The sequence below is a fragment of the Ruegeria atlantica genome, from assembly GCF_013033965.1.
GTDB classification, from domain to species: domain Bacteria; phylum Pseudomonadota; class Alphaproteobacteria; order Rhodobacterales; family Rhodobacteraceae; genus Ruegeria; species Ruegeria atlantica_D.
This window is the reverse complement of sequence record NZ_WQFE01000003.1, coordinates 395,759-450,650: the sequence shown is the minus strand read 5'-3', so window position 1 is coordinate 450,650 and position 54,892 is coordinate 395,759. Positions and strand designations below refer to the sequence as shown.

63 protein-coding genes and 1 tRNA gene (2 of these 64 cut by a window edge) are annotated in these 54,892 nt (G+C 56.5%); 30 read left to right on the top strand and 34 right to left on the bottom strand.

Annotated features, from left to right (window positions below; all coding sequences use genetic code 11):
* From pstC to GOW16_RS08555, 7 genes are all read left to right on the top strand, one after another.
* Positions 1-209 carry the 3' portion of a phosphate ABC transporter permease subunit PstC gene (gene pstC, locus GOW16_RS08585; RefSeq protein ID WP_170413209.1) on the top strand. 1,264 nt of this gene lie to the left of the window's left edge, so the window shows 209 of its 1,473 coding nt (coding positions 1,265-1,473); its start codon lies beyond the left edge, outside the window; it ends in the stop codon at positions 207-209.
* Positions 206-1,567, top strand: coding sequence for a phosphate ABC transporter permease PstA (pstA, locus tag GOW16_RS08580; RefSeq protein ID WP_170413205.1), 1,362 nt, complete (start codon positions 206-208; stop codon positions 1,565-1,567). Before pstC ends, pstA begins: the two co-directional genes overlap by 4 nt.
* 12 nt (positions 1,568-1,579) lie before the next feature.
* Entirely contained in the window at positions 1,580-2,377 is a 798-nt protein-coding gene (pstB, locus tag GOW16_RS08575) for a phosphate ABC transporter ATP-binding protein PstB (RefSeq protein ID WP_170413202.1), read from the top strand.
* Positions 2,378-2,393: 16 nt separating this feature from the next.
* Positions 2,394-3,095 (top strand): phosphate signaling complex protein PhoU, encoded by a 702-nt coding sequence (gene phoU / locus GOW16_RS08570; protein WP_170413199.1) that lies wholly within the window; start codon positions 2,394-2,396, stop codon positions 3,093-3,095.
* 12 nt (positions 3,096-3,107) lie between these two features.
* Positions 3,108-3,797, top strand: a complete 690-nt coding sequence (phoB, locus tag GOW16_RS08565; RefSeq protein WP_170413195.1) for a phosphate regulon transcriptional regulator PhoB — start codon at positions 3,108-3,110, stop codon at positions 3,795-3,797.
* Positions 3,798-3,922: 125 nt separating this feature from the next.
* Positions 3,923-5,152 carry an acyl-CoA dehydrogenase gene (locus tag GOW16_RS08560; protein ID WP_170413191.1) on the top strand — a complete coding sequence of 410 codons (1,230 nt, stop codon included), beginning with the start codon at positions 3,923-3,925 and terminating at the stop codon, positions 5,150-5,152.
* A gap of 120 nt (positions 5,153-5,272) precedes the next feature.
* On the top strand, positions 5,273-6,040 hold the full coding sequence (locus GOW16_RS08555; RefSeq protein WP_170413188.1) for an SDR family oxidoreductase: 768 nt from the start codon (positions 5,273-5,275) through the stop codon (positions 6,038-6,040).
* Here GOW16_RS08555 and GOW16_RS08550 read toward each other — a convergent pair.
* Positions 6,037-6,906, bottom strand: coding sequence for an acyl-CoA thioesterase (locus GOW16_RS08550; protein WP_170413185.1), 870 nt, complete (start codon positions 6,904-6,906; stop codon positions 6,037-6,039). The genes GOW16_RS08555 and GOW16_RS08550 overlap by 4 nt on opposite strands.
* Positions 6,907-6,955: 49 nt before the next feature.
* Positions 6,956-8,185, bottom strand: coding sequence for a serine hydrolase domain-containing protein (locus GOW16_RS08545; RefSeq protein WP_170413183.1), 1,230 nt, complete (start codon positions 8,183-8,185; stop codon positions 6,956-6,958).
* Between the two features lie 195 nt (positions 8,186-8,380).
* Here GOW16_RS08545 and GOW16_RS08540 point away from each other — a divergent pair, with 195 nt between their 5' ends.
* Complete coding sequence (locus tag GOW16_RS08540; RefSeq protein ID WP_170413180.1) at positions 8,381-8,989, top strand: 2-hydroxychromene-2-carboxylate isomerase; 609 nt, start codon at positions 8,381-8,383, stop codon at positions 8,987-8,989.
* A gap of 6 nt (positions 8,990-8,995) precedes the next feature.
* On the opposite strand, the gene GOW16_RS08535 is transcribed toward GOW16_RS08540, so the two are convergent.
* Positions 8,996-10,021, bottom strand: coding sequence for a phosphotransferase family protein (locus GOW16_RS08535; protein ID WP_170413177.1), 1,026 nt, complete (start codon positions 10,019-10,021; stop codon positions 8,996-8,998).
* A gap of 23 nt (positions 10,022-10,044) precedes the next feature.
* The gene (locus tag GOW16_RS08530) at positions 10,045-10,863 is read right to left on the bottom strand and encodes an SDR family oxidoreductase (RefSeq protein WP_170413174.1); all 819 of its coding nucleotides are present in this window, start codon (positions 10,861-10,863) and stop codon (positions 10,045-10,047) included.
* A 135-nt stretch (positions 10,864-10,998) separates the two neighbouring features.
* On the opposite strand from GOW16_RS08530, the gene GOW16_RS08525 reads away from it, so the two are divergent.
* The 3 genes from GOW16_RS08525 (at position 10,999) to GOW16_RS08515 (ending at position 13,328) form a co-directional block, all read left to right on the top strand.
* Positions 10,999-12,000: an NADPH:quinone oxidoreductase family protein gene (locus GOW16_RS08525; protein ID WP_170413171.1), complete on the top strand. Its 1,002-nt coding sequence runs from the start codon at positions 10,999-11,001 to the stop codon at positions 11,998-12,000.
* A gap of 126 nt (positions 12,001-12,126) precedes the next feature.
* Positions 12,127-12,576, top strand: coding sequence for a type II 3-dehydroquinate dehydratase (aroQ, locus tag GOW16_RS08520; protein ID WP_170413168.1), 450 nt, complete (start codon positions 12,127-12,129; stop codon positions 12,574-12,576).
* Entirely contained in the window at positions 12,573-13,328 is a 756-nt protein-coding gene (locus GOW16_RS08515) for a LuxR family transcriptional regulator (protein ID WP_170413165.1), read from the top strand. The genes aroQ and GOW16_RS08515 overlap by 4 nt, the downstream gene beginning before the upstream one ends.
* A 364-nt stretch (positions 13,329-13,692) precedes the next feature.
* Here the strand turns inward: GOW16_RS08515 and tsf are convergent, their stop codons facing one another.
* The 5 genes from tsf to GOW16_RS08490 all read right to left on the bottom strand — a co-directional run bounded on the left by tsf (position 13,693) and on the right by GOW16_RS08490 (position 17,492).
* The gene (tsf, locus tag GOW16_RS08510; RefSeq protein ID WP_170413162.1) at positions 13,693-14,568 is read right to left on the bottom strand and encodes a translation elongation factor Ts; all 876 of its coding nucleotides are present in this window, start codon (positions 14,566-14,568) and stop codon (positions 13,693-13,695) included.
* Between the two features lie 76 nt (positions 14,569-14,644).
* A complete protein-coding gene (rpsB, locus tag GOW16_RS08505) occupies positions 14,645-15,448 on the bottom strand; it encodes a 30S ribosomal protein S2 (protein ID WP_170413159.1) in 804 nt (267 codons plus the stop codon).
* Positions 15,449-15,614: 166 nt separating this feature from the next.
* Positions 15,615-16,451, bottom strand: coding sequence for a lysophospholipid acyltransferase family protein (locus tag GOW16_RS08500; protein WP_170413156.1), 837 nt, complete (start codon positions 16,449-16,451; stop codon positions 15,615-15,617).
* 4 nt (positions 16,452-16,455) lie between these two features.
* A complete protein-coding gene (locus tag GOW16_RS08495; RefSeq protein ID WP_170413153.1) occupies positions 16,456-17,211 on the bottom strand; it encodes a GNAT family N-acetyltransferase in 756 nt (251 codons plus the stop codon).
* A 98-nt stretch (positions 17,212-17,309) separates the two neighbouring features.
* Positions 17,310-17,492: a DUF3553 domain-containing protein gene (locus GOW16_RS08490; protein WP_058271637.1), complete on the bottom strand. Its 183-nt coding sequence runs from the start codon at positions 17,490-17,492 to the stop codon at positions 17,310-17,312.
* Between the two features lie 42 nt (positions 17,493-17,534).
* Between GOW16_RS08490 and GOW16_RS08485 the strand changes: the two genes are divergently transcribed.
* A complete protein-coding gene (locus GOW16_RS08485; RefSeq protein WP_170413150.1) occupies positions 17,535-18,131 on the top strand; it encodes a histidine phosphotransferase family protein in 597 nt (198 codons plus the stop codon).
* Here the strand turns inward: GOW16_RS08485 and GOW16_RS08480 are convergent.
* The 10 genes from GOW16_RS08480 to GOW16_RS08435 form a co-directional block, all read right to left on the bottom strand.
* Positions 18,128-19,390 carry a glutamate-5-semialdehyde dehydrogenase gene (locus GOW16_RS08480; RefSeq protein WP_170413147.1) on the bottom strand — a complete coding sequence of 421 codons (1,263 nt, stop codon included), beginning with the start codon at positions 19,388-19,390 and terminating at the stop codon, positions 18,128-18,130. The genes GOW16_RS08485 and GOW16_RS08480 overlap by 4 nt on opposite strands.
* A 44-nt stretch (positions 19,391-19,434) precedes the next feature.
* Positions 19,435-20,541, bottom strand: a complete 1,107-nt coding sequence (gene proB, locus GOW16_RS08475) for a glutamate 5-kinase (RefSeq protein WP_170413144.1) — start codon at positions 20,539-20,541, stop codon at positions 19,435-19,437.
* Entirely contained in the window at positions 20,529-21,563 is a 1,035-nt protein-coding gene (gene obgE / locus GOW16_RS08470) for a GTPase ObgE (RefSeq protein ID WP_170413142.1), read from the bottom strand. The genes proB and obgE overlap by 13 nt, the downstream gene beginning before the upstream one ends.
* Before the next feature lie 37 nt (positions 21,564-21,600).
* Positions 21,601-22,137 (bottom strand): GNAT family N-acetyltransferase, encoded by a 537-nt coding sequence (locus GOW16_RS08465; protein ID WP_170413139.1) that lies wholly within the window; start codon positions 22,135-22,137, stop codon positions 21,601-21,603.
* Positions 22,134-22,742: a LysE family translocator gene (locus tag GOW16_RS08460; protein WP_170413136.1), complete on the bottom strand. Its 609-nt coding sequence runs from the start codon at positions 22,740-22,742 to the stop codon at positions 22,134-22,136. The genes GOW16_RS08465 and GOW16_RS08460 overlap by 4 nt, the downstream gene beginning before the upstream one ends.
* Positions 22,739-23,242 (bottom strand): GNAT family N-acetyltransferase, encoded by a 504-nt coding sequence (locus GOW16_RS08455; RefSeq protein WP_170413134.1) that lies wholly within the window; start codon positions 23,240-23,242, stop codon positions 22,739-22,741. Before GOW16_RS08455 ends, GOW16_RS08460 begins: the two co-directional genes overlap by 4 nt.
* Before the next feature lie 84 nt (positions 23,243-23,326).
* Positions 23,327-23,596: a 50S ribosomal protein L27 gene (rpmA, locus tag GOW16_RS08450; protein ID WP_050602452.1), complete on the bottom strand. Its 270-nt coding sequence runs from the start codon at positions 23,594-23,596 to the stop codon at positions 23,327-23,329.
* A gap of 11 nt (positions 23,597-23,607) precedes the next feature.
* A complete protein-coding gene (locus GOW16_RS08445; protein ID WP_170413130.1) occupies positions 23,608-24,231 on the bottom strand; it encodes a 50S ribosomal protein L21 in 624 nt (207 codons plus the stop codon).
* A 211-nt stretch (positions 24,232-24,442) separates the two neighbouring features.
* On the bottom strand, positions 24,443-25,243 hold the full coding sequence (locus GOW16_RS08440; protein WP_170413127.1) for a DUF2059 domain-containing protein: 801 nt from the start codon (positions 25,241-25,243) through the stop codon (positions 24,443-24,445).
* A complete protein-coding gene (locus GOW16_RS08435; RefSeq protein ID WP_438826265.1) occupies positions 25,243-26,091 on the bottom strand; it encodes a DUF2059 domain-containing protein in 849 nt (282 codons plus the stop codon). The genes GOW16_RS08440 and GOW16_RS08435 overlap by 1 nt, the downstream gene beginning before the upstream one ends.
* A 117-nt stretch (positions 26,092-26,208) precedes the next feature.
* Between GOW16_RS08435 and GOW16_RS08430 the strand changes: the two genes are divergently transcribed.
* The 9 genes from GOW16_RS08430 (at position 26,209) to GOW16_RS08390 (ending at position 34,870) form a co-directional block, all read left to right on the top strand.
* Positions 26,209-26,298: transfer RNA gene (locus GOW16_RS08430), tRNA-Ser, on the top strand.
* Positions 26,299-26,497: 199 nt separating this feature from the next.
* The gene (locus GOW16_RS08425; protein WP_170413121.1) at positions 26,498-26,992 is read left to right on the top strand and encodes a hypothetical protein; all 495 of its coding nucleotides are present in this window, start codon (positions 26,498-26,500) and stop codon (positions 26,990-26,992) included.
* Positions 26,993-27,175: 183 nt separating this feature from the next.
* Positions 27,176-28,204 carry a zinc-binding dehydrogenase gene (locus tag GOW16_RS08420; protein WP_170413118.1) on the top strand — a complete coding sequence of 343 codons (1,029 nt, stop codon included), beginning with the start codon at positions 27,176-27,178 and terminating at the stop codon, positions 28,202-28,204.
* Between the two features lie 75 nt (positions 28,205-28,279).
* On the top strand, positions 28,280-29,155 hold the full coding sequence (locus GOW16_RS08415; protein WP_170413115.1) for a branched-chain amino acid ABC transporter permease: 876 nt from the start codon (positions 28,280-28,282) through the stop codon (positions 29,153-29,155).
* 3 nt (positions 29,156-29,158) lie between these two features.
* Positions 29,159-30,256 (top strand): branched-chain amino acid ABC transporter permease, encoded by a 1,098-nt coding sequence (locus GOW16_RS08410; protein WP_170413112.1) that lies wholly within the window; start codon positions 29,159-29,161, stop codon positions 30,254-30,256.
* The gene (locus tag GOW16_RS08405) at positions 30,253-31,017 is read left to right on the top strand and encodes an ABC transporter ATP-binding protein (RefSeq protein ID WP_170413110.1); all 765 of its coding nucleotides are present in this window, start codon (positions 30,253-30,255) and stop codon (positions 31,015-31,017) included. Before GOW16_RS08410 ends, GOW16_RS08405 begins: the two co-directional genes overlap by 4 nt.
* On the top strand, positions 31,014-31,787 hold the full coding sequence (locus GOW16_RS08400; protein ID WP_170413108.1) for an ABC transporter ATP-binding protein: 774 nt from the start codon (positions 31,014-31,016) through the stop codon (positions 31,785-31,787). Before GOW16_RS08405 ends, GOW16_RS08400 begins: the two co-directional genes overlap by 4 nt.
* Before the next feature lie 5 nt (positions 31,788-31,792).
* Positions 31,793-33,679, top strand: coding sequence for an AMP-dependent synthetase/ligase (locus GOW16_RS08395; protein WP_170413106.1), 1,887 nt, complete (start codon positions 31,793-31,795; stop codon positions 33,677-33,679).
* Positions 33,680-33,709: 30 nt separating this feature from the next.
* Positions 33,710-34,870 (top strand): ABC transporter substrate-binding protein, encoded by a 1,161-nt coding sequence (locus tag GOW16_RS08390; protein ID WP_170413103.1) that lies wholly within the window; start codon positions 33,710-33,712, stop codon positions 34,868-34,870.
* A 73-nt stretch (positions 34,871-34,943) separates the two neighbouring features.
* Here the strand turns inward: GOW16_RS08390 and rpsI are convergent, their stop codons facing one another.
* Positions 34,944-35,429 carry a 30S ribosomal protein S9 gene (gene rpsI, locus GOW16_RS08385; protein ID WP_039535473.1) on the bottom strand — a complete coding sequence of 162 codons (486 nt, stop codon included), beginning with the start codon at positions 35,427-35,429 and terminating at the stop codon, positions 34,944-34,946.
* A gap of 6 nt (positions 35,430-35,435) precedes the next feature.
* A complete protein-coding gene (rplM, locus tag GOW16_RS08380; protein ID WP_039536983.1) occupies positions 35,436-35,894 on the bottom strand; it encodes a 50S ribosomal protein L13 in 459 nt (152 codons plus the stop codon).
* 236 nt (positions 35,895-36,130) lie between these two features.
* Here rplM and GOW16_RS08375 point away from each other — a divergent pair, with 236 nt between their 5' ends.
* On the top strand, positions 36,131-36,493 hold the full coding sequence (locus GOW16_RS08375; RefSeq protein ID WP_170413100.1) for a nuclear transport factor 2 family protein: 363 nt from the start codon (positions 36,131-36,133) through the stop codon (positions 36,491-36,493).
* 4 nt (positions 36,494-36,497) lie between these two features.
* On the opposite strand, the gene GOW16_RS08370 is transcribed toward GOW16_RS08375, so the two are convergent.
* Positions 36,498-37,901 carry a PLP-dependent aminotransferase family protein gene (locus tag GOW16_RS08370; protein WP_170413097.1) on the bottom strand — a complete coding sequence of 468 codons (1,404 nt, stop codon included), beginning with the start codon at positions 37,899-37,901 and terminating at the stop codon, positions 36,498-36,500.
* 99 nt (positions 37,902-38,000) lie between these two features.
* On the opposite strand from GOW16_RS08370, the gene GOW16_RS08365 reads away from it, so the two are divergent.
* On the top strand, positions 38,001-38,228 hold the full coding sequence (locus GOW16_RS08365) for a DUF1127 domain-containing protein (RefSeq protein ID WP_170413094.1): 228 nt from the start codon (positions 38,001-38,003) through the stop codon (positions 38,226-38,228).
* A 59-nt stretch (positions 38,229-38,287) separates the two neighbouring features.
* Here the strand turns inward: GOW16_RS08365 and GOW16_RS08360 are convergent, their stop codons facing one another.
* Entirely contained in the window at positions 38,288-38,731 is a 444-nt protein-coding gene (locus tag GOW16_RS08360; RefSeq protein ID WP_170413092.1) for a PaaI family thioesterase, read from the bottom strand.
* Between the two features lie 58 nt (positions 38,732-38,789).
* On the opposite strand from GOW16_RS08360, the gene GOW16_RS08355 reads away from it, so the two are divergent.
* From GOW16_RS08355 to gluQRS, 4 genes are all read left to right on the top strand, one after another.
* Positions 38,790-39,575 carry an enoyl-CoA hydratase gene (locus tag GOW16_RS08355; protein WP_170413090.1) on the top strand — a complete coding sequence of 262 codons (786 nt, stop codon included), beginning with the start codon at positions 38,790-38,792 and terminating at the stop codon, positions 39,573-39,575.
* Between the two features lie 264 nt (positions 39,576-39,839).
* Entirely contained in the window at positions 39,840-41,192 is a 1,353-nt protein-coding gene (gene trmFO / locus GOW16_RS08350) for a methylenetetrahydrofolate--tRNA-(uracil(54)-C(5))-methyltransferase (FADH(2)-oxidizing) TrmFO (protein WP_170413087.1), read from the top strand.
* A 9-nt stretch (positions 41,193-41,201) separates the two neighbouring features.
* Positions 41,202-41,816, top strand: coding sequence for a class I SAM-dependent DNA methyltransferase (locus GOW16_RS08345; RefSeq protein ID WP_170413084.1), 615 nt, complete (start codon positions 41,202-41,204; stop codon positions 41,814-41,816).
* Entirely contained in the window at positions 41,813-42,709 is an 897-nt protein-coding gene (gene gluQRS / locus GOW16_RS08340; protein WP_170413081.1) for a tRNA glutamyl-Q(34) synthetase GluQRS, read from the top strand. Before GOW16_RS08345 ends, gluQRS begins: the two co-directional genes overlap by 4 nt.
* A gap of 5 nt (positions 42,710-42,714) precedes the next feature.
* On the opposite strand, the gene hisI is transcribed toward gluQRS, so the two are convergent.
* Complete coding sequence (gene hisI, locus GOW16_RS08335) at positions 42,715-43,104, bottom strand: phosphoribosyl-AMP cyclohydrolase (RefSeq protein ID WP_170413078.1); 390 nt, start codon at positions 43,102-43,104, stop codon at positions 42,715-42,717.
* A 48-nt stretch (positions 43,105-43,152) separates the two neighbouring features.
* Here hisI and GOW16_RS08330 point away from each other — a divergent pair, with 48 nt between their 5' ends.
* Together GOW16_RS08330 and GOW16_RS08325 are read left to right on the top strand one after the other, a co-directional pair.
* Entirely contained in the window at positions 43,153-43,605 is a 453-nt protein-coding gene (locus tag GOW16_RS08330; protein ID WP_170413075.1) for an iron-sulfur cluster assembly scaffold protein, read from the top strand.
* Positions 43,606-43,663: 58 nt separating this feature from the next.
* Positions 43,664-44,302, top strand: coding sequence for a MarC family protein (locus GOW16_RS08325; RefSeq protein WP_170413073.1), 639 nt, complete (start codon positions 43,664-43,666; stop codon positions 44,300-44,302).
* Positions 44,303-44,487: 185 nt separating this feature from the next.
* Here GOW16_RS08325 and GOW16_RS22965 read toward each other — a convergent pair whose 3' ends face one another.
* The 5 genes from GOW16_RS22965 to sciP form a co-directional block, all read right to left on the bottom strand.
* A complete protein-coding gene (locus tag GOW16_RS22965) occupies positions 44,488-44,610 on the bottom strand; it encodes a hypothetical protein (RefSeq protein WP_255414864.1) in 123 nt (40 codons plus the stop codon).
* 111 nt (positions 44,611-44,721) lie between these two features.
* On the bottom strand, positions 44,722-46,812 hold the full coding sequence (gene recG / locus GOW16_RS08320; RefSeq protein WP_170413393.1) for an ATP-dependent DNA helicase RecG: 2,091 nt from the start codon (positions 46,810-46,812) through the stop codon (positions 44,722-44,724).
* Entirely contained in the window at positions 46,809-48,935 is a 2,127-nt protein-coding gene (gene ligA / locus GOW16_RS08315) for an NAD-dependent DNA ligase LigA (RefSeq protein ID WP_170413070.1), read from the bottom strand. The genes recG and ligA overlap by 4 nt, the downstream gene beginning before the upstream one ends.
* Positions 48,936-49,059: 124 nt before the next feature.
* Entirely contained in the window at positions 49,060-49,776 is a 717-nt protein-coding gene (ctrA, locus tag GOW16_RS08310) for a response regulator transcription factor CtrA (RefSeq protein WP_113790658.1), read from the bottom strand.
* Positions 49,777-49,858: 82 nt separating this feature from the next.
* Positions 49,859-50,152: a CtrA inhibitor SciP gene (sciP, locus tag GOW16_RS08305; RefSeq protein ID WP_170413390.1), complete on the bottom strand. Its 294-nt coding sequence runs from the start codon at positions 50,150-50,152 to the stop codon at positions 49,859-49,861.
* A 129-nt stretch (positions 50,153-50,281) separates the two neighbouring features.
* Between sciP and mnmA the strand changes: the two genes are divergently transcribed.
* Positions 50,282-51,427 (top strand): tRNA 2-thiouridine(34) synthase MnmA, encoded by a 1,146-nt coding sequence (gene mnmA, locus GOW16_RS08300; protein ID WP_170413067.1) that lies wholly within the window; start codon positions 50,282-50,284, stop codon positions 51,425-51,427.
* A gap of 11 nt (positions 51,428-51,438) precedes the next feature.
* On the opposite strand, the gene GOW16_RS08295 is transcribed toward mnmA, so the two are convergent.
* The 5 genes in view from GOW16_RS08295 to fabZ are tightly spaced (at most 3 nt apart) and all read right to left on the bottom strand, a layout consistent with a single transcriptional unit that may run on beyond the window.
* Positions 51,439-52,014, bottom strand: a complete 576-nt coding sequence (locus GOW16_RS08295) for a hypothetical protein (protein WP_170413064.1) — start codon at positions 52,012-52,014, stop codon at positions 51,439-51,441.
* A complete protein-coding gene (lpxB, locus tag GOW16_RS08290; protein WP_170413061.1) occupies positions 52,007-53,173 on the bottom strand; it encodes a lipid-A-disaccharide synthase in 1,167 nt (388 codons plus the stop codon). Before lpxB ends, GOW16_RS08295 begins: the two co-directional genes overlap by 8 nt.
* Complete coding sequence (locus GOW16_RS08285) at positions 53,173-53,967, bottom strand: LpxI family protein (protein ID WP_170413058.1); 795 nt, start codon at positions 53,965-53,967, stop codon at positions 53,173-53,175. The genes lpxB and GOW16_RS08285 overlap by 1 nt, the downstream gene beginning before the upstream one ends.
* A gap of 3 nt (positions 53,968-53,970) precedes the next feature.
* Positions 53,971-54,756, bottom strand: coding sequence for an acyl-ACP--UDP-N-acetylglucosamine O-acyltransferase (gene lpxA / locus GOW16_RS08280; protein ID WP_170413055.1), 786 nt, complete (start codon positions 54,754-54,756; stop codon positions 53,971-53,973).
* Positions 54,753-54,892, bottom strand: partial view of a 3-hydroxyacyl-ACP dehydratase FabZ gene (fabZ, locus tag GOW16_RS08275; protein WP_170413052.1) — the end only. 334 nt of this gene lie beyond the right edge of the window; 140 of the gene's 474 nt are visible here — the last part of the coding sequence; its start codon lies beyond the right edge, outside the window — the gene reads right to left on this strand; the stop codon is at positions 54,753-54,755. The genes lpxA and fabZ overlap by 4 nt, the downstream gene beginning before the upstream one ends.

Below are 54,892 nucleotides of genomic sequence, written 5' to 3'. Positions count from 1 at the left end.
GTGCAATCGCCAAATTCTCGGGTAACCCGTTTGAGGCGATGACGACCATCACCACGCGGATCGTCAGCCAATTGACCGGGGACACCGACTTTGCCAGCCCCGAAACGCTGGTGGCCTTTGCGCTGGGTCTGACCCTGTTCATCATCACGCTGGGGCTGAACATCTTCGCCCTCTACATCGTACGCAAATACCGGGAGCAGTACGAATGACCGATATGTCACAAATACCTGGCGCTGCTCCGACCGCGAAGCCCAAGGGCGGATCGCTGTTCGAAAAGGACGCGCGGACCAAACGGCGGAATGCGGCCGAAAGCCGTTTCAAGATGTACGGTATCGCTGCCATCGGTATCGGTCTGCTGATGCTGATCGTGCTGGTGACGAATATCGTGACCGCCGGCACCGGGGCTTTTCAGCAAACATATCTTGAGCTGGATGTCGACCTGAAAGCCGACAAGCTGGACAAGAAGGGCAACCGCAATATCGAAGACATCAAGAAGGTTTCGACCTTTGGCTATGCGCCTCTGATCTCTGCCGCGCTGGAAAGCGAAGTGAAAAAACTGGGCATTCAGACCGACTTGAAACCCAAGGCAATGGGCAAGATCCTGTCCAAAGCCGCTCAAGCAGAGTTACGGAACTATGTCCTCGCCAACCCTGATGAGATCGGCAAGACGGTCAGCTTCCGTTTTCTCACCAACAGCCGGGTCGATGGCTATATGAAAGGCCGCGTCAGCCGCGAGTCGATCGCCAACGACAAGAGCATCTCGGTCGAACAGCTTGATTTCGTTGATCAGTTGCGGGACGCAGGCGTGCTTTACAAAGCCTTCAACCCGGATTTCATTTTCGGTGCTGACGCCTCTGACCAACGGCCCGAGGCGGCGGGGATCGGGGTGTCCATGCTGGGATCGTTGTTCATGATGTTCGTGGTTCTGGCGTTGGCCTTGCCGATTGGCGTTGCAGCCTCGATCTACCTTGAGGAATTCGCGCCGCAGAACCGCCTGACGGATATCATCGAGGTCAACATCTCGAACCTGGCCGCTGTGCCGTCCATCGTATTCGGTATTCTGGGTCTGGCTGTGTTCATCAACTACATGCACCTGCCGACGTCCGCGCCGCTGGTGGGCGGTCTGGTGCTGACGCTGATGACCTTGCCGACCATCATCATCTCGACCCGGGCGTCGCTCAAGGCGGTGCCGCCGTCGATCCGCGATGCGGCGCTTGGGGTAGGGGCCTCGAAAATGCAGGCCGTATTCCACCACGTTCTGCCGCTGGCTGCGCCCGGTATTCTGACCGGCACCATCATTGGTCTGGCGCAGGCACTGGGTGAAACCGCACCGTTGCTGTTGATCGGGATGGTAGGCTTTATCGCCTCGAACCCGCCCGATGGCATCGTCGCGGGCTTCCTGTCGCCGAACTCGGCTATGCCGGCGCAGATCTACGAATGGTCCAAGCGCGCCGACCCGGCCTTTTATGAACGCGCATGGGGGGGCATCATCATCCTGTTGATCTTCCTCGTCACAATGAACACGATTGCGGTGCTGCTTCGCCGCCGCTTTGAACGCCGCTGGTAAATGGGGGCTACTATGAATGATATGACACGAGTGGAGAGAACCGTGGACTCCAAAGCCATCAAGATCGCTGCCAACAATGTTCAGGTTTACTATGCTGACACGCACGCCATCAAAGACGTGAATGTTGAGATCGAGGACAAGACCGTAACGGCCTTTATCGGACCGTCGGGTTGCGGCAAATCCACCTTTCTGCGGTGCCTGAACCGGATGAACGACACCATCGACATCTGCCGTGTCGAAGGTGACATCCTGCTGGATGGCGAGGATATCTATGACAAGCGTGTCGACCCCGTGCAGCTGCGCGCCAAGGTGGGAATGGTGTTCCAAAAACCCAACCCGTTCCCCAAGTCGATCTATGACAATGTCGCATATGGTCCACGGATTCATGGCCTTGCCAAGAACAAGGCGGAACTGGATGACATCGTTGAGAAATCGCTGCGTCGAGGCGCGATCTGGGACGAAGTCAAAGATCGTCTGGACGCCCCCGGCACGGGCTTATCAGGCGGTCAGCAGCAGCGTCTGTGCATCGCGCGCGCCGTCGCGACCGAGCCCGAGGTTCTGCTGATGGACGAGCCGTGCTCGGCGCTGGACCCGATTGCGACCGCGCAGGTCGAGGAACTGATCGACGAGTTGCGCTCGCGCTATTCGGTGGTGATCGTGACACACTCGATGCAGCAGGCCGCGCGGGTCAGTCAGAAAACAGCGTTCTTCCATTTGGGCAACTTGGTCGAGTTTGGCGAAACCGGCCAGATATTTACCAACCCTGAAGATCCCCGCACGGAAAGCTACATCACCGGCCGTATCGGCTGAGGACAGGTATTTGAACATGACCGAACAACATATTGCATCCGCATTCGACCGCGACCTTGAAGCGGTTCAGGCCTATATCATGAAGATGGGAGGGCTGGTTGAGGCCGCGATCATGAACGCCGCACGCTCGCTTGAGACCCGCGATGTCGAACTGGCTCAAGAGGTGCGTCAGGGCGACAAGGCCATTGATGCGCTTGAGGAACTGATCAACGAAGAAACCGCGCGGGTGATCGCATTGCGGGCACCGACAGCAGGCGACCTGCGTCTGGTTCTGTCTGTTCTGAAGGTGTCGGCCAACCTTGAAAGAATTGGGGATTATTCCAAAAACATCGCCAAACGCACCACGGTTCTGGTGGACGCGGGTGAGATCAACGGCAGCGCCGCCGCGTTGCGCCGTATGGCGCGCGAAGTTGAGCGGATGCTTCGCGACGCACTGGACGCCTATATTCAGCGTGACGCCGAGCTGGCTTCGGACGTGATCGACCGGGACGAGGAGGTTGACCAGATGTATAACGGTCTGTTCCGTGAGCTTCTGACATTTATGGCGGAAGACCCGCGAAACATTTCGTCATGCATGCACTTGCATTTCATCGCCAAAAATATCGAGCGTATGGGCGACCACGTCACGGCCATTGCTGAGCAGGTCGTCTATCTGGTGACCGGAGAGCGACCGTCGGAAGCGCGACCCAAAGCCGATACCACCTCGCAAACCGCCTAGGGGGCAATGGCTATGTCCGCCGATCAGCCAACAGTACTCGTTGTTGAGGATGAACTGGCACAGCGCGAGGTGCTGGCCTACAATCTCGAAGCTGAAGGGTTTCGTGTCTCCAAAGCGGCCAATGGCGACGAGGCGTTGCTGTTGGTTGACGAGGACAGCCCGGACATCATCGTTCTGGACTGGATGATGCCCAATCTCAGCGGGATCGAAGTGTGCCGCCGCTTGAAAATGCGGCCAGATACGCGCGCAATTCCAATCATTATGCTGTCGGCCCGGTCCGAAGAAGTCGACAAGGTGCGCGGGTTGGAAACCGGGGCGGATGACTATGTGGTCAAGCCGTATTCGGTGGTCGAACTTATGGCGCGGGTCCGCACTCAATTGCGGCGGGTCCGCCCGGCGACGGTCGGGATCAAGCTGGAGTTCGATGACATCATTCTGGACTCGGAAACCCACAAGGTCAGCCGCGGCAGCAAACCGTTGAAATTGGGTCCAACAGAGTTTCGTCTGCTGAGTACGTTCATGGAGAAGCCCGGCCGTGTCTGGAGCCGCGAACAATTGCTGGATCGGGTTTGGGGGCGCGACATCTATGTCGATACCAGAACGGTCGATGTTCACATCGGTCGTTTGCGCAAGGCGCTGACGCAGCATGGTGGCAAGGATCCTGTGCGTACCGTTCGCGGCGCTGGATACGCCTTGGGGTAAAGCACGGGGCAGGGTGCGCCGCCCTGTTTTATGCGGTTTGCTCATGGAACGATGCGAAACTGTAGCTGTTATTTGCGGTTATGGCAGGGTATTTTGCGACAAAGCCGATTTTACGGAGAAGCAAAATGAACGCCCCGAACACCAAACCGACTTTGCGCGCAAAAGATGCACCTGACATGGGGGCGTTCTCGTGGGACGATCCATTCCGCCTGGCGGATCAGCTGACAGAAGACGAGCGCATGATTGCCGCGAGTGCGCAGGCCTATTCTCAGGAAAAGCTGCAACCGCGGGTTCTGGAAGCCTTTCAGAATGAGGAGACCGACCCGGAAATCTTCCGCGAAATGGGCGAAATGGGCCTGTTGGGCACCACGATCCCCGAAGAATATGGCGGCTTGGGCGCAGGATACGTGTCTTACGGTCTGGTCGCGCGCGAGGTTGAGCGTGTTGATTCCGGGTATCGCTCGATGATGTCGGTCCAAAGCTCGCTGGTGATGTACCCGATCTATGCCTATGGCAGCGAAGAACAACGCCGGAAATACCTTCCGAAACTGGCCAGTGGCGAATGGATCGGCTGCTTTGGTCTGACGGAACCCGATGCGGGTTCGGACCCAGCGGGCATGAAAACCCGCGCTGAAAAGATTGATGGCGGCTATCGGCTGACCGGCAGCAAGATGTGGATCTCGAACTCGCCCATCGCAGATGTTTTTGTTGTCTGGGCTAAATCCGACGCGCATGACGGCAAAATCCGTGGGTTCGTCTTGGATAAGGGGCTTAAAGGTCTGAGCGCGCCCAAAATCCAGAACAAGATGAGCCTGCGGGCATCGATCACGGGTGAAATCGTCCTGGACGGCGTCGAAGTAGACGAGGGCGCACTGCTGCCACATGTTCAGGGCCTCAAAGGTCCGTTCGGTTGTCTGAACCGTGCACGTTACGGGATCAGCTGGGGCGTCATGGGCGCAGCTGAAAGTTGCTGGCACGGTGCGCGCCAGTATGGTCTGGACCGCAAACAGTTCAACAAGCCGCTGGCGCAGACCCAATTGTTCCAGCGCAAACTCGCCGATATGCAGACTGAGATCGCCTTGGGTTTGCAAGCTAGCCTGCGCGTCGGCCGCCTGATGGATCAGGCCGAAGCGGCGCCCGAGATGATTTCGATTGTGAAGCGCAACAACTGCGGCAAGGCGCTGGACATCGCGCGGTTGGCGCGTGACATGCACGGCGGCAACGGTATCTCGCTGGAATTCCAAGTGATCCGCCACATGGTCAATCTGGAAACTGTGAACACCTATGAGGGCACACACGACGTTCACGCGCTGATCCTGGGGCGGGCGCAGACCGGGCTACAGGCCTTCTACTAGGATATTACAGATTTCGTATAATCGGTATTATGGTAAATAAATAGCATTGCGCGATTGGGGGTTTCCTCTAATCGCCAATGTCTTACGGTGCCTTTCTAAACACTCAGTTTGGAGTATCGGATGAACCTGAATGGCAAAACTGTGGTCGTCACCGGCGCAGCTAAAGGTATCGGTAAAGGTCTGGCAACTCGGTTTGCCCGCGAAGGTGCAACAGTTGTTTGCGCCGACATAGATACCGAAGCCGCGTGTTCTTTAGCTCACGAAATCCACGGCCACGCAGTCACATGCGATGTTTCAGACGAAACCAGCATCAAGGCACTGATTGATCATGTCGAAGATCAGATTGGCCCGATTGATCTGTTCTGTGCAAATGCCGGTATCCTGACGCTTGGCGGTCTGGACGTTCCGGACGAAGACTGGGACCGGATCTGGAAGATCAACGTCATGTCCCATGTCTGGACCGCGCGTCATTTGGTGCCTCGCATGATTGCCCGTGGCGGCGGTTACATCATGACAACGGCCTCTGCCGCGGGTTTGCTGAACCAGCCCGGTGCAGCACCGTATGGCGTCTCGAAACACGCCGCCGTTGGATTTGCCGAATGGCTGTCGCTGACATATGGCCATAAAGGCTTGCGCGTGTCCGTTTTGTGCCCGCAGGCGGTTCGATCGGAAATGACACGCGGCTTTAAGGATTCAGTTGCGTCTATCGACGGTTTGTTAGAGCCTGAAGATGTCGCTCAGGCCTGTGTCGAAGCCATTGAAACAGAGCAGTTTCTGGTGCTGTCACATCCGCAGGTGTTGGATTACATGCGGCACAAAGCTGGTGACTATGACCGGTGGTTGGGCGGAATGCGTAAGCTAAATCAAAAGTTTATCGAAGGTGATTAAGGTTTCTTCTGCGCTTTGCGCATCAAACCTTCCTGAGTGACCGACGCAACCAAAGTGCCGTCTTGCGCATAAATCGACCCGCGGTTGAAGTTGCGCCCTCGCCCGCTCCAAGGCGAATCCATCGAGTACAGATGCCAGTTTTCAAAATGGATTGGCGCGTGGAACCACATAGCGTGATCCAGGCTGGCCGCATTGACTTCACCCGTAAACCAGCTGAGACCGTGCGGTCGCATGCCCGAACCCATCAGGTACATGTCTGACGCGTAAGTCAGCAGCAACTGCTGAGTGGCCGCATCGGCACCTGACGCACCTGGCATGCGGAACCAGACCTGATTGTGATCATCCGTCTTGTCAGGGTTAAACGGGTCCAGATGGCTTGCTTCACGGACTTCGATCGGCCGCTCGCGTGTCAGTTCGCCCCGCAGGTGTTTGGGCACGAGATCCACATATTTTTTGCGCAGTTCTGTGCGCGACGGGTAAGTCTCGGGTGCTTCCATCTGCGGCATCTGGTGGTGATGATCCCAGCCTTCATCCTGAATATGGAACGACGCCGACACGTTCAGGATTTGTTTTCCATGCTGAATGGCTACAACGCGTCGCGTTGTGAAAGAACCTCCATCTCGCGCTCTATCAACTTGATAAACAACGGGAATAGATGGGTCTCCTGGGCGAATAAAATAAGCATGCAGTGAGTGGCATAGCCGATCATTCACGGTTCGGTATGCCGCAGCCAACGCCTGTGACACCACCTGCCCGCCAAAGATTCGCGTCGGAGTCTCACCGCCTGAACCGGTACCCCGAAACAGATCAACTTCGAGCCTTTCAAGGTTCAAAAGGTCAAGAAGAACACGTTCTGCTTCGGTCATGGGCGACTCTCCGATTGGCTTTTGGTTAGGCGTATCAGTGCCGCGCGGGTCATTCAATCAATGCGCCCATGACCAGCGCCTTAAGCTCGGAACGGGACGGATAGGAACTGGATGGGGACAATTGCGTAAAGAACACCGCCGACAGGTCGTTGCAGCGGTCGACCCAGAAAAAGGTCGAGGCCATACCACCCCAACTGAAATCCCCCAGCGATCCAGGCGTCCGGGTTCTGCCGGGGTTGATGATGACGGCACCAGCCAGGCCAAACCCCATGCCCTCCATCGGTTGTTCGGCAAAGCTCTGCGGACCCATCGATGCGATGTCGCCCGGTAAATGATTGTGCAGCATGAAATCCACTGTCTTCGGGCTGAGCAAGCGCTGTCCGTTACCCTGCCCCCGATTCCGGATCATTTCAGCGAATTTGGCGTAATCATCGATCGTGCTGATCAAACCGCCACCGCCCGAATAGGTCGTTGCATTTTCAAACGGAGAGTTGCCTGCCCAATCGGTTAATCGCAGGGTGTCATCGCCCGTTTCGGCCGAATTCAGCGCCATCGCATCTCCGGCCAGTGGCGTATAGAGAGAGGCGAACCGATCCCCTGCCCCTTTGGGTACAGAAAACCCGGTCTCAGCCATCGCAAGCGGCTCAAAGATCTCTTCCGCGAAAAACTGATCCAAGGTTTTGCCGGAAACAACCTCGACCACACGTCCCAATACGTCCGTGGAAACCGAGTATTCCCAGCGGGTTCCGGGTTGGAAGGCAAGCGGCAGTTTCGACAGTACACTTACCCTGTCCTTCAACAGCCCCTGATTTGGTGCAAATATCAGTTTCTGTTCTTCCATCGCATCCGGCAAAACACCAGGATTGAACGGATAGCTGAAACCGCTTGTGTGTGTCAGAAGCTGATGCAGTGTCGGGGATGTCGCCTCCTCGATTTGATCCAGTCTCTCAGCTCCGGGTACAAGAGCTTGCATTGAGGCAAATTCGGGCAAGAATTCAGAGAGTTGCGCGTCGAGATGAAACAAACCGCGCTCGGCCAACATCATCACCGCGACCGAGGTGATTGGTTTTGTCATCGAATAGATACGCACAAGCGTATCACGCTGGAACGGCAGGTCCCTTTCGACACTTCTGCGGCCGCAGGCGTGGAAAAACGCTTCGGACCCGTGGTGGTTCAACAGTAATGAACTGCCAGCGTACTTGCGTTCATCAACATAGCGCTGCATCCAGTCCCGTATGCGGTTCAGGCGGGCAGGATCTAGTGTTGTCAGGCTGCACATGGGTTTCAGAACCTCCTCGGGCGGTTTCGTCGATCTTTACCCGTGACACACTGAATTGACAGAGGAATTCCCGAATTTGCGTATCGCAATCAACTGGCAGTGCGCGACAGTCTTCCCGCCTGTACACTGGACGCGTTACAGATTCGTCCGGTGGTTCAGAGTTCGTTTCATAGATCGTCGTACTGGAGTTAAACAATGACGCAGACCATAGATTTCATTTTCGATTTCTGCAGCCCTAACGCATTTCTGGCCCATAAGGTCCTGCCCGAACTGGCGGAACGAAATGGTATGCAAGTGAACTATGTGCCCGTGTTGCTTCCAACGATTTTCAAGGCAACGCATAACCAGAATCCGTTCGAGGCATTCTCGGAAAATCGTCAGAAGACGGCGTATCTGACCCACGATCTTCATCGTTTTGCGCGAAGACGCAGTTTGAGTTTTCATATGAGCCCGCATTTCCCGGTGAACACCAAGTTTGCTATGCGCGGCGCTGTCTTTGCTTCGGGTAAGTCGTGGGAAAACAAGTATGTAAACGCGGTTTTTGACGCGATTTGGGTTCATGGTCAGAAAGTCGATGAACTGGGTGTCCTGATGGATATTTTGCAGGAAAACAAGCTTCCCGCGCGCAAGATTCACGAGGCTATGACGGGTGCCGAAGTAAAGCAGCGGCTTAAAGAGCAATCCAAGGCTACAGTAAAACGCGGCGCGTTCGGAGTGCCGACAATGTTTGTCGGCACCGAGATGTTCTTTGGCAAAAACAGCCTGTGCAATCTGGAATTAGAGCTCTCCCAATCGCAGAGCTGATGGGGGCTAAGACTTCAGTGCAGCAAGCCCGTGCTTGGCGAACACTGATACATAGGCGCCAAACACTTGTGCACGTTTGGGGTCAGAGGCATTGCCGTCCAATGCGCGTTTGTACACACCCTGCAATATTCCAGCCATTCGGAAGAAATTGAACGCCAGATAAAATCCGAAATTTTCGATCCCGGGTAGTCCACGGCGCTGGCAATATCGCCCGATAAACTCTTGATCTGTAGGTACTCCTAGGGCTTGGCGGTCTACACCAGCCAACCCGCGCCCCTCCTTTCCGGGCGGCAATTGCCATTGCATGATGACAGCAGCCAAATCGGCATATGGGTGCCCGATCGTCGATAGTTCCCAATCCAGAACGCCGATACAGCGCGATCCGTTCTGTTCGAACATCAGATTGTCGATGCGATAATCGCCATGCACCAAGGTTCGCTGCCCGTCATCGCCCGGAACAGACGCCTCTAGTTCCGAGATAAGCGAGTCCATCTCGGGTATGGTCGTTGTCTCGGACGCGCGATACTGCTTTGTCCAACGTGCGATTTGACGCTCGAAATAGTTCCCCGGAGGGCCATAATCAGACAGCCCTACCTCATCGACATCGACCTCATGCAGATTGGCCAGAACGCGGTTCATTTCGTCGAACACGGCGGTGCGGGTCGCGTTGTCGACCTCATCCATCGTGGGCTCGAGAAACACACGCCCCTGCAGACGCTCCATGACATAGAACGCGGAGCCGATGACATCGTCATCTTCGCATAGCAGCATCATCCGAGGAACCGGAACCGCGCTATCCGCAAGCGCGCGTTGGACGCGAAACTCTCGTTCCACAGCATGGGCTGATTTCAATAAAACGCCGGGAGGCTTCCGGCGCAGTACATAAGTCTTGCTCGGCGTGCGTAGCTCGAAGGTTGGGTTGGATTGGCCAATGTCGAACTTCGTGGCTTCCAGCGGGCCTTGGTAACCGTCAAGTTTTGCACTCAGGTAAGTATCCAGCGCTTCAAGATCGATTTGTGATTTCGCTTCCATTTCAGCCTACTATACTTCGTTATTTAAAGCGCTTCGGCGAAGAGGTTGCCGGCTGTTACCACGTTTAAGCCCCCTGAGACCGGGATGACGGCTCCGGTTACATAGCTGCCGCCGCGACCGCATAGGAACAACATACACCCGGCAATATCCTCGTCACGACCCACACGGCCCAGCGGTACAGTCTTGCCAACTTTTTCGCGTGTACCTTCGTCTGCCGTTGCAAAGGCGGTCATGCGGGACACGAATGGCCCGGGCGCAAGCGCGTTGACGGTGACATGGTACGGCGACAATTCCTTGGCCAGGATCTTGGTCAAATGCAGAACCGCAGCTTTGGACGCGGAATAGCTGTAGGCACCGTCGCCCATTGGAACTTCTCCCATTACGGATCCAATGTTGACGACGCGCGCCGGATCGTCCGCGGTTCCGGATTTCATCAACATCGGCAAAAGGCGCTGCGTCAACTCGAACAGCCCGGCGACATTCACGGAATTGACCTTTTCCCACGCATGATAGGGAAACTGTCCCAGAGGCGATCCCCATGAGATTCCCGCATTATTCATAAGGATATCAAGGATATCCGTGCGATTCTTCACCTCGTCCACCATAGCCTGAACACCTTCTTCGGTCCCGACATCGCCGCTGAAGCCCTCTGCGCTGCCTGGTGCATCCAATGCATTCAACTCGGCCGCGACGGCTTCACAGGCGTCACCCTTCCGCGAAGCGATCAGCACACGAGCCCCTGCCCGAACCAGCGATTCCGCAGCCATCCGGCCAATCCCGGTGGCACCGCCTGTCACCAACGCGGTTTTTCCCTGCAGAGAAAATAAAGTTTCAGGGGTCATGATCTGCTCCTCGCTATTTTAGTGGTGGCTCAAGCGGTGGTTGCAGCCGAGCTTTGCACCCAGCGGAATTCTTGACAACATCCGCCGCTGCGCCAAAGGTCCTCCCAACCAAATAACAGGGACAACACAGTCATTATGCAAGCGTTACTCAGCGTCGCTCCGGGCGGACCGGAAACTCTGGAACTCACAACCCTGCCCGACCCGGTACCAGGCAAAGGGGAATTGCTGGTCGGGGTCAAAGCTGCAGGCGTCAATTTTCCCGACACGCTGATGATCCAGGACCTGTATCAGATCAAGCCCCCCAGACCGTTCGCTCCGGGCGGTGAAATCGCGGGTGAGGTTTTAGGCGTTGGCGAAGGCGTAACCGGGTTCGAGGTTGGCGACCGGGTTCTGGCGTTGACCGGATATGGCGGTTTTGCAACCCAGGCGACGGTCAAGGCGGCCACGGCGGTCAAGTTTCCAAAGACGATGCCTTTCGAGGACGCCGCGTGCTTTATCTTCACATACGGCACCTCATATCACGCTCTGAAGGATCGCGCGGCATTGCAGCCCGGCGAAACACTTTTGGTGTTGGGAGCCGCGGGTGGCGTCGGAAGCGCCGCCATTGAATTGGGCAAAGCGATGGGTGCCCGTGTAGTCGCCGCTGTTTCCTCAACTGAAAAGGCGGATTTTTGCCGTCAGATCGGGGCGGACGAAACCATCATCTACTCGCGTCAGATGGATCGCGACGCTCAGAAAGCATTTTCCAGCGAAATCAAGGCAGTCGCAGGGGCAGATGGCGTGGATGTCGTCTATGATGCTGTCGGCGGTGACTATGCAGAGCCAGCCTTGCGCAGCATGGCATGGAACGGCAGGTTTCTTGTCGTCGGGTTTCCGGCCGGTATCCCCAAAATTCCACTCAACCTGCCTTTGTTGAAGGGGTGCCAGGTTGTTGGCGTGTTCTGGGGGGCCTCAGTGTATCGCGATCCGAAGGGTAACGCCGAAAATGTCAAAGAGTTGTTTGATCTATACGCAAAAGGTCAGATAAAACCACAAATCCGTGCCCGGTTTGCATTGGCGGATGCAAGCGACGCCCTGACCATGCTGAACGACCGAACTGTTCTCGGTAAAGTTGTCGTCACGATGCCCGAAACCTGACCGTTTTCCAGCGCAAGTTTCAAGATGAGATGGTGTCTGTTGACCAATACTCGCCTGATGAGTGCGCAGGTTGGTGGACATCCATACCTATTCACGTTTATCAACCAGTAATGGGATGGAGAGTGAATGCATAAAGTTCTGATTTTGAACGGTCCAAACCTGAACTTGCTGGGTACACGGCAACCCGAGGTTTATGGCCGTACGACACTGAAAATGCTCGAAGAAACCTGCGTGAGCCATGGCGCGAAGATCGGGTTGGACGTATCGCATCAGCAATCCAATCACGAAGGCGCGCTGATTGACGCAATCCACGCAGCCAAAGGCAATCAGGACGGGATCGTTCTGAATGCTGGGGCATATACGCACACCTCCATCGCCTTGATGGATGCGATTGCCTCGGTTGGGTTGCCGGTTGTCGAGGTCCACCTGTCGAATATTCATGCGCGCGAAGCCTTCCGGCACAAGTCCTATATCGCGCCCGTTGCGCTGGGGCAGATCTGTGGCTTTGGACTTCATAGCTATGTGATGGCATTGGATGGGCTGTTGGCTCATTTGCAAAATGAGGGGGCTGCATGAAGCTGGACGAGTATCTGAATTTCCTCAGTTACGTCAAAACTTTGGAGGAGCTTTGGGACGCTCATTGCCGGCAGATGGCAATTTTCGGATTCGATCGCCTGCTATACGGCTACACGCGCTATAGGACCGAAACGTCTTTGGGTGATCCCGAAGATTTCACCATCCTGACGAACCACGGCAAAGAATATATTGATGGGTTCGTGCGGGACGGGCTGTACTTTCATGCGCCTATGCTGAAATGGGCGCTGCACAACGAGGGCGCTGCCAGCTGGAAAATGATCCAGGACATGAATTCTGATGGCACGATGACCGCCCAGGAACGCCAGGTTTACGAATTCAACCGGTCCAAGGGTGTGGTGGCCGGATACACTATCAGTTTCACGTCCGTGTCGATGCGCTCCAAGGGCGCAATCTCTCTTTCAGCTGGTGGGGACGTCAGTCAGGACGAGGTCGACGCCATCTGGGCGGAACATGGTGATGACATCCTGCTGATGAACAATGTCGCGCATCTGAAAATTCTCACCCTGCCCTACAACACACCCAATCGGGCTCTGACCAAGCGTCAGCGCGAGGCGCTTGAATGGGTTGGGGATGGGAAGACAACGCAGGACATTGCGTTGTTGATGGGGCTCACCTCTGCCACCGTTGAGAAGCATCTGAGGCTTGCTCGTGAGGCTCTGTCCGTCGAAACAACTGCCCAGGCTGTGCTCAAAGCATCCCTGCAAAATCAGATGTTCATCATGGAAGCATGATGTGCCTTTTTTGACGCTAATTTGCGTCAATTTACGTAAGGTAAGGAAATCATGACTTCCCGAATCTGAGCCCCAGTTGCACAGTGTTATTGTTCCGTGAGTGGTGGCTTTAGCCTGGGAACGTTTTGATCGGATCTTTGCATAACAAAGCTCTCCGGTCGCTCTGACAAAAGGGCGTCTATTTGTACGCGTCTCTTAGTCGGAATTTTGGGGGGCCTCGACCATCCCCATCTGCGGGGCCCCTCATTCCTTCCAAACGTCTATGTTTTGTGTCTGCGCCGGATGGCGCAAAAAAACCGACTACAAAATGTAGCCGGTTTCCATTCTGTTCAGGTCGAGGCCCCTCTCAGGGCCTCTGCCGGGCTTAGCCTTGTGCAGCTTTGGCAACTTCGGCTGCGAAGTCTTCTTTTTCGACCACGATACCTTCGCCAACTTCCAGACGGATAAAGCCGGTGATGGTTGCGCCTGCTTCTTTGGCCGCGGCTTCCACGGTCAGGTCAGGGTTCACAACGAATTGCTGGTTCAGCAGGGTCGATTCCGCGACGAATTTCTTCATACGGCCCATGATCATCTTTTCAATCACCTGCTCCGGCTTGCCGGATTCGCGGGCGATGTCCATCTGAACCTGCTTTTCCTTCTCGACGATCGCCGGATCCATATCGGCCTCGGACAGAGCAGCCGGGTTCACAGCAGCGATGTGCATCGCAATCTGCTTGCCGATCGCTTCATCACCACCGGACAGAGCAACCAGGACGCCGATTTTGCCCATGCCGTTGGTGGCTGCGTTGTGGACATAGGACACAACGGTGTCGCCCGACAGTTTGGCCATACGGCGCACCGACATGTTCTCGCCAATAGTAGCGATCTTGTCGGTCAGGGTGTCTGCAACGGACTTGCCGCCCAGATCAGCCGCCAGCAGAGCGTCAACATCAGCGACGCCTTCGGCTGCATAAGCGATCTTGCCGACCATTTCCTGGAACTCGGCGTTTTTCGCGACGAAGTCTGTTTCCGAGTTCACTTCGACTGCAACACCGTTTCCACCGTCGACGTGCACTGCAACCAGACCTTCTGCTGCGGTACGGCCCGATTTTTTGGCCGCTTTGGCCAGGCCTTTGGTCCGCAGCCAGTCAACGGCTTCGTCCATGTTGCCGCCGGTTTCGGTCAGCGCTTTTTTCGCGTCCATCATGCCTGCGCCGGTCTGATCGCGCAGTTCTTTAACCATTGCTGCTGTGATTGCCATCTTTTGGCTCTCCTCAATTCAAACGGAATTGGGGCAGGTCTACCCTGCCCCATATGTCAATAACGTGACGGGCAGCTTACGCTTCGGCTTTGGCTTCCGGCGCGGCTTCTTCAGCAACAGGTGCCTCTTCCGCAACGACTTCTTCAACCGGTGCTTCTTCGAATGCACCCAGGTCAACACCTGCGGCACCCATCTGAGCGGTCATGCCGTCCAGAGCGGCACGAGCAACCAAATCGCAGTACAGAGCGATCGCGCGCGCTGCGTCATCGTTGCCGGGGATGATGTAGTCAACGCCGTCGGGCGAGCAGTTGGTGTCGACAACAGCCACAACCGGGATACCCAGTTTGTTGGCTTCGGCGATGGCCAGTGCTTCTTTTTTGACGTCGATGACGAACAGCAGATCAGGAACGCCGCCCATCTCGCGGATACCGCCCAGCGATGCCTGCAGTTTGCCCTGGTCACGTTCCATGCCCAGACGCTCTTTCTTGGTCAGGCCTTCTGCACCCGATTCCATCGCTTCGTCGATCTGGTTCAGACGGTTGATCGACTGGGAAACGGTTTTCCAGTTGGTCAACGTGCCACCCAGCCAACGGTGGTTCATGTAGTACTGAGCCGACTTTTCAGCGGCTTCAGCGATCGGCTGAGCTGCCTGACGCTTGGTACCAACGAACAGAACGCGGCCACCTTTTGCAACGGTGTCACGAACGGCCTGCAGAGCCTGGTCCAGCATCGGAACGGTCTGGGTCAAGTCCATGATGTGGATGCCATTGCGCGAGCCGTAGATGAACGGGCCCATGCGGGGATTCCAACGCTGTGTCTGGTGACCAAAGTGAACGCCAGCTTCCAGCAGCTGACGCATGGTGAACTCGGGAAGAGCCATGCTATTTTCCTTTTCCGGTTTACGCCTCGGCGGGGGTGAAAGAAGCGGATGCTCCAACCGGCGGGCCAGGTAAGGATGTCTCCCCTACAAAGCCCAAACCCCGCCTGCGGGTTTGAATGGCGCGCGTATACGGCAGGTTTTGATGCAGTGCAAGGGCATTTCGCCCTTATTTTTCAAGGCGCGTCAGCGCGTGTGCGTGGCGGACGGCCGCTTCGCAATGTGCAGCCAGCGCCTTGCGGTCAGCAAAGTCACTGACTTTGGCCGGTGTATGGTAGATCAACTCGACCGTTCCCTGGCGACGCGCGCCCAGAGTCTTGAGAAGATGCGGGGCGAAATCCATGTCACCCCACCAGCCATAGAACCTGTCTGGCTGTCCTGCCGGCGCGTGAAAGATCACGGAAACTGGCTGGACATACATGAAATCCCGCAACTCTTCTGAATAAAATGCGGCGAAAAGCGTTGTTTTAAAAGGTAAAATACGAAGCCCGTCCGTAGACGTGCCTTCGGGAAAAAATAATAACTTGTGACCAGCTTTCAGCCGTTCCTCAAAGATCAGCGTTTGCTCGCGCGCCTTTTTCCTATCCCGCTCGATGAACACGGTTCCCGTTGCGCGGGCCAACCAGCCAATGCCGGGCCACTTGGCAACCTCGGCCTTGGACACGAAGTAGACGCGCTTGCGTGCGTTCAACGCGAAAATGTCCAGCCATGAGGTATGGTTCGCGACGACAGCGCCCCGTTGCTGCATCAATTCTCCGGTGCTGCGAAATCCGACCCCCAATAGTCTGAGCGCATTGCGACAGACGAACTGCGCGATGAACGGAGTGATCGGTCGGCGCACACCAAACAGGGGGTATTCGATCAGGCGGATGGACAGCAGGACCAGCAGACCACCAAACACCAGTATCGCCAGCGGAACACCGCGCAGGATCACCAAAGCCCAGCCCAACACACCCAGTTCAAGCGGGTCCGGCGCGTCGTCACTGTTCCAAAGCGGATCGTTCACTGGTTCAGGTCCCGCCGTAGATACGCCGCTGGCGTTCGTTCATCCGTTCCGTGTCCAGAATCAGGCAGACATCGGTCGTGTTGAACGCATGGTCGATAAACGCCCCCTCGCCCACAAAGCCGCCCAGACGCAGATACGCTTTGATCAGTGCGGGCACCTGCACCATTGCCGCACGGCGATCCAACACATCCGGAGCGACCAGATCCATACTTTGAAACACATCCGGTTGAGCCCTGACTCGAAGGTCCGGTGGGGCCAGATGATTGTGGTGCAACATCGACAAGGGCTGCGCCAGTTCCTGAACATCGATGCCGTGAAAGCTGGCGACGCCAAACAACACTTCGATTTTGCGTTCGTTTACATAGCCCGCCAGACCGTTCCAAAGGTGGTACATCGCTGTTCCTCCCCGATAGTCGCGGTGAAGGCAGGAACGCCCAAGCTCCAGCAGTTTGCGACCGCTCTGTTTCAGAACGGTCAGGTCGTATTCGTCCTCGGAATAGAACTGCCCCAATTCCATGGCGCGTTCGCCCGGTAACAGCCTGTAAACACCTACAACTTCGCCGGTTGCGTCGTCATAGGCCAGCATGTGATCGAAATAGGGATCAAACCGGTCCTTTTCCAACCCCGCGTCATGGTCAACCATCTCTCCGCCGCCGCCCAACTCCCGCACAAACACGTCATAACGAAGCCGCTGGGCTGCGCGCAGTTCAGCCTCTGTTTCGGCAAGTTTAACGGTGAAAGAAGGGCCTGCATCCGGCATCGGAGTTTCCGCTTTTGTTTGCGCGCTGATACCGCAGTTTTCGGTGAAATGGCAACCAGCACGGCGGCGGCCCATCGTTAACCATTCTTAAACCAGTTTCACGGATCAAAGACGGGCGTCAGGGCGATGCGGGTTCCGTCAATCACCACTTTTCCCTGTTCTTGGAAATTCACGGTGATCTTGCCCCCAATGTTGGACTGCACCTGTCCGACGCCCCAGTCGGGGAAATCGGGGTGGCGGACATACATGCCCGGTGCAAGTATGGCATTGAGGTCTGTCATGATCGGGCTCCGGTCCGGCGGCAGATGTAAGGAGAGGTACGCATGGGCGACACCAACGTCAATCTGGCCGAGCTGATCGGGTCGCGGATATGTCACGATCTGATAAGCCCCATTGGCGCAATCAACAACGGGCTCGAACTTCTTGAAATGGTCGGATCCGTGCAAGGCCCCGAGATGGAGCTGATCTCGGGCAGTGTCGGAAGCGCCGGTGCGAGAATTCGGTTCTTTCGCGTCGCTTTCGGGTCTGCCAGCGATCAACCGTTGGGCCGAACTGAGGTTTCCGAGCTGTTGAAAGACGTCGAAAGTGTTGGCCGGATACGTGTCAACTGGCATGTGACCGAGGCTGTACCACGCAATCAGGTGAAACTCACCTTTCTGGCGCTGATGTGCTGTGAAAGCGCGATGCCGATGGGGGGCAATGTCACCGTGACAAATGACGGCGGCGGTTGGACAGTGGTCGGTGTCGCAGACAAGCTGAATATTGATGCAGATCTTTGGAAAAACCTGCCCAAGGGCCAGTTTCCCAACAAGGTGACACCGGCGCAGGTGCAATTCGCGCTACTTCCGAAAACGGCCGTGTCCATGGGGCGGCGGGTTGCGGCGGAAACCACCTCAACCCGCGTCGCGATCCGGTTTTAGGACCGTACGGTTCCGTTGCCGCGGACAAGATACTTGAAGCTGGTGAGTTGAGCGGCCCCAACCGGGCCGCGCGCATGCATCTTGCCGGTCGCGATTCCGATCTCGGCGCCCATTCCAAACTCGCCACCATCGGCAAATTGGGTCGAGGCGTTGTGCATCAGGATTGCGCTGTCGAGACGCTCAAAGAAACGGGCGGCAGAATCTGAATCCTCGGTCATGATGCAATCGGTATGGTTCGAGCCGTATTGGCGGATATGAGCAATCGCCGCATCGATATCCGCCACAGGCTTGGCCGCGATGATGCTGTCGAGGAATTCCTTGCCCCAATCGTCGCTCGTGGCTGCTAGGGTGCCGTCCACGGCCAAAGCGCCTTCGGCATGGATTTCGACGCCCGCTGCGAGCAAGGCCGAAATGATATCCCGACCCAGTGTCTCAGCCACGTCCTGATGGATCAGCAGGCATTCGGCAGCACCACAGATCCCGGTGCGCCGGGTTTTGGCGTTCAGCACCACATCGAGGGTTTTCTGCGGATCCGCGGCCTTGTCGACATAGATGTGCACGATGCCCTCAAGGTGCGCAAAGACCGGAACGCGTGCTTCGCGCTGAACCAGCCCTACCAGACCTTTGCCTCCACGCGGAACGATGACGTCCACATAGTCGGTCATGGTCAGTAATTCCTGCACCGCCGCGCGATTACGTGTCGGGATCAGTTGGATGGCATCTTCAGGCAAATTCGCCGTCTTCAGCCCTTGGGCCAGGCAGGCGTGAATGGCGGTTGAGGAGTGGAAGCTTTCAGAGCCGCCCCGAAGGATCACTGCATTCCCTGATTTCAGGCAAAGCGCACCTGCATCCGCCGTCACATTCGGACGGCTTTCGTAAATCACTCCGATCACGCCAAGAGGTGTGCGAACACGTTGGATGTTCAGGCCCGAAGCCATGTCCCATTCGGTCAGAACCTCACCCACCGGATCTGCCTGATCCGCGACCGTGCGCAAACCGTCGACCATGCCCTGAACACGCGCTTCGTCCAGCATCAGCCGATCCATCATCGCCGGGCTCAAGCCCTTTTCGCGTCCGAACTCCAGGTCATTCTTGTTTGCCTCGATGATTTGGGCGCGATTGGCCCAAACTGCATCTGCCGCTGCGATCAGCGCAGCGTGTTTGCGCTCGGCGCTTGCAAAGGCCAGATCGGCCGACGCCGCCTTGGCACGTTTTCCAAGATCGGCCATCAGGGCGGGAATGTTGTCGAAATCCTTCATCTCAGGTGCCTTTCGGTCGGTCTTTGCGTTTTAACATCGCGGCGTTACAGCGCCAAATCATCTCGGTGGATCAGGACGGCCCGGCCCGGATAGCCCAACGTCTCTTCGATTTCCGAGGACTTTCGCCCCTTGATCGCATCCGCCTCCTGCGCGGTGTATCGGCTGAGGCCCTGTGCCAGCCGCCTCGCCTGCGGGTCCATGATTGCAACCGGATCACCGCGCCCAAAATCGCCTGTCACCTCAACGATACCAGCGGGCAGCAGGCTTTTGCCATTGCCTAACGCCTTGGCCGCACCCGAATCCACCACGATCTCTCCACGCGGTTTCATGGCCGAGATCCAGCGTTTTCGCGCAGCATGTGGGTCCAGCGTTGCTGTGAACCAAGTACAATTTGCACCATTTTCAAGAGATTTCAGCGGGTTCAGCGTCGAACCTTCAGTGATCGCCATATCGCAACCGGCGGCCGTCGCCATCTTAGCGGCCAGCAGCTTGGTCTTCATTCCGCCCTTGGATAGGCCGGAGCCAGCGTCACCGGCCATCTCTTCGATCTCGGGCGTAATGGTCTCAATAACGTCAAACCGTTTGGCCGCGCTGTCTTCGTTCGGGTTGCCGGTGTAGAAGCCGTCGACATCGGATAGCAGTATCAATTGGTCGGCCCCCACGGTCACCGCAATCTGCGCCGCGAGGCGGTCATTGTCGCCATATCGGATCTCATCCGTGGCAACTGTATCGTTTTCGTTGACAATTGGAACCACGCCCAAACTCAACAGCGTTTCCAGCGTCGCGCGAGAGTTCAAGTACCGCCGGCGGTCTTCGCTGTCTTCCAGCGTCACCAGAACCTGTGCGGTCGTGATTTTGTACGGCGTCAGCGCCTCTTCATATGCCCGTGCCAGACGTATTTGACCCACGGCAGCGGCAGCCTGAGATTGCTCCAACGGCAAATCCGCCATGGGCAGGTCCAAAACGCCACGCCCTAATGCAATCGAGCCAGATGAGACCAGGATAACGTCCGTCCCCTGCCCTTTGAGCCAGGCCACGTCCTGCGCCAGCGAGTGCAACCAATCCGACCGCAGCAAACCGGTGTCGCGATCCACCAGCAAGGCAGACCCGATTTTGACAACCAATCGGCGCGCGGTGGTCAGGGTTGCCAAGACTTGGTCTCCTCAACAGGCTTTTGCCGCAGGCGGTTTTCATCAATCTGCGCTCGCAAAGCGCGCAACACTTCGGTCACGCCCAAATGCGCGACGCCAGACATAGTCATCACGGGGCCGCCAACGGCCTCCTCCAACTCGGCCTTTTGTAGTGCAAGTTCTTCTTCGTCCAGCGCATCGACCTTGTTCAGCACCGTGATCCGCGGCTTTTCCGCCAATTCACCACCATACGCTTCAAGCTCGTGAATGATCGTTCGGTAGTCTTCAGCCACGGTTTCCGAGGTGCCATCGACCAGATGCAGCAGAACCGCGCAGCGTTCGACGTGACCAAGGAAACGATCCCCGATGCCGCGGCCTTCGTGTGCGCCTTCGATCAGGCCTGGGATGTCAGCGACGACAAATTCCACGTTATCGACGCCCACGACCCCCAAATTAGGATGCAAAGTCGTGAACGGATAATCAGCAATTTTGGGTCGCGCGTTGGATGTCGCCGCGAGAAAAGTCGACTTGCCCGCATTTGGCATGCCCAGCAGGCCCACATCAGCAATCAGTTTCAGCCGCAGCCAAATAGTCCGGTCGATACCCGCCTGCCCCGGATTGGCCCGACGCGGGGCCTGGTTGGTGGCCGATTTGAAATGCAGGTTGCCAAAGCCGCCATTGCCGCCCTTGGCCAGCAATACCCGCTGGCCAACCTCGGTCAGGTCGCAGATGACGGTTTCTTCGTCTTCGTCCAGAATCTCAGTCCCGACGGGCACACGCAGGATGATGTCGTCGCCATCCTTGCCGGTGCGCTGTTGACCGCGACCGGGTTGACCGTTCTTGGCAAAGAAATGCTGCTGATAGCGGAAGTCGATCAGAGTGTTCAGCCCATCCACAACTTCGGCCCAGACGGACCCGCCTTTACCGCCGTCACCGCCATCGGGACCGCCATATTCAATGTACTTTTCGCGCCGAAAGCTGACGCACCCGCCACCGCCGGCCCCGGACCGGATGTAGACCTTTGCAAGATCGAGAAATTTCATGACTGTCCCCTACTGCAAAGGCCCCATCGGCCACAAGTCAGAGTTTTTTACTGTAAGTCCAGGTGGGCACATTTGCATCGCGCGCCACCGAATAGCTTTCGGCATCACCCAGATACTGGAACCCGCAATGGGTCAGAACCCGGGCTGAGGCCGGATTGTCCTGAAACACGCTGGCAAACATCGTCGCGTTTTCCAACGGGTTGGCCAGAACCAATGCCTCCACCGCCAGCGATGCGATGCCGGTGTTCCAGTAGACAGGTGCAACCCAATAACCGACCTCGGACTGGTTACGATCCAGTTTTTCCAGCGAGATCAGCCCGATCAGTTCGGGACCACCGTCCTTGGTGGCGTCCATTGCCCACACATCTTCAGTCCGGTCTTCGGACATTGATCGCGTGACAAACGCCTCTACTGAACCCGGTGGGATGGGATGCGGGATCGACGTGGTCATACGTGCCACCCGCTCATCACCTGCATAATGCTCGATGAGACCCATATCCGAACGGCGCAGTGGGCGCAGATCGAACCGCTCGGTTTCGATGACCGGCTGGTTTATTATTGTCTCAAGTTTCATGAGTGCGTTCCTCCTCCGAACAACACAAAAAGTACGGACGCAACAGTGAGACTGGCTAACGTCCACATCAGATATTTTTCCACGGGCCGACCTTCAACCACATGGGCAATTCTATCTCCGGCAAATGTCCAGATCGGGTGTAAAATCACCTGGCAAAGCAACAAACAGAGAGCGATCGTGAACGTTGCGTTAAAGCTGGACGTGCCAGCGGCAACAAACCCAGTAAACCCGGCAATGATCATAGCCCAGGCCTTTGGATTAAGAGGGTGAACGATCAACCCAGCCCAAAAACCGGGCACCTCTCCGGTGGTATCGGTGCGCGACAACCGCAGGTTGGCGATTTTCCAGGCTAACCAGCAGATATACGCCGCCGAGGCGTATTTCAGCATGCTAAAGACCATCGGGGCCTGATCTGCGAGCTGCAACAGACCAAAGCCAACCGGCCAGATGATCAGCTGTTTACCCAGGATCACACCAGCCACAAACGGCAGTGCCGCCCGAAAACCATAACGCGCGCCAGTGCCCAGCAGGACCATGTTGGCTGGTCCCGGTGTGCCGACCTGACTGGCGGCAAAGACAAGGAAACTGGCAGTTGCGACCGTCATTTCCGCCCCTCCCATGTGTTCCTATGCAGTTCCATCCATTGCAGCGTCACGGTTTCGCCGGTCGAACGCACAACGGTTTCAGACCGCGAAGTTGGAACGAAGCCAAGCTTTGACAGCACCAAACGCGAGCGTTCATTGCCAAGATGGTAAGAAGCCTTCAGGCTGTCGCTGTTGCCATTGAAGTGACGGTGAACAACGGCCCCTGCGCTCTCGGTGGCAAAACCTTGCCCCCAATAGGACTGCCCCAACCAATACCCGAGTTCATTACCTGCAGAAACAGTACCGATCAGTTTGCCATCTCTTTCAATCGCAAACGCATCATAAATTTGTGATGCCAGATTGGTGACAAAGTTCTCCGCGTCTTCAATGGTAAAGGGAAACGGAATGCTGTTCACCCAGCGCACCACGTCCAGATCGTTCAGGAGCGCAACCATGCGCGACGAATCCTCACGCCGGAACCGACGCAGGACAAGACGCTCTGTTTTAATCACTTCGGTCATAAGACCACTCCTGAAAACGAGAAAGGGGACCGGCACTTTGTGCCGGTCCCCCATGAAATTTTCTTAAACCTTCTGGGTTTCGGCTTACTCTGCGGCCTCCGCCACTGGCAGGACCGAAATAAAGGTGCGGTTTTTGAGGCCCTTGTGGAACTTCACGGCGCCATCAACAGTTGCAAAGATCGTGTGGTCTTTGCCAATGCCTACGCCTTCGCCCGGCCAGAACTTGGTGCCGCGCTGACGCACGATGATGTTGCCTGCGATGGCGGCCTGGCCACCATACAGTTTCACGCCAAGGCGGCGACCAGCTGAGTCGCGACCGTTACGGGAGGAACCGCCAGCTTTTTTATGTGCCATTCTCTCTCTCCTTAGCCTTTGGCCAGCTCTTTGGCCTGCTCAACCCATTCGGGTTTCACTTTGACCGTTTCGATAGCAGCAATCTGCTCGTCCGACAAGGCGGCCAGAGCGGCAAAGCTCTCAATACCAGCCTCAGCCAGCTTTTTGGCGGCGGCAGGGCCGACACCGTTCAGCTTGGTCAGATCGTCAGCGGCAGCGGCAGCAGCGGCGGGTGCCTCTGCTTTGGCTTCAGCTTTCTTCGCAGCAGGCTTTTTCGCCGCCGGAGCAGCTTCGCCGGCCGGAGCCGAACCGGTTGCAGCTTTGATGCCAGACTTGTCAGCGCCCGACGACAGGATGTCGGTGATTTTAACCAGAGTCAGTTTCTGACGGTGGCCAACGGTACGCTTCGAGCTGTGCTTACGACGGCGCTTGACGAACTTGATGACCTTGTCACCTTTGATCTGTTCGATCACTTCGGCCTGAACGCCAGCACCATCGACGAACGGTGCACCAACAACCGGAGCGTCACCGCCCAGCATCAGAACATCGTTGAATTGAACTTTTTCACCTGCGTCGGCAGCCAGTTTTTCAACGCGGAGCACATCGCCCGCCTGAACCTTGTACTGCTTGCCGCCAGTCTTGAGGACCGCAAACATGCGTCTTTCCTTTGTCTAATCGCGTTCTGTGGTCCCCGACATGGGTGTTTTTGGCTTTCGCCACCTCGAACAGCGCGCCCTTTTTCGGGCTGTGTGGATGACCCTTGGACACACCCAATAGGTCAAATAATAACGATACCCGGCGCGGAAAACCGGCCGGGATGCGCGCTTATCCATAGATTGGTTGGGAAAGTCAACATCAAATACCGGGTCAAAGTTCCGATGCACTTAGCGCTTGTGAGACCGCCTGCCCCAGTTGGAAGTAGATTTGGTTATACATCTTGTCAAAACTGTCGAAAAAGGCCTCATTCACGGCGCGTCCGGTCTGGGTTCTGGAAAAGGCAATGTTCTCGCGCATCTGTGCCTCTTCAAGCGGCTGATACGCCACCAGAAGGAAAGAATACAGCCAGATGCGGTTTTCCTCGGCGATACTATCCTTGTCGGACAAGAGCTGAGACAGAATATCTTCCGAACTGGTTCCGGCACCCGCGCTTAGACCGCGAAAAAAGTTGTAGTCCGAGCTCAACGAACTTTGAACGTTCTTTTCGATCAGATCATTAACTTCGATGTACTCTCCGACCAGACGATAAAGTTGGGTGCCGCCTCCTCCGTTCAGATAGTTTTCACGTGCCATTTCCTTGATGGTCTCATCGGCGAAGGCTTCTCTGGCCGAGTTTTCAAGCGTGACAATGGTTTGACCAACGTCACTTTCAAAGAACAGGATTGCGCGATCCAGTTGGCTGTCGGTCAGGCTGGTTTCAAAAACCTGAGTGATCTGGTCCTGCATCCAGTCCGGATTGTAGATCTTATCCACCCGATCTTCGAACAAAGGCCCTCCGGTGCCACCCAGAAATGTTTCGTTCAGATCTGCTGCTTGCGCCAGGCCCTCGTCGCGCAGGATGTTAACGACCTGTTGCAGTTGAACCGCCTGCATAAGGCGCTCTACCCGCTCGGACGCCGCGAGCGGCACGGCGGATAGCGCGATGGCGAAACAGACAACAATCAGGCGCATCAGATATCCTGAGCCGGATGCAGTTCTGCCATCCGTGCGGCCAGATCTTCGAATTTCATGGCCATGATCTCGTACTGGATGGCATTCAGCAACTCATAGACTTCTTGCATCAAGGGCTGTTCCAGCGCCTCGGCATAGGCGATGACCTCGGAATCCGAAAAATCCTGATATGTGTAAGCTGCCCCGGCAAGTGCAGACAGTTGCAGAGCCTGCCGCATACCTGTTTCATTGCGCTTCATCATCTGACGCAGTTCATCCGCGCCCATTTGCAAATCGACCACCCCCGACGCGCTGGCGGCCAGTAAAAAACGCACCTGAATTTCCTGCAGTGCACGCAACGCCGTCCCACTGGAATCAATTGCGTTGTTCATGCGTTTCAGATTCTCAACCCGCTTGGATCCGTCCTTGATCAGGTCCGAGACGATTTTCTGACCTTCCAGTTGCTTGGATTCGTCATTCTCAATCATGTGTGATTCATTCTCGGCTACGACCAGCCGCTGCCCAAGGTCGGATGCATAGAATTCAACCGCGTGGGTCAGCGCCTCGTCGCTTAGTGTTTGCTCCAGAATGGACACGGCTGTTTCGTGCATGTCTTCGGTATCAAAAACCTCTTCGGTCAGGCGCTTCCAGTCGGAACCAAACCCTTCAGGGTCAATTCCCAGCATCTGGGGGGCCGAGGCTGACGCCAGCGCGATGCTTTCAAGCGCAACGTCGAACCCGGTTGTTGCCAAAAAGGCCTCGATCCGGTCTCGTCCGGCAGCAAATGTGTGCTGCGACCCAGAGATCACGAACAAAACGGCGGCGAATAGCGGCAGGATGGTGCGGCGTAGAGTATAAGTCATACACATGAGCCTAGGGGATTTCCGGCGTCAGGCAACGGAAAATCATGGCTTTGTTAAATTCAGGAATTTTCTGCTTGCACCCTTTCGCGTTCATCACTAAATCCCCCCCTCACAGACCCCCGCGGAGAGGTGCCGGAGTGGTCGAACGGGGCGGTCTCGAAAACCGTTGTGGGTGCAAGCCCACCCAGGGTTCGAATCCCTGTCTCTCCGCCACTATCCCCCCACGGATTTAGGCAGTTTATCAATCTCTGTGCCGATACAGCCCGCGTGACGGCGTGTTATTGCCATCTGGTTTCACCAGATCGGCGCAGGCTGGCTCAAACCCCCGAATTGAAATGAATTTCGGGTATTTCCCCTTTGATCACTGATAATTTACCCACATCTGAGCGGCACATATTTCAAGGAGAACCCCATGTCGCGTACACTCATACTCGCTGTTATCGTCGCCGGTCTTGGCGCCGGAATTTACTATTACCTTAACCAATCCGAACCCACCCCTGCCGAACAGCTGCAATCCGCGGCTCAAGAGGCGGGCGAGGCAGTGAATGATGCCGCAAATGCGGCAACCGAGCAGGCAAGCGAAGCCGCGTCTTCAATTGCCGATCAGGCCACCGAAGCGGCTGAACAAGCTGGCCAGGCGGCTACCGACCTGGCCAATCAGGCGGGTGATCAGGTCGCATCTCTGGCCAATCAAGGGCAAGAGCTGATGAATTCCTGGATCGAAGACGGCACGCTGTCCGTCCAGAATTTTGATTATGACGCCATCGTGGCTTCGGTTCAGGAGAGCCAATTATCACAAGACCTGAAGACACAGGCCTTGGGTATCCTGGATGAAATCAAGGCATCGCCGCAATTGATTGCTCAGAAGATCGAAGAGCTCCGCGTTCTTTTGACCGGACAACAGTAAGTTCCGAGGGCCGTTCAACTCCGAACGGCCCTTTTTCTTTGCAGGACTCAGGCTTGCGCTACGTCAGCCGGCACTCTGATTGACGTTCCCACAACCGTTTGATTGGCTGTCCCCAAATCCAACGCGACACCAATTGCAGCAGAGCCGCTCTGTGTTGTGTCCGCACAGGAGATAGGAGACATCATGACCACCCTGCCCTCGAACATGTTCGCCGTCATTCAAACTCATGACGGATATTCCGGATCGGCCTCTGGTCCATTTATCGAAGATGCCGCCGATTGGCTGGCCGAGGCTGAGCTTCCCTTGCCCGAACCCGGCCCTGGTCAGGTCCTGATCAAACTGCGGGCATCGTCAGTGAACCCGTCTGACATCCACTTTATCAAAGGCGAATACGGGCAGCCGCGTGTAAAAGGCACGCCCGCTGGGTTCGAAGGTTGCGGCGACGTCGTTGCCACCGGCACCGGTGCCGAAGCGTTGCAAGGCCAACGGGTCGCCTTTGTGGCGGCTGGTTCCGGAGCATGGGCCGAATATGTCGTGACGCAGGCATTGATGTGTATTCCATTGCGGCCCGATATCTCAGACGAGGACGGTTCGGCCCAGATCGTCAATCCCATGACCGCGATGGCCATGGTTGATATTGCGCGGGGCGCAGGCGACGCATTTATCGTTTCAGCGGCGACAAGCCAATTGGGAAAACTCATGTGCTCGCTTGGGCGCGACTTGGGGCTCAAACCCATCGCGATCGTGCGTCGGGCCGAGGTCGTGGGGACTTTGAAGGAACTTGGCGCGCATGAGGTTCTGGTCACATCCGACCCGGACATGATGCAGAAACTCGCAGCACTCAGCATGGAATTGAAACCGCGTGTCTTCCTGGACGCCGTGGCAGATCAAGTGTCTGAGCAGATCTTCTGCGCGATGCCCAACGGTGCGCGATGGGTTGTTTATGGTAAGCTCAGCCCCGAATTGCCACAACTGACGCAGACCGGGCAGTTGATCTTTATGAGCAAACGGATCGAGGGCTTCTGGCTGACACAATGGATGACCTCGACGCCCCCCGCCGACCAGATGCGGGTGGTTGGCGAAGTCCAGGCCCGGTTTGCCGACGGACGCTGGAAAACGGATGTTTCTGAACGGCTTGGCTTGCGCGATGTGGTGGCAAATCTTGCTAATGCTCTGAAAAAGAGTGACGGGAAGGTCATTATCACGCCATAGTAGAACAAAGCCCCGGACGAAGGAGGATGTCCGGGGCACAAAGAACGCCGGGCAAACCGGTATGGGAGGATACATTTGGATAACGCGCAGCTGCTGATCAGCGGGCTGGCGAATGGCTGTGTCTACGGCCTGATCGCGCTTGGCTTTGTTCTGATTTACAAAGCCACCGAGGCCGTGAATTTCGCGCAGGGCGATTTCATGATGCTGGGCGCCTTTGTGACAATCGGGCTTACGAATACCGAATATATGGGCTTGCCATTTTGGTTGGCTCTACCGATTTCGCTGGGGATCATGGGGGCCTTGGGCTATCTGGTGGACCGACTGATCATCCGGCGTTTGTTCGGAGAAAGCCAAACGGCAGTTGTCATTCTGACCATCGCTTTGGGGTTTGTAATCCGGTTCGTGGCCGGGCTGATCTGGGGGCATGAGCCTCAGACGTTGCAGAACCCTTTGGCAGGCAAGGAAGTCCGCTTTGGCGGTCTGGTGTTGGGGATGGAGGACGTTGCTGTCATCGTCGTAACCGTCCTGCTGACCTGGGGTCTTTATGTATTCTTCAGCCGGACCAAGCTGGGTCTTGCGATGCAGGGCGCGTCGCAAAATCAGTTGGCGGCGTATTACATGGGCATCCCCGTAAAGCGCGTACAGGGTTTTATCTGGGCACTGGCTGGCGTTGTCGCGGGCGTAGCGGGGATCTTGTTCGCAGCCAAAGGCTCGGTTGATCCAACCACTGGTTTGCTGGGCATCAAGGCTTTTGCCGCAGCCGTGATCGGTGGGTTTGGCAGTCTGCCGGGGGCATTGGCCGGGGGGCTTATCGTTGGAGTGATCGAGCCGTTTGCCAGCCGCTACATCGCAGCGGGCTACAGTCAGATCGCGCCATATGCTCTGTTACTGGCGGTGTTGATCTTCCGCCCGAACGGGCTGTTCAGTCAGGTTCGGGTCAAGAAGGTCTAAGCCATGCGGATTGTGTTCAAAACCAACTACATGCAGGATATCCGCCCCTGGAAGGACACCTATCAGCTGTGCTTGTACCTGATCTTTCTGGCGCTCGTCGCTGCCGCGCCTTGGTGGCTGGACGACTTCTATCTGGGTGAGCTGACAAATGTGCTGATCTGGGCCATAGCCGGGCTGGGGTTGATGATCCTGACGGGTCACACTGGTCAAGTCAGCCTAGGGCACGCTGCTTTTCTGGCCTTTGGTTGCTATGCCAATGTCATTCTTCTGGAAGCGGGCGTACCTTTCCTGGTCGCCTTCCCCTTAGCTGGTGTTCTCACCGGATTGGCAGGGGTAACCGTGGCCATCCCGGCCCTGCGTCTGCACGGGATATACCTTGCGATCTTCACTATGGCCCTGTCCATCCTGATGGATGACGTCATCGTTCTGGCCGAACCGATCACGGGCGGCGTTGCAGGCAAATATCTGGGCGGCGTCGAGATCTTCGGGTTTCTGGTCGACCGCTGGGGCACCCCGGTTCAGTTTTTCTGGCTGGTTCTTGGCGTAGCGGTGCTGGTGACACTTGGATACATCAACCTGATGCGCGCGCCCTTGGGGCGCAGCTTTATCGCCGTTCGGGATTCAGAAGTGTCAGCGCAGGCCATGGGCGTGGATATTGCCCGGACCAAGATGATCTCATTTGCTCTCTCTTGCGCTGTCACCGGATGGGCGGGCGCGTTGATGGGCATGTTCTCAGGCGCATTCAATAATGAGACATTCAGCGTCCTGATTTCAATCCAGCTGCTGATGATGATCGTGATCGGCGGTCTGGGGTCCATCCACGGTGCATTCCTTGGCGCTATTGTGATCGGATTTCTGCCTCAGTTCCTTTCCATCTCGAAGGAATATGTGGGGGCTATTTTCGGTGGCAACACTGTCGCCATTCCGGGGCTCGAATTCGGTATCTTCGGAATGATCCTAATCGCCTTCATCCTGTTTGAACCGATGGGTCTGTACGGGCGCTGGCTGAAAATCCGGACGTGGTTCGAGCTGTTCCCCTTTTACCGCAAAGACATGTTCAAGCGTCAGAAATCCTACCTCAAGACGGAGCGCCTGAGATGAGCCTGCTTGAGTTCGAAAACGTCACCCTGAAATTCGGCGGGCTGACAGCGGTCAATGATCTGTCCTTTGAGGTCGAGGAAGGCGAGGTATTTGCCATCGTCGGACCTAACGGCGCGGGGAAGTCCACGGTTTTCAACCTGATCTCGCGGTTCTACGATCCCTTTGCGGGTAGTATCCACTATGACGGGCATGACTTGCTTGCCGTGAAACCGTCAGGCGTGGCCGCATACGGAGTGGCACGAACATTTCAGAACATCGAACTGTTCGAACACGCCACGGTCCTGCAGAACCTTCTTGTCGGGCGGCACCGCCACCGGAAAACCAACCTGTTGTCCGAGGTGTTATTTCTGCCCTCGGCCCGGCGGCAGGAACTGGAGAACCGCGAAAAAGTAGAAGAGATCATCGACTTCCTCGACCTGCAGGCATTCCGCGACAAGATGATCTCTGGCCTGCCCTATGGGGTGCGAAAGGTTGTCGAGGTGGCACGCGCGCTGGCGACCGATCCAAAGCTACTTTTGCTTGACGAACCGGCTTCGGGTCTCTCGGTCGAAGAAACAACCGACATGCGCTGGTGGATCGACGACATTCGGCGGCAGATGGGGATCACGGTTTTGATGGTCGAGCATGATATGGGACTGGTGTCCGGCGTCTCGGACCGTGTTCTGGCTATGGCGGACGGTGCGAAACTGGCGCTTGGAACGCCTGCCGAGGTGCAGTCTCACCCCGCCGTCGTTGAGGCCTATTTGGGAAAAGCCTCATGAACACGCCGATACTGACAGTCCGTAATGTCGAAAGCTTCTATGGTCCTATTATGGCGATACGGGGGGTCTCTCTGGATGTGCATCCGGGCAAGATTGTCTCGATCCTTGGTGCGAATGGCGCGGGTAAGACGACCCTGATGAAAACCGTTTCCGGCGTGATGGACCCGGAAAAGGGCAAAATCACTTTCGATGGCGACGAAATTCAGGGGGCAGAGCCGCATAAAGTCGTTCAAAAAGGTATCGTTCATGTGCCGGAAGGGCGTGAGGTGTTCCCGCTGCTGACGGTCGACGAAAACCTTAGCCTTGGAGCCTATACCCTGAAAGACAAGGGCCAGATCGACCACGACCGGGATCTGGTGTTCTCGTACTTTCCGATCCTCAAAGAACGCCGCAATCAAGAGGCTGGCACCCTGTCCGGCGGTCAGCAACAGATGCTGGCGATTGGTCGTGGTTTGATGGCCAACCCAAAGATCATGCTGTTGGATGAGCCATCTCTGGGTCTGTCACCGCTGCTGGTGCAAGAGATTTTCGGCATCCTCAAGCGTCTGAACGATGAACAGAACATGACCATGATGCTGGTCGAACAGAATGCCAACGCCGCCTTGGAGTTGGCCCATCATGGCTATGTGATGGAGGTCGGGCGCATCGTCATGGATGGCGCGGCGGATGTTTTGATGCAGTCCGAGGACATCCAGAACTTCTATCTGGGCGTGCAGGAGGAAGGCGCGCGCGAAAACCGCCGCTGGAAGCGGAAAAAAACGTGGAGGTGAGCCAGATGAATATCAGCACCCTGCCCCCTCAGATCACGGTCAACGGCGTTCGCCTGAACGCAACCCCCGGCCAGCGCCCGGTTTGTGTCGATGAATGTACGACGATCTGCGAGCTGTTCCGGAAACGCTGCGCCGAACTTGGCGAACGCACGGCCCACCGCGAAAAGGACCTTGGCATCTGGAGGTCGTATTCCTGGGCGGACTACTGGCAGCACGCCAAGTGGATTGGTCTGGCTTTACGCAAACTCGGACTGCAGCGTGGCGAGGTTGTCTCGATCCTGTCAGAGGACTGCAAAGAATGGGCCTGGTTCGATATGGGCATTCAGGCCGTTGGGGGCATCGCGTCGGGCGTCTATACCACCGACTCTGCCAACCAACTGAAATACCTGATCAATGACAGCGACAGCCGCTTTCTGATCGTCGAGAACGAAGAGCAGTTGGACAAGTTCCTGCAGGTCGAAGATGAGGTTCCCGGTCTTCTGAATGTCATCATTCTGGACGATGAGGGACTGCACGATCTGGACCACGCGCGCTGTATGATGATCGACGCGCTATATACTTTGGGCCAGCAGGCAGAGGCTGAAGAACCCGATCGTTTTGAGGCAGAGATAGCTCTGGCATCACCGCAGGACACAGCACTTCTGATTTACACCTCGGGCACCACAGGAATGCCGAAAGGCGCGATGCTGAGCCACGAAAACATTCTGGCTGCGATTGAATGTGGAGCGCATGCTCTGCCCGCGCTCGAGACAGACGAACAACTGTGTTTTCTGCCGCTGTGCCATATCCTTGAACGCGACGTTTCAATCTATTTCCCGCTGGCTGCAAAATGCGTCGTTAACTTTGCCGAAAGCCCCGAGACGGTGTTTGCAAACCTGCAAGAAATCTCACCGTCCACCTTCACGGCCGTTCCACGGGTTTGGGAAAAGATCTATTCGTACGTTCAGATCATGACGCAGGACGCAACGCCCACTGGCCGCGCAGCCTTTGGCATGGCGCTGAAAGCGGGGTTCAAGCGCGCGGAATACATATTGGCTGGCGAACCCGTTCCTGCTGGCGTTGCTGCACAGTTCTGGGTGTGGGACAGGCTGGTTCTGCGTAATTTGCGCCGTATGTTGGGGATGGACAAGATGCGTCGCGGCGGCTCGGGCGCGGCCCCAATTTCGACGGACCTGTTAAAATGGTACTGGGCCATTGGCGTGCCGTTGGTCGAAGGGTTCGGGATGACCGAAACCTCGGGCTTGGCGACGCTTAACACAATCGAAAACAACAAGGTCGGAACCATCGGACGCGCGGTTCCCGGAAATGACATCCGGATATCCGACGACGGTGAGATTCAGCTAAAGGGGCTCAACGTCTTTCAGGGATATTGGCGTAACAACGCCAAGACGGCCGAAACGTTCACTGCCGATGGTTGGCTGCGAACCGGGGATCTGGGCTATATCGATGAGGATGGTTACGTCACCATCTCAGGCCGCATGAAAGACATCATCATCACTGCTGGCGGCAAGAACATCACCCCGGCTGAGATCGAAAGCCGGTTGAAATTCAGCCACTACATCTCGGATGCGGTGATAATCGGTGACAAGCGAAAGTTCCTGACCGCGCTGATCATGATTGATCAGGAAAACGTCGAAAAATTTGCGCAGGATCGGAAGATTCCGTTTTCAAATTTTGCATCCCTCTGTGCGGCCCCTGAAATCAAAGATCAGATTCAGGGGGAAATCGACGCGGTGAACAAGGATTTTGCACGGGTCGAGCAGATCAAGGACTTTCGCCTGATTGATGTACTTCTGACCGCAGATGACGATGAACTGACTGCAACGATGAAGCTGAAACGCAGTTTTGTCGAAAAGAAACACGGCCATCTTATTGAAGACATGTACAATTAACAAAAGAGATAACCTAAAGGGAGGAGAAAGATGAAGAATGTGATCATGCGGCTGGCGGCGGCCACCGCTTTGACGGCTTCGGCGACCCTTGCCAATGCACAGACCCAAGGTGTCACGGATGATGAGATCATCATCGGGTCGGTCAATGACCTGAGCGGTATCTTCGCAGCCGTCGGTGTTCCGGCGACCAAGGGCGCAAATGTGGTGTTTGACCGCGTGAACGCTAATGGTGGCATACACGGGCGGACGATCCGCTATGTTGTCGAGGACAATGGGTATCAGATGCCGCGTGCGATGCAGGGCTATAACAAGCTGCTGAACCGCGACAAGGTGTTCGCAATGCTGCAGTCGCTGGGAACGCCGATGAATGTCGCGGGGTTCAAGCTGTTGGATCCAAAAGGTATTCCCAATGTCGCCCCTTTGTCAGCTGCACGGCAGATGTTGCAGGAGCCGATGGACAACAAGTTCACGGCCTTTTCCACATATTTCGACCAAAGCCGTGTCGGTGTGAAATATCTCGCTGAGCAGTTTGGCGGTCAGTCCGTGTGTTCGATGTATCTGCCAACCGATTTTGGTGAGGAAATCGTCGAAGGCACCAAGGCCGGTGCCGAAGAAGCCGGTATCGCTTTCGTCGCCGAGACCACGCACAAACCCGATGAAACGGATTTCGTGGGCTCACTCAGCAAGCTCAAAGAAGAAGGCTGCGATATCGTAACGATCGCTCTGGGCGTACGTCAGGCCATTACCGTTGTCGGCACCGCCAAAAAGATGGGCCTTGCGGATATGAAATTCCTTGGCACCTCGGCCAGCTTCCTGACCGTCGTTGCACAAGTGCCGGGCGGTGTGACCGACGGGTTTTATGCCGCCGCATCCTGGCAAGATCTGTGGTCCCGAGCCGATGAACCTGCCCCTGCCGCCTTTATTGAAGAGTATAAAGCGGCAACCGGTGAAGATCCCGTCGGGTTCGCAATGCTGGGATATTCTGCTGCTGAAACGATGGTCAAAGCGCTTGAGGCTGCTGGCCCCGATCTGACTCATGAAAGCTTTATCGCGGCCATGGAAACGCTGGACTATCAGGATGAACTGGTCGGAAACCACATGACCTTTGGACCTGATGACCATCAGGGGGCCGATTCAGTCTATGTGAACGTTGTCGAAAACGGTGCCTGGAAGATGGTGTACGAAGAATAGCGTCCAATCTACATCTCAAACGAAAAAGGGCTCGCAAATGCGAGCCCTTTGAATTTGTGCACTCGGCAGCGAATTAACGCTTCGAGAACTGGAACGAACGACGCGCTTTGCGCTTACCGTATTTCTTACGTTCCACAACGCGGCTGTCGCGGGTCAGGAAGCCAGCAGCTTTCAGAGCACCACGCAGGGACGGATCGTACAGCTGCAGCGCTTTCGAGATGCCGTGCTTGACCGCACCGGCCTGACCGGTCAGGCCACCGCCTTTGACGGTTGCGACCACGTCGAATTCACCTTCAACACCGGCAACCTGGAACGGCTGGCGCAGGATCAGCTGCAGAACGGGACGGGCGAAATACTTGTCCTGATCTTTGCCGTTCACGGTGACCTTGCCGGAACCCGGCTTGATCCAAACGCGGGCAACAGCGTCTTTACGCTTGCCGGTGGCGTACGAACGGCCCAGTTCATCACGTACGGGTTCACGCACGATGACTTCTTCGGCCACGGTTTCAACGCCTGCGACGGCGCTCAGCTCTTCGAGAGTATTGATCTGATCAGCCATCGGTCATTAGCTCCGGGTGTTTTTCTTGTTCATGGACTTAACGTCCAGAACTTCGGGCGCTTGCGCCTCATGGGGATGCTCGGCACCGGCATAGACGCGCAGGTTGGTCATCTGCTGACGCGCCAGACGGTTGCCCGGCAGCATGCGCTTAACCGCTTGGGTCACGACGCGCTCGGGGTGCGCACCCTCAAGGATCTGCTGCTTGGTGCGCGACTTGATGCCGCCCGGGTGGCCAGTGTGCCAGTAGAAGTTCTCTTCGCGCTTCTTGCCGGTCATCTGGATTTTGTCAGCGTTGATTACGATGACGTTGTCGCCCATGTCCATGTTCGGGGTGAACGACGCTTTGTGCTTGCCACGCAGGCGCATGGCGACGATCGAGGCAAGACGGCCCAGAACAACGCCCTCGGCGTCGATCAGGATCCATTTCTTGTCGATGTCTGCAGGTGTTGCAGAAAAGGTTTTCATGGCAGGATAGTCCTGTTTGATGTGAAAGACCGCCCCCGTGCGGAGCGGTCCGAATTCGATGGAGCGTATTTAGAAGGCCGCGCCGCGCAGGTCAACCGCACTAATCCTATTTAAATTATGGAAAATCAATTGGTTAAAAAATAGGTATTAATTTACCCCATCTACCATCACGTAAATCGTCATACAGAGTGAACGTTAAATAACCTGGTAACATCCGATATGGGAGAAACCGCGAAATGAACTGGCAACAAACCGTGACCGACTACGGGGCCGCATGGCAAGAAGCAGACCGGGGAAAACGGATTGAGATTCTGGCGCGTTGTTTTGCCGAAGATGGCATATATGTCGATCCCATGGCCAAGGTGAAGGGCCGGTCAAACCTCTGCGATCATATTGGAGAAGTTGCGCAGAGCACAGGCGGCAAGCTTGAGCTGACCAGCAAGGCCAACGGCCACAACGATGTCATCCATTTCAATTGGCGCCTGGTTGGTCCCGATGGCAGCATCGTTGTCGCCGGACATGATTTTGCGCGTTTGGATGCCGAGGGAAAGATCGCACATCTGGCCGGGTTCTTTGGGGACCCTGAACCATTGGGTTGAACCGTCAGACGCTGATCTGTTCCGGCGGATTATCCAGCAGCGCCCTGAGGCGCTGCATTGCGGCCTCGAAGCGTTCCAGCGACACGTGACCGTTCATTGCGATGCGTACGGCATTGGGGGCCCGCCCGTCCCGCAGGGCGAACTCGTCTGCAGACCGCAGCTGAATACCCTCGCGCTCGGCCGCACGGCTAAACGCGGCTGCGCGCCAGCCGGATGGCAGGTTCAGCCAGACAAACGGAACATCCGGTGCCCAATTCAGATCAAAGCCCCCCAACGCATTGACTGTCACCCTGACATAATCCCCCATCCGGACCCGGACATCTTTTGCGATCTGCCGTGTTCGCGGGTCGGAGAGTAGAAGCCGGGTCAGTTCAGCAAGCGGTTGCGCCAATCCGAAATAGCCATATTCGGCTGAGCGCCTCAGGTCGACACTGCGTTCGCGCGGCGCAATGGCAAATCCAACGCGCAAGGCCGGTGTCAGGATTTTAGAAATAGACGATACATGCCAGCCCCGTTCAGGCGCCAGCGCACGATAACTGGGCTCGCGCGCGTCCCCCATTCGATAACAATCGTCTTCGATGATCTGCAAATCATAGCGGCGGGCGACTTCGACAACCTCTTTTCGGCGCTCCAACGGCGTGTGTGTGCCGGTGGGATTTTGCACTTCGGGTGAAACGCAGACTGCTTGCGCAGATGTCTGGCGCAAGACGTGATCCATGGCTTGCGGGTCGATCCCCCATTTGTCCATTTTCACGCCGACAACCTCGGCCCGCATCAACTCTCCTGCCCGGCGGAAACCGGCATATGAAAGATCCTCGACAAGAACGACCGGCCTTGGGCCCCTCAGGATCGTTTGAAACACCAGGCAAAGGCCGTTTTGACCACCATGCGTCAGAACAACATCATCATGGGTCAACACGCCAAGTGGCAGGTCCGAGAGCCATTCAACGACCGCCTCGCGCATGGGTTGGTACGCATCGCGCGTCGGGTAGTTCATCAGCAACCGCGGATCGGCGTGCGACACTTTTTTCAGACATTCCCTGATCAACGCCACTTGCCCCACATCCGGCAATCTGGGGCTGAAAAGGCTGACATCGGCGTTGTACTTGTCATCACGTAAGTGGAGTTGTCTTGCCCACACGTCGTCCAGAAGCGGTGATTTTGGAGGGGCGACAAATGTACCACGCCCAACCTCGGCTTGTAACAATCCCTCTTCCGTTAGAATTGTATAAGCCCGGGCAACTGTGCCAGGCGTGATTTGTAATCGATACGCAAGTTCCCTGACCGGAGGCAGTTTGACCCCAACCTCCAGCGCTTTGTTCTCAATCGCTTTTCGTATTGTGTCAGCAACCAGAGTGTACTTGGGGCCTTTGGATTTCGGGAGCGCCTCTGGCCAAATTGTATCCATTACAATTCTTCCTTTGCTTTTGACACAATCTTGAATGTATCACACATATGTACCGAACACTTATGCTTTGTGTCAATACAATTTGAAAGGATACCCAAGATGACACGCCATATGCACAACCCCGCCCTCATGCTGCTGAACGATAGCCCCCGGCTGCCGATGATCGCCGCGCTGGCCGTGCGGTTTGCGGCGACTGTCACAAAGTGGGAGCGACAGCGCCGCAGCAGGGTCAACCTGTCAAAGCTGGACGATCGGATGCTTAAGGATGTGGGCCTGACCCGCCCTCAAGCTGACCGCGAGATCAAACGCTATTTCTGGCAGTATTAAAATATCCCCAGTCCCTATCGGGACCTCTTCCTAGGCCGGGTTTCATACCCGGCCCTTTTTTATCCGAACGCCGCAGCCGCCGAGCCTTCGGGCGGCAAGGAATAGGTCATCGTTGCCCGCGCAACCGGCTTGTCAGAGCCTTCCGAGAACATCAGAACGTCGCCGACAGCAAGCGTCCTGCCCAATTTCAGCAAGCTGCATCGCGCGATCATGTCGTTGGCACCATCAGGTTTGCGCATGAAATCCATCGAACATCCGGTCGTCACAGCCAGCGACTGACGTCCCTTCAACGCAAGGATCATGGCATAGACACTGACGTCAGCGAGGCCGAACATTGATGGTCCCGAAACCGTCCCTCCTGGACGCAGGTGTCTGTCCTCGACCATTAGGCGCATGGTGATGGAGTTTTCGTTCAGGCTGTCTATGACAAAGTCCCGTTCAACCTGCGGAAACACCTTGGTCAGATAGTCTGACAGTTGTTCGCGGTTCAAAACCAACGACATACTTCCCCTCCTCGAATTGCCGCCCTAGAGTTGGCCCGACATCAGATCGGAGAGCAAGATGGGAATTCTGGAACGTAACGACACGAATGGGGTCGCCAGGTTGAAAATGAACGCACCAGAACGCCTGAATGCTCTGAGTGATGAGATGTTGGCTGCACTTCAGACCGAATTCGACGCCCTGAGCAATGATCCAAGTATTCGCGTTGTGATACTGTCGGGCGAAGGTAAGGCGTTTTGCGCGGGGCATGACCTGAAGCAGATGACTGCCGGGCGTCAGAGTGAGGACGGGGGAAAAGCCTATTTTCAGGACCTGTTCGCACGATGCGCCAAGATGATGCTGTCGATCCAAACCCTGCCCCAACCCGTGATCGCGCAGGTCCACGGCATTGCCACCGCCGCCGGCTGTCAAATAGTGGCCACCTGTGATCTGGCCATTGCGGCTGAAGGCACGCGATTTGGAGTAAATGGGGTTAATATCGGGTTGTTCTGCTCAACCCCCATGGTGGCCCTAAGCCGGAACATCCCCCGGAAACAGGCGTTTGAGATGCTGACTACAGGCGATTTCATTTCGGCTGACCGTGCCGCGGAGCTGGGATTGATTAACCGCGCGGTGCCCGAGATGCTTTTGGAACACGAAACGATGGCGCTGGCCGAGCAATTGGCGGACAAGCTTGGATCAGCCGTCAAAGTGGGCAAACAGGCGTTTTACAAGCAATTGGATATGCCGATCGAACAGGCCTACACCTACACCGGAGAGGTAATGGCACAGAATATGATGCATCGGGATACTGAAGAAGGAATATCTGCATTTATCGAAAAAAGACCGCCAAATTGGGAACAATAACGAGATTGTTTAGGGGATTTTTCGCTACTGTTCGCAATTTTGGACTTTTCAAAAGGGCCATACTGTGGCAAAGCTGAGACATGGCTTCGGCCCAAATGCGCTTTTGGGTCGCTGTAGGCGGAAGGTCCCTCCAAGCTGGTTTCTCTCACCGGCGCTGACATTCCCGCTGCGGCGACCCCAAGTACCCTCCTTAAATTGCTAGCTGATTGAAGCGAAACGTGGCGTGTGTTGCGTTGCTCAATGCTGTGCCCTATGTGGCATCACATGACACAGAAATTGCATATAGTTGGCGGCGGCATGGCAGGGTCCGAGGCGGCCTGGCAGGCAGCGGAAATGGGTGTGGACGTTGTAATCCACGAAATGCGTCCCAAGGTGGGCACCTTTGCGCATCAGACCGGCAATCTGGCCGAGATGGTGTGTTCAAATTCATTCCGTTCGGACGATGATGAGCAAAACGCTGTCGGTCTGCTGCATTGGGAAATGCGCGCAGCCAACGGGATCATCATGACCACCGCCGATACGCATCGCCTGCCTGCTGGCGGCGCGCTGGCCGTGGACCGCGATCCCTTTGCCGAAGCCGTGACAGCGAAACTGCAAGCCCATCCGCGGGTTGAGGTGACAGGCGAAGAGGTCACCGCCCTGCCCGATGACGGCCAATGGATTATCGCCACGGGTCCGTTGACGGCTTCGTCTCTGGGTGAGTCGATCCGGGCACAGACAGGTGCCGAGGCTTTGGCGTTTTTCGACGCAATCGCCCCAATCGTCTATGCCGACAGCATCGACATGAGCCAGGCGTGGATGCAATCACGCTATGACAAAGGCGAAACCGAAGAAGAGCGCACGGCCTATCTGAACTGTCCCATGGACCGCGATCAGTATGAGGCCTTCATCGATGCCCTGCTGGCTGCCGACAAGACCGAATTCCATGAAGGTGAAACCGCCGGGTACTTCGACGGCTGTCTGCCTATCGAAGTTATGGCGGAACGCGGGCGCGAAACACTGCGCCACGGGCCGATGAAACCGGTCGGCCTGACCAACCCGCACCGGCCTGACGTCAAACCTCATGCCGTTGTTCAACTGCGCCGCGACAACGCGCTGGGTACGCTGTTTAACATCGTCGGCTTTCAGACCAAGATGAAATACGGCGCGCAGACCGAGGTGTTTCGGATGATTCCCGGTCTTGAAAACGCCAGCTTCGCCCGTTTGGGCGGGATTCATCGCAACACGTTCATCAATTCGCCGACATTGCTTGACGCGCAAATGCGACTGAAGTCAAAGCCGAATATTCGGTTTGCTGGCCAGATAACTGGTGTCGAGGGGTATGTAGAAAGCGCGGCCATGGGATTGTTGGCCGGTCGACTGGCCGCCGCCGAGATCCTTGGGCGTACCCTGCCCGAAGTTCCGCAGGACAGTGCGATGGGCGCGCTGATCCACCACATCACCGGCGGGGCTGAGGCGAAGACCTTTCAACCCATGAACGTCAATTTTGGCCTGTTCCGGCCTGTCGATGGACTTAAGGGTGGCCGACGTGGGCGAAAAGACCGGTACAAGGCTTACACCGACCGGGCCAAAGCGGAATGGACCGACTGGCTGGCACATTGCGACGAACCGGCCTAACATGCGGGTATGAGCGACAAATACCTCAAAGACGCCTATGGGCTGGAAACCCCCGAAGATACCCGTGCGCATTACCAGAAATGGGCCTCATCTTATGACGCCGAAGTCGGGTCACACGGATATGCCACGCCCGGTCGTGTGGCCGAGGCGCTTTGGTCTCAGATGCCGGAACCGCAGACACCCGTTCTGGACTACGGCTGTGGCACGGGTCTGTCGGGCAAAGCCCTGCACGATACGGGTTTTCAGGTAATCGACGGCGTGGACCCCACGCCCAAAATGCTTGACGGGGCTAAGGCCAAAGGGGTCTACAGAAACCTCACAACATTTGAGATCACCGATCCAGAGCCACTGGAGCAAGATGCCTACAGGGCAATTACGGCGATTGGAGTAATCGGAACCGGGGCCGCTCCACCAGAGACATTCGACCTGTTGATGAAGGCACTGCCCAAAGGCGGCTTGCTGGCCTTTTCCTTTAATGATCACACGCTTGACGATCCTTCCTATACCACCCGTTTGAACGATTGGCTGGATATGGGCGCTGCGCGGCTGCTGTTTCGGGAATACGGGCCGCACCTTCCCGGAATGGACCTTAAATCTGACGTATATGTTGTTGAGAAGACGTGAAATTCGTAACCAGATTCGCCCCATCTCCAACAGGGCCGCTTCATCTTGGCCATGCCTTTTCCGCACTTCTCGCCAGTGATATGGCCGCCGCTGAAGGTGGTCAGTTTCTGTTGCGGGTCGAGGATATCGACCGCTCTCGCTGCCGCACGCATTGGGAGGAACAAATTTATGACGACCTGAGCTGGTTGGGGCTGAGCTGGCCGGAGCCGGTGATGCGGCAATCATCACGCTTATCGGCCTATGAAGAGGCCTTGAAGGCATTGTGGTCGCGGGGCCTGCTGTATCCCTGCACATGCAATCGTCGAGATATCGCCGCCGCCGCCGGGGCGCCGCAGGAAGGTGTTCCTCTGCATGGGCCGGATGGGATCATTTATCCGGGCACGTGCAGGGAAGTGTCTGACCGAACGGGGCCAATACCACACAACACACCCCTTCGACTGGACATTGAAATGGCTGCGCGTGTAGCGCCTGATATGTTTAAGTCATCCGCTCAAAGATTTGTAAAGAAACCTTTTTACGAAGAAACCGGTGCAGGACCGAATGGGGAAACGGGACCCGTCACATTCACTGCTGATGAGTTGCGGGACACGATCGGAGACGTGGTATTGTCACGGCGCGATATGGGAACTTCCTACCACTTATCTGTTGTTCTGGACGACGCCGCACAAGGTGTGACCCACGTTGTACGCGGTCAGGATCTGTTCGAGGCAACGCGCATCCATGTTCTGCTTCAAGTTCTGCTTGGCTTACCGACACCCGTCTACCACCATCACAAATTGATCAGGGACGAGTTTGGGAAACGCCTGGCCAAGCGCGACGATGCGCGTGCCATTTCCAGATACCGCGCCGATGGCGTTTCGGCAGAACAGATAAGGGCTATGGTTGGGCTGTGACCGCTTTACTCCATCGGCCTCATCAACTCGACCTCTTCGCCATCCCGCACTGCGGTGTAGAAACAGGTGCGTCGGTTCGTGTGGCAGGCAGCGCCGGTCTGTCGCACCAGAACAAGCAGGCAGTCGCGATCACAATCAACGCGAAAATCGACCAGCTCCTGCACATGTCCTGAAGTTTCGCCCTTGATCCAGAACGACTGACGTGACCGCGACCAATACGTCACGCGGCGCGTTTCAAGCGTTCTTTCTATCGCTTCCGTGTTCATCCACGCCATCATGAGAACTTCGCCAGAGGCTTCGTCTTGGGCAATCGCCGGGATCAAACCGGCGTCGTTGAACTTCAGGCTCGACAGATCAAAAGTGACGGTCTCGGACATTGTAAAAACCTTTTGCATCCCGGTGGATGGCCACTATGTATGGGGAACACGCAACGAGGGAAAGCCATGTCTGGCGAGAACGACCTGATAAAGCTGTATTCCGGGCGCATTCTGGCCTTGGCTGCGGATATTCCGCATCTGGAACGGCTGGAAAATCCCGATGCGACGGTAAAGAAGCGCTCGCCTTTGTGCGGGTCGACCGTAACAGTGGACGTTAAGGTTCAGGATGGACGGGTGTCCGATTTCGGCCAGGACGTGAAGGCCTGTGCTCTGGGTCAAGCCTCAGCCTCTGTCGTTGGGTCAGCTGTGATCGGCACCACACGCGCACAGATCGAAACCGCGCGGGACCAGCTGTCGGCGATGCTAAAAAAAGACGGCGCTGCCCCGGACGCTCCGTTTGACGGGCTGGAGGTCCTCATGCCTGCGCGTGAATACAAGAACCGACACGCTTCGATCCTGCTGGCACTGGATGCCACTGCCGAAGCGATGGAACAAGCCGAACAGGCCAACTGCGCCTGACGATGGTAATTCAGTTCAAACCCATCTAACCTCCGCCATAGTTTGGGGAGAATTTGGTTTGAATAGTTTGCTGGAACATTTCGTTACACTGTGGGTGGTCATTGACCCGATTGGAACAATTCCCGTTTTCATCGCGGTAACGGCTGGTCTTGGCGCTGCTGCGCGTCGTAAAACGGCTTTCCTGGCTGCGATTATCAGCGCCGGGGTTTTGCTGTTCTTTCTTGTCTTTGGGCAAATGGTGATTGAGGCGCTGGATATCGGTCTGAACTCATTCCAGGTGGCCGGAGGGATCATCCTGTTCCTGTTTGCCCTGACCATGATCTTTGGTGAAAGCAAGCAGGACGTTGAACAGCGCGAGGCTGAAGACGATCAGGAAGATACGTTTCACGAGCACAACCCGGCAATCTTTCCGCTGGCGGTGCCGTCACTGGCGTCTCCGGGTGCGATGTTGGCGGTGGTGATCCTGACAGACAACAATCGCTACAGCGCCGCGGATCAGGGTATCACGGCATTGGTCATGCTGTCTGTCGTGGCCATCGCCTTTGTTTTGATGCTTCTGGCCGAGCCGATCATACGACTGATTGGCCATTCAGGCGCCGCCATTATCAGCCGTATCATGGGAATGATCCTGGCGTCGGTTGCCGTGAATTCAGTACTGTCTGCGATGCTGGAAATCTTCAAAACCGGACAGCTATAAAAAAACCGCCGCTCCTTCCGGGCGGAAAGGGCGGCGGCAGGCAATGCGTGTCTCGCGTGGGATCCGTATTTCCGTGCAGGGCCGAGGCATGGCCCTTTCAAGGGAATTGGGACAGGCAGGTCACCCTTGACTGAAATGGGGACGACAGCACGGTGTTTTCGGCACGAGATCGCAGGCAGAAAGGGTCAGAACGCTCCGGGCAGGTGAAGGGCAACCACCAGCATCACCACCAGAGACACCGCACCTGCCGCATCCTGCAATAGCGTTGAATGCGAACGGCTAATGGCGGTCTTGATCTGGGTCAGCATGGTCTCACCTCCGGTCGGGTTTTAATCCTTTGTTGACCTTTTGTTCTCATATTTCGCCGAGTCGGTAAAGAACTTTTTGAGAACATTTGTGAACTTTCTGGAACATAACCGCTAACCCACTGAAATCAAACGGATTGCCTGATCCTGTTTCATGAGCCAAAGCAGAACACGCACGGCCTGCCCGCGTTCCGTGGCCAGGGTTGCGTCTTTGCTTAGCAAGTTACGAGCGTCAGTTTGGGCCACGACCATTAACCCGGCCTGCCGTTCCAGATCCGCAATCCTGAACTTTGGCAACCCGGATTGGGCCGTGCCGATCAGGTCACCCGCACCGCGCATCTGCAAATCGGTCTCTGAAATCCGGAACCCGTCTTCGGTTTCACGCAAAACTTCCAGTCGTTTGCGCCCACCTTCACTGAGCGGTGGTTGGTACATCAGCAAACAGGTCGAGTCGGCCTCACCCCGTCCAACGCGCCCGCGCAATTGGTGCAACTGAGCCAGCCCGAATATCTCGGCCCGCTCGATCACCATGATCGAGGCGTTGGGTACATTCACTCCAACCTCGATTACAGTCGTGGCCACGAGCACCTTTGTCCGGCCCTCTTGAAACGCAGCCATTGCGGCATCCTTGTCCGCTGCGGGCATCTGGCCATGGACCAGCCCTACAATGCCTTCGCCCAGCACCGCGCGCAGCCGTTTGAACCGTTCTTCCGCAGCCGTTAGGTCCGAAACCTCGGATTCATCGACCAGCGGGCAGACCCAATAGCATTGACGCCCTTCATCAATCGCTCGACGCAGGTTCGCCACAACGTCGTCCATCCGTTCGGTGCTAATAATGGCCGTTTTGATTGGCTTTCGCCCTGGTGGTTTTTCATCAAGAACAGAGACATCCATGTCACCGTATTGCGCCAGCGCCAAACTGCGAGGGATCGGAGTTGCCGTCATCACCAGAACATCAGCGCCCTGCCCTTTTTCGGACAGCTCCATCCGCTGCCGCACCCCGAATCGGTGCTGTTCATCCACAATGGCCAGTCGCAGGGCGTGAAATTCAACATCGCTCTGAAACACCGCGTGAGTGCCGACGAGTATTTGAATATCGCCCTGTTTCAATGCAGCCAGCTTGGCGCGTCGCTCTGCGCCCTTGTCCCGCCCAGTCAGGATTTCCAGAACCACCCCGGCTTCTTCGGCAAGCGGGCGCAAACCTTCCAGATGTTGTCGGGCCAGAATCTCGGTCGGTGCCATCATAACACCTTGTCCGCCCGCCTCGACCGCGACCAGAAGCGCCATGAATGCGACCAGGGTTTTCCCAGCTCCAACATCACCTTGCAGCAATCGGTTCATTCGCGCGTCCGAGCCCATGTCGGCCGTGATTTCTTTGATAGCTCGCATCTGTGCGCCGGTGGGTGTGTAAGGCAGATTGGCAAGAACCTTCGCTTGCAGTGTACCGGTGCCGACGCTCACAATGCCCCGGGCTTTGCGTTCGCGCTGCCGTGCCAGAGCCAATGTAACCTGATGGGCAAACAGCTCATCATAAGCAAGGCGTTCCCGGGCCGGCGCGTGTGCTGCCACATCATCTGCACCTTGGGGGTTGTGGGCCGCGTGTATGGCGGTCGCCCAATCCGCCCAGCCTTGTCTCGACACCTGCGCGGGGTCAATCCACTCGGCCAGTTCCGGCGCACGGGCCAAAGCGCTGCGGGCGGCCTTATACGCCGTTTTCTGGGTGACGCCCTGCGTCAGGTGATAAACCGGTTCGAACTCAGGTATTTCTCCCGCGTTCTCCACGGGTAACATGTGATCTGGATGAACCATCTGCGTCAAGCCATCGAACAGCTCAAGCTTGCCGGAAATCACACGACGGCTGCCCTGCGGCAGTACCTTTTTCAAGTAATCGCCGCGCGCATGGAAAAAGACCAACTGAAAGTCGGCTTGCGAATCTTCTACGTGAACCCGATAGGCACCACCTTTGTTTCTGGGTGGTCTGTGGGTGCCAACCGTGACTTCAACCGTCAACGTCCTTGGCAGATCGGCCCCCTGGATCGTATCGCGCCGCCTGCGGTCCACGACCGCATAGGGCAATCCGAACAGCACATCGCGCGGCGACTCGATCCCTGCCTGCGCCATATTCTGCGCAGTCTTGGGGCCCACACCCTCCAGCGTCTCCAGCCCCGCGAACAGGGGAAACAGGATTTCAGGACGGCCGCTCATGCGGTGCCGATCAGTTGCAGCCATTCATCTTCGTCTAACGTCTCAATGCCAAGCTCTGCCGCTTTCTTGGCTTTGGACCCCGCGCCCGGTCCGGCAACCAGAAAATCGGTTTTCTTGCTGACTGAGCCAGAGACTTTGGCACCAAGCGCTTCGGCCCGGGCTTTGGCTTCGGCGCGGGTCATCTTTTCCAGCGTCCCTGTGAAGACGACCGTTTTACCGGCCACCGGGCTACCCGATGTATCCGGCCGTTTGGCATCCTGCACGTCCAGTTGCGCAACCAGAGCGTCGATGCTTGCGCGTTCGGCGGCTTGCGCAAAAGTGGAAACCAACGCGCGCGCCATAACGTCCCCAACGCCGTCGATGCCCAGAAGTTCATCCCATTCGGGTCCTTCGAAACCTGCGGCTGCGGTGACCGCGCGCTCAAAATCAGCCCAGTTGCCATAGTGGTTGGCGATCAGGTTCGACGCGGCTTCTCCGACGTGACGAATGCCCAAGGCAAACAGAAGGCGTCCAAATGGGATCCGCCGCTTTTCGTCAATTGCTGCCCAAAGGTTCCCGGCACTTTGCGCACCCCAACCTTTTCGATTGGCGAGTTTGTTCAGATTGGCTGTATCTCTGTTCTGCAGAGTAAAGATGTCCACCGGAGATTTTATTGGCAAGTCCGGGTCATCGTAGAACATTTCAATCTGCTTCGCGCCTAGCCCTTCGATATCGAACGCTTTTCGAGATACGAAATGTTTCAGCTTTTCAACAGCCTGCGCTGGACAGATGATCCCGCCGGTGCAACGCCTGACCGCGTCGCCTTCCTCTCGCACGGCATCGCTGCCGCATTCCGGGCAGGATGTGGGAAATACATAAGGCTGCGCATTTTCAGGGCGTTTTGAAACATCAACATCGGCGACCTTCGGGATCACGTCACCCGCGCGATAGACCTGAACCCAATCCCCGACGCGAATATCCTTTCCGTCCCGGATCGTGCCGCCTTTTGCATCGCGGCCAGCAATATAGTCCTCGTTATGCAGCGTAGCATTAGATACCACGACGCCGCCAACGGTTACGGGGTGCAGCCGAGCAACCGGGCTGAGCGCGCCCGTGCGACCCACCTGAATGTCGATGGCTTCAAGCCTTGTCCACGCCAATTCAGCAGGAAACTTATGCGCGATGGCCCATCTGGGGGTCGTGGATCTGAACCCCAACCTGGCCTGCAACGCCAAATCGTTCACCTTGTAAACGACGCCATCGATATCGTAGCCGAGCATGGCGCGCTGCTCTTCGATGCTACGGTAGTGCCCGATCATCTGATCTGTTGTTTCACACAACGCTGTCAGCGGGTTGGTCGAGAAACCGAATTCCGCCAGCCGTTCGATGGCACCCATTTGAGTCTCAGCCAAAGGTGCCGACAACTCTCCCCAAGCATATGCAAAGAACCGCAGCGGGCGAGAGCGCGTGACCTTTGCGTCCAGCTGCCTCAACGACCCTGCTGCAGCATTTCGGGGGTTTGCAAAGGTCTTTTCGCCTTGCTTTGTCTGCCGCGCATTCAGCTCTTCGAACTCTTCGTGCGACATATACACTTCGCCGCGCACCTCCAGTATATCGGGCGCGTTTTCGACGCTGTGTGGAATGTCAGAAATCGTCAGCGCGTTTGCGGTGACGTTTTCGCCGACTTCTCCGTCGCCGCGGGTCGCAGCCTGCACGAGCTTTCCCTGTTCATACCTTAGCGACAGTGACAGACCGTCAATCTTGGGCTCGGCGGTAAAAAGCAGATCGGCAGAGTCGCTCAATCCCAGATACTTGCGGATCGACCGATCAAAATCTGCGACATCCTCATCGTTGAACGCATTGCCAAGGGACATCATCCTGACGGCGTGTACGAGTTTAGAAAACCCTTCCGCCGGTTTTGCGCCCACTTGCTCAGAGGGACTGTCGGACCGCTTTAATTGAGGAAAACGCGCCTCGATGTCAGCATTTCGCCGCTTTAGAGCATCGTATTCCGCATCAGAGATGTCAGGTGCGTCCTCTGCGTGATACCGCCTGTTGGCATGCGCAATCTTCTCCGCAAGCCGCGCCAGCTCGGCACGTGCCTGATCTTCCGTCAGCTCTGTTACCGCAATTGAGTCGCTCATGGCCTCGCCCCGTCACATAGTCTTTGAACCCAGTGATAGGGCGAGGCCATGGCTAGGTCCAGATGTGCTGTTCCATGAGTGAGGGGGCCGCCCTGGACCAACGGCGACCAGATTTCATTTTAAGTCAGGCTCCAACAGCGATCCGACGTTCATCCAAGCTATTGCTTTGGGGATCCCGCAACACGTAGCCCCTGCCCCAGACGGTTTCGATGTAGTTTTCGCCGCCGGTTGCGTTGCTGAGTTTTTTGCGCAGTTTACAGATGAAAACGTCGATAATTTTCAGCTCGGGCTCGTCCATACCGCCATAGAGATGGTTCAGGAACATCTCTTTCGTCAGGGTGGTTCCTTTGCGCAGACTTAGGAGTTCCAGCATCTGGTATTCCTTACCAGTCAGATGAACGGCCTTGCCTTCGACCTCAACCGTTTTGGCATCCAGATTCACCGCGACCCGGCCCGTATGTATGATGGACTGGGAATGCCCTTTGGACCGACGAATAATCGCGTGGATGCGGGCGACCAGCTCTTCGCGGTGGAAGGGTTTGGTCATGTAGTCGTCAGCGCCGAAACCAAAGCCCTTGATTTTGCTTTCGGTGTCGTCAGCGCCGGACAGGATCAGGATAGGCGTTTCAACCCGTGCAATACGCAGTTGTCGCAGCACCTCGTGACCATTCATGTCCGGCAGGTTCAGGTCCAATAGGATCAGGTCATAATCGTACAGTTTGGCAAGATCGATGCCTTCCTCGCCCAGATCCGTCGCATAGACGTTGAGGTTGGCGTGCGTCAGCATCAGTTCGATGCTTTTCGACGTGGTCGGATCATCCTCAACAAGAAGTATACGCATTTACTGCTCCAATTTTGGTCAATTTAACAATTCAAATTGAGACTGCTCAAAAATGGTTAATCTGACGTTACCGTTGAATCATTTATTCACTTTCATCTTTAGGTTGTCGATATTTTTTTAACGCCGTCACTTTCAATGCGTCGGCACCGTGTTCAGCGACCGCCGAAACCCAGGAATTGAACTCTTCATCGCTAAGCCCATAGCGTTTTTTGGCGTCTGACAATGAAATCAGCCCGTACAGAACGCCGCGCACAACGATCACCTTGCGCGAGGCGACCCATCTGGTCGTATCTTTCGGCGGCAGATCGGCGCGTGATAAAACCGTTCCATCCGGCAGGGTTACAGACCTTGGCCCTTCGACTTTGTGCAAATACATCTCTCGACCCTTTTCCAACTGCGACAAAGCTGCCAACAGCCTACTTAATGCCGGGTGAAACCGCCTCTTGAGAGTGTGTAGAATTTTCCTATATTCTGCCGGTCTTTCTTAACCCGCAATGGAATCGTCATGGCCCTCGATACCGAGACACCGCTGAACTCGCTTGGCTTTGCCAAACCCCCGTCGGAAACACGGGTGGTTGTTGCCATGTCCGGTGGTGTGGACAGTTCAGTGGTCGCTGCTTATCTGGCTGATCAAGGCTATGATGTCGTTGGCGTGACCTTGCAGCTTTATGATCACGGTGCGGCCTTGGCGAAAAAAGGCGCCTGCTGCGCCGGGATCGATATCCACGACGCGCGGCGTGTGGCGGAAGAACGTGGCTTTCCCCATTATGTTCTGGATTACGAGAACATATTTAAAGACGCCGTGATCGACGAATTCGCCGACAGTTATTTGGCCGGGGCGACGCCAGTGCCTTGTATCCGGTGCAATGAACGCGTGAAGTTCAAGGATCTGCTGGAAACCGCCAAGGACCTTGAGGCCGACTGCATGGCAACCGGTCATTATATCCAGCGCAAGATGGGCGCGAACGGTCCCGAGCTGCACAGCGCCGAAGACGCGAACCGGGATCAATCTTATTTCCTGTTTTCGACCACACCCGAGCAGCTGGACTTTTTGCGCTTCCCGCTGGGTCACCTCCCCTCAAAAGACGCAACGCGCGAGATGGCCGCACAATACGGCCTGTCGGTAGCCGACAAGCCCGACAGCCAAGACATCTGCTTTGTACCTGATGGCAACTATGCCAGCGTGATCGAAAAGCTGCGCCCCGGTGCGGCGGAACCGGGTGAGATCGTTCATACAGACGGTCGGGTTCTGGCGCAGCATAACGGCGTCATTCACTACACCATTGGTCAGCGTCGCGGCCTTGGCATTGGCGGGCTGAGCGAGCCGCTTTACGTCGTGAAGCTGGATGTCGACAAAAAGCAGGTTGTGGTCGGTCCCAAGGAATTGCTGGCCACCCGCACGGTTCCGGTGCGTGAGATCAACTGGCTGGGGGATGAGCCATTTACGTCGCGCGACGAATGGCATCTGTCAGTCAAAGTGCGCTCGACCCGCCCCCCGCGTGAGGCGATTGTCCGACCGTTGTCTGACACAACTGCCGAAGTCGAGTTGCTGACGCCCGAAGAAGGCATCTCACCCGGTCAGGCCTGTGTGTTTTATGCCAATGAAGGCAGCCGCATATTCGGCGGCGGCTGGATCTGGCGCGGGTACTAAAGCGATCGAACCTACAAAGCATCCGTCGGGCTGTTCACCAGAATGTACAGTCCGACCGCCACCATGATGTAAGGCGCAATCCGGTCGAGTCGGGCAAAACGAGGCCCTAAAACCTGTGCGCGTGGAGCGCCCCAGGTTGCAATTGCGCTTAACGCTGCAAGTGCACAGGCGGCCCCGATCAAGGCCGTCAAACGAAACGCCGGCGTGGAATCTGCGAACAGCGGCGTCATTGCTGCAAGCGTGTCAATCGACAGAGTCAGAAACAGAGCTACGACCGAGGTGACCGCGCCGGTATCCGGCAATTGGCGCACGTCCGCGCCTTGCCGTTGCTGCCAGATGCCATAAAGACCCAGAGACAGTGGAATAATCCCAAGATAGCCGACCCAGTTCAAAAACCGGCTGTGATCAAGTCCGCTGGCGATCACAAGCGACACAATCAGGATTATCGTTTGAGCCGCGGCAAAGCCAAATACAGCTCTGCGAGTCTCCATCACCATGATCAGGCCGAACAAGACGACGAGATTGTCCAGATTGGTCGATATGGTTACGATCGCAGCAGAAAAGGCGAACAGGATGTGTTCAATCATGGCGATTGGGCAGCCTGTTCAAAACTGCTCGGGCGGCGCGTAGCCCCGGTGCTTCACCACCTCGCCCCAGACGTTCCATGGTCACGTCCATCGCGCTACGCTGCGCGTCCGGGTTGGTGGCAACATCCACCAGCGCCGCGGCAATTTTTTCCGGTTCACAATCGTCCAGAAGGCATTCAGGAACCGCTCGCGTGTCTGACACCAGATTGACAAGCGTCACGGTGTCCAGATCCACCATGCGCTTAGCGATCAGGGTGGTCAGCCAGTTCAGATTGTAGGCAATCACCATGGGCGCGGCCTGTGCCGCCAGTTCCAAAGAGACTGTCCCGGATGCCGCCAACGCAAGGTCGGCTGCGGCAAATGCCGCCCTCTTCTGCGCTTGCGCCTGATCGGACGGTAAATCACGCGGGTCAACAACGACCGGAGACCCCGGCCAATCCCGAACATGCTCGGCGACCGCATCCACCATATGCGCAACGGCCGGCACCACAACGCGCGCGTCGGGCCGTTGCTTCAAAAATAGGCTTAATGCCTGACCAAAAACCGAGGCCAGACGATCAACCTCCCCCCGCCGCGAGCCGGGTAAGGCCAACACGATGGGCGCTTGGCCCAAGTCATGCGCGTCACGAAAGGCCTGAATGTCTTGTTGCGTCGCCACGGGCTCGCTGACAACAGGATGACCCACAAAGTCACACTCCATCCCCGCACGCTGCATATAGGGTGGCTCGAATGGCAAAAGGGCCAGCACATGGTCGATGACCTTTGCCATCTTGTCTGCTCGGCCGGGACGCCAGGCCCAGACACTGGGGGCAACATAGTGAACCGTTCGAATGGTGCTTTGCGCCTTAACCAGCTTGGCGACCCGCAACGAAAAATCCGGACTGTCGATGGTGATCAGAACGTCTGGATTCGACTCCAGCACCGCCTGCGCAGTCTCGGCAATCCGACGTTTGAGGTGAAAGAACTTGGGCAGAACTTCAACCAACCCCATCACCGACAATTCGGACATGGGAAAAAGGCTGTCCAAACCCTGCGCCTGCATCAGCGGACCGCCAACACCCTGGAATTCAACCTCGGGTATCAGAGATCGCAGGCCTTCCATCAGCGCTCCGCCAAGCCGGTCGCCCGAAGGTTCACCGGCAACCACGAAGACCCGCATCAGTTCGTCCGCTCGCGAACGTACAGAAACAGGCCAAGCCGATCACATTCGGCAATCACACGCTCTTTCTCAAGCACGAGGACACCGCCCTTTTCGATCACAATTCCCGACAATCCGGCTGCGACGGCACCGGACACAGTGTCTGGACCGATCGCGGGAAGATCAGCGCGGGTGTCCTGATCGGGCTTTGGTCCTTTGAACAACACGCCACCGCCCGCGTCGGGACGTTGTGTTAGCGACTGCAGCATCCATGCGGTGCCAAAAATACCCTCAATCGCAAGCGCCTGCCGCTTTGAGACGACACAAGCCTGCCCCACATCCACAGCCCCCATCGCCCGCACGATGCCCGAGGCGCGGTCGGCATCGGCCAGATCCGCCTCAGAAGGTTGCGCCTGCGTCAGACACCCGAGTTTGGGAAGAAGATTTGGTGCGATTTCATGGGCGGCCTTAACTTCCAGACCCGCGTCCTCGAAAACACCGATGACTGCGCGCAGCGCCGCATCGTCGCCCGACATGATGGCTTGCTGCAGGATTGGAACCAAAGGCATCGTTGCCGCGTCGATCCTTGCAGGATCAATGGGTGGTCGACCCACCGAGCCCGCCATGCAAATCTGGGTCACCCCTCGCGATTTGATGTCAGCAATAAAGCTTCCGACCTGTTCCAATGGAAACTCAACATCCGGGGTCAGAGTATCCGGGCGGAAGCCCTCCATGGAGCAAACTACGGGTCGGTCGGGCAACTGTGCAACAACTTCACCCGGCAAAACGCCTGTTCCCGCAATCAGCGCCAGCATGGTTTATTTCCCCGGTGTCAGGAAAGACCGATCCGAGTGCCCGGTCACAAAATCGACGATCCGCTGAACATATTCGCTTTCGTTATCGACGCCAACCCGATGCGCCCGTTCCATAAACGTGCCATCGCCCATAGACAATTCGCGGAAAGCTGCCCGTAAAGCGGCAATATCTTCGCGCGACACGCCGCGCCGTTTCAAGCCAACGAGGTTCAAACCGTCCAGTTCCCCACGCGGTGCCTGGACCAGGCCATACGGGATCACGTCGTTGGGAACCATGGTCAGTGCGCCGATGATCGCGCCACGTCCGACGCGGACAAATTGATGTAGCCCGGAGATACCGCCGACAATCACGTCATCCTCAATGATACAGTGGCCTGCGGCACCGGCATGGTTTACCATGATCACACGGTTACCGATCTGAACATCGTGGGCCACGTGTACGCCCGCCATCAGCAGACAATCATCTCCGATCCGTGTTACGCCACCACCGCCATCTGTCCCGGTATTCACGGTGACATGTTCGCGTATCCGGTTGCGTTTGCCGATTTCAAGCCGCGTGTTTTCACCGCCAAACTTCAGATCCTGCGGGATCTCTCCGATAACCGAAAAGTTGAAGATCACAGTCTCTTCACCGACCAGGGTATCACCGGTCACCACAACATGCGATTTCAGCTCGACCCGGTCGGCAAGTTTGACCTGAGAGCCCACATAACAAAACGGGCCAATGACGCAGTCTTCACCAATCTGCGCGCCGTCTTCGATGATTGCGCTTGGATGGATACCGCTCATGTGGTCTTTTCCATATCCCAGTCTACATAGGCCGAAAATTCAGCCTCGGCTGCAACCTCTCCGTCAACAGTGGCACGACCAGCGAATTTGAAGATCTTGCCACCTTTTTTGCCGCGAACCGTTTCGACATGCATTT

Excerpts from the sequence above, each read along its gene's own strand:
- pstA (WP_170413205.1), top strand. The coding sequence starts at position 206 with ATGACCGATATGTCACAAATACCTGGCGCTGCTCCGACCGCGAAGCCC.
- pstB (WP_170413202.1), top strand. The coding sequence starts at position 1,580 with ATGAATGATATGACACGAGTGGAGAGAACCGTGGACTCCAAAGCCATC.
- phoU (WP_170413199.1), top strand. The coding sequence starts at position 2,394 with ATGACCGAACAACATATTGCATCCGCATTCGACCGCGACCTTGAAGCG.
- phoB (WP_170413195.1), top strand. The coding sequence starts at position 3,108 with ATGTCCGCCGATCAGCCAACAGTACTCGTTGTTGAGGATGAACTGGCA.
- GOW16_RS08560 (WP_170413191.1), top strand. The coding sequence starts at position 3,923 with ATGAACGCCCCGAACACCAAACCGACTTTGCGCGCAAAAGATGCACCT.
- GOW16_RS08555 (WP_170413188.1), top strand. The coding sequence starts at position 5,273 with ATGAACCTGAATGGCAAAACTGTGGTCGTCACCGGCGCAGCTAAAGGT.
- GOW16_RS08550 (WP_170413185.1), bottom strand. The coding sequence starts at position 6,906 with ATGACCGAAGCAGAACGTGTTCTTCTTGACCTTTTGAACCTTGAAAGG.
- GOW16_RS08545 (WP_170413183.1), bottom strand. The coding sequence starts at position 8,185 with ATGTGCAGCCTGACAACACTAGATCCTGCCCGCCTGAACCGCATACGG.
- GOW16_RS08540 (WP_170413180.1), top strand. The coding sequence starts at position 8,381 with ATGACGCAGACCATAGATTTCATTTTCGATTTCTGCAGCCCTAACGCA.
- GOW16_RS08535 (WP_170413177.1), bottom strand. The coding sequence starts at position 10,021 with ATGGAAGCGAAATCACAAATCGATCTTGAAGCGCTGGATACTTACCTG.
- GOW16_RS08530 (WP_170413174.1), bottom strand. The coding sequence starts at position 10,863 with ATGACCCCTGAAACTTTATTTTCTCTGCAGGGAAAAACCGCGTTGGTG.
- GOW16_RS08525 (WP_170413171.1), top strand. The coding sequence starts at position 10,999 with ATGCAAGCGTTACTCAGCGTCGCTCCGGGCGGACCGGAAACTCTGGAA.
- aroQ (WP_170413168.1), top strand. The coding sequence starts at position 12,127 with ATGCATAAAGTTCTGATTTTGAACGGTCCAAACCTGAACTTGCTGGGT.
- GOW16_RS08515 (WP_170413165.1), top strand. The coding sequence starts at position 12,573 with ATGAAGCTGGACGAGTATCTGAATTTCCTCAGTTACGTCAAAACTTTG.
- tsf (WP_170413162.1), bottom strand. The coding sequence starts at position 14,568 with ATGGCAATCACAGCAGCAATGGTTAAAGAACTGCGCGATCAGACCGGC.
- rpsB (WP_170413159.1), bottom strand. The coding sequence starts at position 15,448 with ATGGCTCTTCCCGAGTTCACCATGCGTCAGCTGCTGGAAGCTGGCGTT.
- GOW16_RS08495 (WP_170413153.1), bottom strand. The coding sequence starts at position 17,211 with ATGCCGGATGCAGGCCCTTCTTTCACCGTTAAACTTGCCGAAACAGAG.
- GOW16_RS08490 (WP_058271637.1), bottom strand. The coding sequence starts at position 17,492 with ATGACAGACCTCAATGCCATACTTGCACCGGGCATGTATGTCCGCCAC.
- GOW16_RS08485 (WP_170413150.1), top strand. The coding sequence starts at position 17,535 with ATGGGCGACACCAACGTCAATCTGGCCGAGCTGATCGGGTCGCGGATA.
- GOW16_RS08480 (WP_170413147.1), bottom strand. The coding sequence starts at position 19,390 with ATGAAGGATTTCGACAACATTCCCGCCCTGATGGCCGATCTTGGAAAA.
- obgE (WP_170413142.1), bottom strand. The coding sequence starts at position 21,563 with ATGAAATTTCTCGATCTTGCAAAGGTCTACATCCGGTCCGGGGCCGGC.
- GOW16_RS08465 (WP_170413139.1), bottom strand. The coding sequence starts at position 22,137 with ATGAAACTTGAGACAATAATAAACCAGCCGGTCATCGAAACCGAGCGG.
- GOW16_RS08460 (WP_170413136.1), bottom strand. The coding sequence starts at position 22,742 with ATGACGGTCGCAACTGCCAGTTTCCTTGTCTTTGCCGCCAGTCAGGTC.
- GOW16_RS08455 (WP_170413134.1), bottom strand. The coding sequence starts at position 23,242 with ATGACCGAAGTGATTAAAACAGAGCGTCTTGTCCTGCGTCGGTTCCGG.
- rpmA (WP_050602452.1), bottom strand. The coding sequence starts at position 23,596 with ATGGCACATAAAAAAGCTGGCGGTTCCTCCCGTAACGGTCGCGACTCA.
- GOW16_RS08445 (WP_170413130.1), bottom strand. The coding sequence starts at position 24,231 with ATGTTTGCGGTCCTCAAGACTGGCGGCAAGCAGTACAAGGTTCAGGCG.
- GOW16_RS08440 (WP_170413127.1), bottom strand. The coding sequence starts at position 25,243 with ATGCGCCTGATTGTTGTCTGTTTCGCCATCGCGCTATCCGCCGTGCCG.
- GOW16_RS08435 (WP_438826265.1), bottom strand. The coding sequence starts at position 26,091 with ATGTGTATGACTTATACTCTACGCCGCACCATCCTGCCGCTATTCGCC.
- GOW16_RS08425 (WP_170413121.1), top strand. The coding sequence starts at position 26,498 with ATGTCGCGTACACTCATACTCGCTGTTATCGTCGCCGGTCTTGGCGCC.
- GOW16_RS08420 (WP_170413118.1), top strand. The coding sequence starts at position 27,176 with ATGACCACCCTGCCCTCGAACATGTTCGCCGTCATTCAAACTCATGAC.
- GOW16_RS08410 (WP_170413112.1), top strand. The coding sequence starts at position 29,159 with ATGCGGATTGTGTTCAAAACCAACTACATGCAGGATATCCGCCCCTGG.
- GOW16_RS08405 (WP_170413110.1), top strand. The coding sequence starts at position 30,253 with ATGAGCCTGCTTGAGTTCGAAAACGTCACCCTGAAATTCGGCGGGCTG.
- GOW16_RS08400 (WP_170413108.1), top strand. The coding sequence starts at position 31,014 with ATGAACACGCCGATACTGACAGTCCGTAATGTCGAAAGCTTCTATGGT.
- GOW16_RS08395 (WP_170413106.1), top strand. The coding sequence starts at position 31,793 with ATGAATATCAGCACCCTGCCCCCTCAGATCACGGTCAACGGCGTTCGC.
- GOW16_RS08390 (WP_170413103.1), top strand. The coding sequence starts at position 33,710 with ATGAAGAATGTGATCATGCGGCTGGCGGCGGCCACCGCTTTGACGGCT.
- rpsI (WP_039535473.1), bottom strand. The coding sequence starts at position 35,429 with ATGGCTGATCAGATCAATACTCTCGAAGAGCTGAGCGCCGTCGCAGGC.
- rplM (WP_039536983.1), bottom strand. The coding sequence starts at position 35,894 with ATGAAAACCTTTTCTGCAACACCTGCAGACATCGACAAGAAATGGATC.
- GOW16_RS08375 (WP_170413100.1), top strand. The coding sequence starts at position 36,131 with ATGAACTGGCAACAAACCGTGACCGACTACGGGGCCGCATGGCAAGAA.
- GOW16_RS08370 (WP_170413097.1), bottom strand. The coding sequence starts at position 37,901 with ATGGATACAATTTGGCCAGAGGCGCTCCCGAAATCCAAAGGCCCCAAG.
- GOW16_RS08365 (WP_170413094.1), top strand. The coding sequence starts at position 38,001 with ATGACACGCCATATGCACAACCCCGCCCTCATGCTGCTGAACGATAGC.
- GOW16_RS08360 (WP_170413092.1), bottom strand. The coding sequence starts at position 38,731 with ATGTCGTTGGTTTTGAACCGCGAACAACTGTCAGACTATCTGACCAAG.
- GOW16_RS08355 (WP_170413090.1), top strand. The coding sequence starts at position 38,790 with ATGGGAATTCTGGAACGTAACGACACGAATGGGGTCGCCAGGTTGAAA.
- trmFO (WP_170413087.1), top strand. The coding sequence starts at position 39,840 with ATGACACAGAAATTGCATATAGTTGGCGGCGGCATGGCAGGGTCCGAG.
- GOW16_RS08345 (WP_170413084.1), top strand. The coding sequence starts at position 41,202 with ATGAGCGACAAATACCTCAAAGACGCCTATGGGCTGGAAACCCCCGAA.
- hisI (WP_170413078.1), bottom strand. The coding sequence starts at position 43,104 with ATGCAAAAGGTTTTTACAATGTCCGAGACCGTCACTTTTGATCTGTCG.
- GOW16_RS08330 (WP_170413075.1), top strand. The coding sequence starts at position 43,153 with ATGTCTGGCGAGAACGACCTGATAAAGCTGTATTCCGGGCGCATTCTG.
- GOW16_RS22965 (WP_255414864.1), bottom strand. The coding sequence starts at position 44,610 with ATGCTGACCCAGATCAAGACCGCCATTAGCCGTTCGCATTCAACGCTA.
- recG (WP_170413393.1), bottom strand. The coding sequence starts at position 46,812 with ATGAGCGGCCGTCCTGAAATCCTGTTTCCCCTGTTCGCGGGGCTGGAG.
- ligA (WP_170413070.1), bottom strand. The coding sequence starts at position 48,935 with ATGAGCGACTCAATTGCGGTAACAGAGCTGACGGAAGATCAGGCACGT.
- ctrA (WP_113790658.1), bottom strand. The coding sequence starts at position 49,776 with ATGCGTATACTTCTTGTTGAGGATGATCCGACCACGTCGAAAAGCATC.
- sciP (WP_170413390.1), bottom strand. The coding sequence starts at position 50,152 with ATGTATTTGCACAAAGTCGAAGGGCCAAGGTCTGTAACCCTGCCGGAT.
- mnmA (WP_170413067.1), top strand. The coding sequence starts at position 50,282 with ATGGCCCTCGATACCGAGACACCGCTGAACTCGCTTGGCTTTGCCAAA.
- GOW16_RS08295 (WP_170413064.1), bottom strand. The coding sequence starts at position 52,014 with ATGATTGAACACATCCTGTTCGCCTTTTCTGCTGCGATCGTAACCATA.
- lpxB (WP_170413061.1), bottom strand. The coding sequence starts at position 53,173 with ATGCGGGTCTTCGTGGTTGCCGGTGAACCTTCGGGCGACCGGCTTGGC.
- GOW16_RS08285 (WP_170413058.1), bottom strand. The coding sequence starts at position 53,967 with ATGCTGGCGCTGATTGCGGGAACAGGCGTTTTGCCGGGTGAAGTTGTT.
- lpxA (WP_170413055.1), bottom strand. The coding sequence starts at position 54,756 with ATGAGCGGTATCCATCCAAGCGCAATCATCGAAGACGGCGCGCAGATT.